This window comes from Candidatus Izimaplasma bacterium HR1 (genome assembly GCA_000755705.1).
In the GTDB taxonomy this organism is placed as follows: domain Bacteria; phylum Bacillota_I; class Bacilli_A; order Izemoplasmatales; family Izemoplasmataceae; genus Xianfuyuplasma.
The window spans coordinates 1557128-1614798 of record CP009415.1 but is presented as its reverse complement, the minus strand read 5'-3'; the positions used below and the strand labels follow the sequence as shown (position 1 = coordinate 1614798).

General features: G+C 30.4%; 45 protein-coding genes and 1 riboswitch (2 of these 46 running past the window's edge). Of the genes, 40 read left to right on the top strand and 5 right to left on the bottom strand.

Going from position 1 to position 57671, the window contains the following annotated elements:
• The 20 genes from mutL to KQ51_RS07765 form a co-directional block, all read left to right on the top strand.
• On the top strand, positions 1 to 1353 hold the 3' portion of the coding sequence (gene mutL / locus KQ51_RS07860; RefSeq protein ID WP_038470988.1) for a DNA mismatch repair endonuclease MutL. The gene continues 486 nt to the left of window position 1, outside the view; the window shows 1353 of its 1839 coding nt (coding positions 487-1839); its start codon lies off the left edge, out of view; the stop codon is at positions 1351 to 1353.
• Positions 1353 to 2237, top strand: a complete 885-nt coding sequence (gene miaA, locus KQ51_RS07855) for a tRNA (adenosine(37)-N6)-dimethylallyltransferase MiaA (protein WP_038470986.1) — start codon at positions 1353 to 1355, stop codon at positions 2235 to 2237. Before mutL ends, miaA begins: the two co-directional genes overlap by 1 nt.
• Positions 2238 to 2248: 11 nt before the next feature.
• Complete coding sequence (locus KQ51_RS07850) at positions 2249 to 3409, top strand: lysophospholipid acyltransferase family protein (RefSeq protein WP_038470984.1); 1161 nt, start codon at positions 2249 to 2251, stop codon at positions 3407 to 3409.
• Positions 3410 to 3413: 4 nt separating this feature from the next.
• Complete coding sequence (locus KQ51_RS07845) at positions 3414 to 3854, top strand: PH domain-containing protein (protein ID WP_038470982.1); 441 nt, start codon at positions 3414 to 3416, stop codon at positions 3852 to 3854.
• Positions 3855 to 3911: 57 nt separating this feature from the next.
• Positions 3912 to 6008, top strand: coding sequence for an immunoglobulin-like domain-containing protein (locus KQ51_RS09530; RefSeq protein ID WP_052609365.1), 2097 nt, complete (start codon positions 3912 to 3914; stop codon positions 6006 to 6008).
• The gene (locus KQ51_RS07835; RefSeq protein ID WP_038470980.1) at positions 6005 to 6514 is read left to right on the top strand and encodes an immunoglobulin-like domain-containing protein; all 510 of its coding nucleotides are present in this window, start codon (positions 6005 to 6007) and stop codon (positions 6512 to 6514) included. The genes KQ51_RS09530 and KQ51_RS07835 overlap by 4 nt, the downstream gene beginning before the upstream one ends.
• 84 nt (positions 6515 to 6598) lie before the next feature.
• On the top strand, positions 6599 to 7702 hold the full coding sequence (locus KQ51_RS07830; protein ID WP_038470978.1) for an NADH-dependent flavin oxidoreductase: 1104 nt from the start codon (positions 6599 to 6601) through the stop codon (positions 7700 to 7702).
• Between the two features lie 83 nt (positions 7703 to 7785).
• Entirely contained in the window at positions 7786 to 8229 is a 444-nt protein-coding gene (locus tag KQ51_RS07825; protein ID WP_038470976.1) for a hypothetical protein, read from the top strand.
• Between the two features lie 31 nt (positions 8230 to 8260).
• Complete coding sequence (locus KQ51_RS07820; RefSeq protein ID WP_038470975.1) at positions 8261 to 9088, top strand: hypothetical protein; 828 nt, start codon at positions 8261 to 8263, stop codon at positions 9086 to 9088.
• A 183-nt stretch (positions 9089 to 9271) separates the two neighbouring features.
• Entirely contained in the window at positions 9272 to 10813 is a 1542-nt protein-coding gene (locus tag KQ51_RS07815) for an FGGY-family carbohydrate kinase (protein ID WP_038470973.1), read from the top strand.
• Positions 10814 to 10824: 11 nt separating this feature from the next.
• Positions 10825 to 12579, top strand: coding sequence for an FAD-dependent oxidoreductase (locus KQ51_RS07810; protein ID WP_052609363.1), 1755 nt, complete (start codon positions 10825 to 10827; stop codon positions 12577 to 12579).
• Between the two features lie 10 nt (positions 12580 to 12589).
• Positions 12590 to 13849 carry an NAD(P)/FAD-dependent oxidoreductase gene (locus KQ51_RS07805; protein ID WP_096334948.1) on the top strand — a complete coding sequence of 420 codons (1260 nt, stop codon included), beginning with the start codon at positions 12590 to 12592 and terminating at the stop codon, positions 13847 to 13849.
• 2 nt (positions 13850 to 13851) lie between these two features.
• Complete coding sequence (locus KQ51_RS07800; protein WP_038470971.1) at positions 13852 to 14202, top strand: DUF1667 domain-containing protein; 351 nt, start codon at positions 13852 to 13854, stop codon at positions 14200 to 14202.
• An 18-nt stretch (positions 14203 to 14220) separates the two neighbouring features.
• Positions 14221 to 15639 carry an FAD-binding oxidoreductase gene (locus KQ51_RS07795; RefSeq protein WP_038470969.1) on the top strand — a complete coding sequence of 473 codons (1419 nt, stop codon included), beginning with the start codon at positions 14221 to 14223 and terminating at the stop codon, positions 15637 to 15639.
• Positions 15640 to 15660: 21 nt separating this feature from the next.
• Positions 15661 to 16461 carry an electron transfer flavoprotein subunit beta/FixA family protein gene (locus KQ51_RS07790; protein WP_038470967.1) on the top strand — a complete coding sequence of 267 codons (801 nt, stop codon included), beginning with the start codon at positions 15661 to 15663 and terminating at the stop codon, positions 16459 to 16461.
• Positions 16458 to 17411 carry an electron transfer flavoprotein subunit alpha/FixB family protein gene (locus KQ51_RS09525; protein WP_052609361.1) on the top strand — a complete coding sequence of 318 codons (954 nt, stop codon included), beginning with the start codon at positions 16458 to 16460 and terminating at the stop codon, positions 17409 to 17411. Before KQ51_RS07790 ends, KQ51_RS09525 begins: the two co-directional genes overlap by 4 nt.
• Positions 17398 to 18960: an FAD-binding oxidoreductase gene (locus KQ51_RS07780; protein WP_038470965.1), complete on the top strand. Its 1563-nt coding sequence runs from the start codon at positions 17398 to 17400 to the stop codon at positions 18958 to 18960. Before KQ51_RS09525 ends, KQ51_RS07780 begins: the two co-directional genes overlap by 14 nt.
• A gap of 15 nt (positions 18961 to 18975) precedes the next feature.
• Positions 18976 to 19698, top strand: a complete 723-nt coding sequence (locus tag KQ51_RS09520; protein ID WP_052609359.1) for a GntR family transcriptional regulator — start codon at positions 18976 to 18978, stop codon at positions 19696 to 19698.
• 27 nt (positions 19699 to 19725) lie between these two features.
• Positions 19726 to 21096, top strand: coding sequence for an aldehyde dehydrogenase (locus tag KQ51_RS07770; protein ID WP_038470963.1), 1371 nt, complete (start codon positions 19726 to 19728; stop codon positions 21094 to 21096).
• An 11-nt stretch (positions 21097 to 21107) separates the two neighbouring features.
• Positions 21108 to 22169 carry a DUF2804 family protein gene (locus KQ51_RS07765; protein WP_038470962.1) on the top strand — a complete coding sequence of 354 codons (1062 nt, stop codon included), beginning with the start codon at positions 21108 to 21110 and terminating at the stop codon, positions 22167 to 22169.
• A gap of 56 nt (positions 22170 to 22225) precedes the next feature.
• Here KQ51_RS07765 and KQ51_RS07760 read toward each other — a convergent pair whose 3' ends face one another.
• Positions 22226 to 24334, bottom strand: coding sequence for a sensor domain-containing diguanylate cyclase (locus KQ51_RS07760; protein WP_038470959.1), 2109 nt, complete (start codon positions 24332 to 24334; stop codon positions 22226 to 22228).
• Positions 24335 to 24545: 211 nt separating this feature from the next.
• Here KQ51_RS07760 and KQ51_RS07755 point away from each other — a divergent pair, with 211 nt between their 5' ends.
• The 12 genes from KQ51_RS07755 (at position 24546) to KQ51_RS07700 (ending at position 42179) form a co-directional block, all read left to right on the top strand.
• Positions 24546 to 25280, top strand: coding sequence for a YwaF family protein (locus KQ51_RS07755; protein ID WP_038470958.1), 735 nt, complete (start codon positions 24546 to 24548; stop codon positions 25278 to 25280).
• A 93-nt stretch (positions 25281 to 25373) separates the two neighbouring features.
• Positions 25374 to 26675 carry a 4Fe-4S dicluster domain-containing protein gene (locus KQ51_RS07750; protein ID WP_038470956.1) on the top strand — a complete coding sequence of 434 codons (1302 nt, stop codon included), beginning with the start codon at positions 25374 to 25376 and terminating at the stop codon, positions 26673 to 26675.
• Between the two features lie 232 nt (positions 26676 to 26907).
• On the top strand, positions 26908 to 28671 hold the full coding sequence (locus tag KQ51_RS07745) for an InlB B-repeat-containing protein (RefSeq protein ID WP_038470954.1): 1764 nt from the start codon (positions 26908 to 26910) through the stop codon (positions 28669 to 28671).
• A 188-nt stretch (positions 28672 to 28859) separates the two neighbouring features.
• Complete coding sequence (locus KQ51_RS07740) at positions 28860 to 30074, top strand: hypothetical protein (protein WP_038470952.1); 1215 nt, start codon at positions 28860 to 28862, stop codon at positions 30072 to 30074.
• A 92-nt stretch (positions 30075 to 30166) separates the two neighbouring features.
• Positions 30167 to 30946: a hypothetical protein gene (locus KQ51_RS07735; protein WP_038470950.1), complete on the top strand. Its 780-nt coding sequence runs from the start codon at positions 30167 to 30169 to the stop codon at positions 30944 to 30946.
• Positions 30933 to 31505 carry a hypothetical protein gene (locus KQ51_RS07730; RefSeq protein WP_038470948.1) on the top strand — a complete coding sequence of 191 codons (573 nt, stop codon included), beginning with the start codon at positions 30933 to 30935 and terminating at the stop codon, positions 31503 to 31505. Before KQ51_RS07735 ends, KQ51_RS07730 begins: the two co-directional genes overlap by 14 nt.
• 86 nt (positions 31506 to 31591) lie before the next feature.
• A complete protein-coding gene (locus KQ51_RS07725) occupies positions 31592 to 32839 on the top strand; it encodes a PD-(D/E)XK nuclease family protein (protein ID WP_038470946.1) in 1248 nt (415 codons plus the stop codon).
• A 301-nt stretch (positions 32840 to 33140) separates the two neighbouring features.
• Positions 33141 to 34454, top strand: a complete 1314-nt coding sequence (locus tag KQ51_RS07720) for a DEAD/DEAH box helicase (protein ID WP_038470944.1) — start codon at positions 33141 to 33143, stop codon at positions 34452 to 34454.
• Between the two features lie 216 nt (positions 34455 to 34670).
• Positions 34671 to 35699, top strand: a complete 1029-nt coding sequence (locus KQ51_RS07715; protein ID WP_038470941.1) for an AbiH family protein — start codon at positions 34671 to 34673, stop codon at positions 35697 to 35699.
• Between the two features lie 262 nt (positions 35700 to 35961).
• Complete coding sequence (locus KQ51_RS07710; protein WP_038470938.1) at positions 35962 to 39567, top strand: AAA domain-containing protein; 3606 nt, start codon at positions 35962 to 35964, stop codon at positions 39565 to 39567.
• The gene (locus tag KQ51_RS07705; RefSeq protein WP_144242096.1) at positions 39560 to 41596 is read left to right on the top strand and encodes a leucine-rich repeat domain-containing protein; all 2037 of its coding nucleotides are present in this window, start codon (positions 39560 to 39562) and stop codon (positions 41594 to 41596) included. Before KQ51_RS07710 ends, KQ51_RS07705 begins: the two co-directional genes overlap by 8 nt.
• A gap of 301 nt (positions 41597 to 41897) precedes the next feature.
• Positions 41898 to 42179: a hypothetical protein gene (locus tag KQ51_RS07700; protein WP_144242095.1), complete on the top strand. Its 282-nt coding sequence runs from the start codon at positions 41898 to 41900 to the stop codon at positions 42177 to 42179.
• 146 nt (positions 42180 to 42325) lie between these two features.
• Here the strand turns inward: KQ51_RS07700 and KQ51_RS07695 are convergent, their stop codons facing one another.
• Positions 42326 to 42658: an arsenate reductase family protein gene (locus tag KQ51_RS07695; RefSeq protein ID WP_038470932.1), complete on the bottom strand. Its 333-nt coding sequence runs from the start codon at positions 42656 to 42658 to the stop codon at positions 42326 to 42328.
• Between the two features lie 165 nt (positions 42659 to 42823).
• On the opposite strand from KQ51_RS07695, the gene KQ51_RS07690 reads away from it, so the two are divergent.
• From KQ51_RS07690 to KQ51_RS07675, 4 genes are all read left to right on the top strand, one after another.
• Positions 42824 to 43195: a hypothetical protein gene (locus KQ51_RS07690; protein ID WP_038470930.1), complete on the top strand. Its 372-nt coding sequence runs from the start codon at positions 42824 to 42826 to the stop codon at positions 43193 to 43195.
• Between the two features lie 103 nt (positions 43196 to 43298).
• Positions 43299 to 43904, top strand: coding sequence for a hypothetical protein (locus KQ51_RS07685; protein ID WP_038470928.1), 606 nt, complete (start codon positions 43299 to 43301; stop codon positions 43902 to 43904).
• A gap of 310 nt (positions 43905 to 44214) precedes the next feature.
• The gene (locus KQ51_RS09615) at positions 44215 to 44733 is read left to right on the top strand and encodes a helix-turn-helix transcriptional regulator (RefSeq protein ID WP_071162095.1); all 519 of its coding nucleotides are present in this window, start codon (positions 44215 to 44217) and stop codon (positions 44731 to 44733) included.
• Between the two features lie 360 nt (positions 44734 to 45093).
• Complete coding sequence (locus KQ51_RS07675; RefSeq protein ID WP_038470926.1) at positions 45094 to 47622, top strand: hypothetical protein; 2529 nt, start codon at positions 45094 to 45096, stop codon at positions 47620 to 47622.
• A 130-nt stretch (positions 47623 to 47752) separates the two neighbouring features.
• On the opposite strand, the gene KQ51_RS07670 is transcribed toward KQ51_RS07675, so the two are convergent.
• The 3 genes from KQ51_RS07670 to KQ51_RS07660 form a co-directional block, all read right to left on the bottom strand.
• The gene (locus tag KQ51_RS07670) at positions 47753 to 48763 is read right to left on the bottom strand and encodes a hypothetical protein (RefSeq protein ID WP_038470924.1); all 1011 of its coding nucleotides are present in this window, start codon (positions 48761 to 48763) and stop codon (positions 47753 to 47755) included.
• Positions 48764 to 48784: 21 nt separating this feature from the next.
• Positions 48785 to 48858, bottom strand: a riboswitch (cyclic di-GMP riboswitch).
• A 661-nt stretch (positions 48859 to 49519) separates the two neighbouring features.
• The gene (locus tag KQ51_RS07665) at positions 49520 to 50746 is read right to left on the bottom strand and encodes a metallopeptidase TldD-related protein (protein ID WP_038470921.1); all 1227 of its coding nucleotides are present in this window, start codon (positions 50744 to 50746) and stop codon (positions 49520 to 49522) included.
• A gap of 12 nt (positions 50747 to 50758) precedes the next feature.
• Positions 50759 to 52093 carry a TldD/PmbA family protein gene (locus tag KQ51_RS07660; RefSeq protein ID WP_038470919.1) on the bottom strand — a complete coding sequence of 445 codons (1335 nt, stop codon included), beginning with the start codon at positions 52091 to 52093 and terminating at the stop codon, positions 50759 to 50761.
• A 306-nt stretch (positions 52094 to 52399) separates the two neighbouring features.
• On the opposite strand from KQ51_RS07660, the gene KQ51_RS07655 reads away from it, so the two are divergent.
• The 4 genes from KQ51_RS07655 to KQ51_RS07640 all read left to right on the top strand — a co-directional run.
• On the top strand, positions 52400 to 53284 hold the full coding sequence (locus tag KQ51_RS07655) for an AraC family transcriptional regulator (protein ID WP_038470917.1): 885 nt from the start codon (positions 52400 to 52402) through the stop codon (positions 53282 to 53284).
• 69 nt (positions 53285 to 53353) lie between these two features.
• The gene (locus tag KQ51_RS07650; protein ID WP_038470915.1) at positions 53354 to 56452 is read left to right on the top strand and encodes an alpha-mannosidase; all 3099 of its coding nucleotides are present in this window, start codon (positions 53354 to 53356) and stop codon (positions 56450 to 56452) included.
• Between the two features lie 363 nt (positions 56453 to 56815).
• Complete coding sequence (locus KQ51_RS07645) at positions 56816 to 57175, top strand: DUF2620 domain-containing protein (RefSeq protein ID WP_038470913.1); 360 nt, start codon at positions 56816 to 56818, stop codon at positions 57173 to 57175.
• A 21-nt stretch (positions 57176 to 57196) separates the two neighbouring features.
• On the top strand, positions 57197 to 57671 hold the beginning of the coding sequence (locus KQ51_RS07640; RefSeq protein ID WP_038470911.1) for a YhfT family protein. The gene runs 809 nt beyond the window's last position; the window shows 475 of its 1284 coding nt (coding positions 1-475); the start codon lies at positions 57197 to 57199; the stop codon falls past the right edge of the window.

Sequence of the window (57671 nt, the reverse complement as noted above, 5' to 3'; positions counted from 1 at the left end):
AATACTGAATTAAGCTATATCGTTGATTACATCAACAAAATAGCTCTTTCTCATCCAGAGATTAGTTTTACTTTATCAAATAATAATAAACAACTATTTAAATCTAATGGTAGTTCTGAATACTTAAAAGTACTATCTAATATATACAATATTGATATCATCAAGAATATGGTTAAGTTTGAAAATAAGAACCAATACTTTGAAATCAATGGTTATCTAACAAAACCAATCTTCTCTCGTTCTTCAAGAACACATATCACCGTTATTGCTAATAACCGTATGATTAAAAACAATAAAGTAATCAACGCAGTAACTGAAGGTTTTAGAACATATTTACCAATTGGTAAATATCCAATCGTATTTCTAAATATTACTTTAGATCCCCTTCTAATAGATGTAAATGTTCATCCACAAAAATTAGAAGTTAAGTTCACAGAAGAAAGAATGTTGTTATCGTTAATTAAAACAACTATCAATGATACATTAAAAACTTTATCTCTAATCCCAGAGATTAAAGAAGAAGCACCTAAACAAGTATTTGTAAATGAATCATTAGATTTACGACAAGAAGATAAGACAGAAAAAACATATAAATATGAGGATCTTAAATTTAAATCAAAAGACAAACAACCAAGTCTTGTAAAAGAAGATTTTGTAAACTATATCAACAATCTAGTTGAAAAGAAAAAAGAGAAAGATATTCACAATGAACTAGTTATTGAAGAGAAACTTGTTGAAGAAAAATTAGAAGTAAAAGAAATAAAAAGACCTAGTTTACCAAGGTTAGAATATATCGGACAATATCTCGGGACATACTTAATTGCCCAGAATGAAGAAGGCCTATATCTTGTCGATCAGCACGCTGCTGCTGAACGAGTAAGATATGAGAATTACTACAACCGTATGAGTACTGTTGAAGTGATTTCTACAGAATTACTTATTCCAATCACTTTAAATTTATCTAATCAAGAAGTGTTAGCTCTAGAAGATAATCTAGAAGTGTTTAAACCTCTTGGGTTAGAACTGATCGTAAATGATTATATGGGTGTTGATATCTTAAAAGTACCAACATGGTTCCCTGAAACATTTGAAAGAATCTATACTGAAGAAATTGTTAGATATGTTTTAGAAGGTAAAGATGTCACAATTGGTGAAATCAGAGATTCACTCGCAAAAAGCCTATCTTGTAAACACAGTATAAAAGCTAACAAATTCATTAATAAAAATGAAATTGAAAAACTACTTGCTGATTTAGAAAAAACAGTAAACCCATATACTTGCCCTCACGGCAGACCTGTAATTATTAAATTTACCCAAACAGAAATTGAAAAACTGTTTAAAAGGATAATGTAATGATATACGTTATCGTCGGACCGACAGGAATTGGTAAAACTAAACTATCAATTGCCTTAGCAGAACATTTTAATACCGAAATAATTAGTGGGGATAGTGTTCAAGTTTATAAGGAATTAAGTATAGGTAGCGCTAAAATATCAGAAAAAGAGATGAAGGGTATCCCTCATCACTTGATAGATATTTTAGAGCCTACAGAGGACTTTAGTGTTGCTTTATTCCAAAAGCTTGTTAGAGGAAAGATTAAAGAACTTGAAGATAATCATAAAATACCACTAATTGTTGGTGGGACAGGATTATATATTAAAAGTGTTTTATATAATTATAATTTTGAAGATACGAAAAGAGATAATACTTTAGAATTAAAATATCAAGAATTATCTAACGAAGAAGTTCATAAGATATTAGAAGAAAAAGACTTCAAAGCTTCTAAAAATATTCATCCTAATAATCGTAAAAGAGTTCTTCAGGCAATCTCGAGAAGTGATTCTAATAAAGTTTCTGAAAACACTTCTAAAGATGAAAAGATGTATGACTTTAAAATTATTGGTTTAACCTTAGAAAGAGAATTACTCTATCAAAGAATTAATAAACGAGTTGATAAGATGATTAAAAAAGGTTTAATCAAAGAAGTTAAGACTTTATATGATAAAGGTATTAATGGAAACAGTGTTAGTGCCATTGGTTATAAAGAATTATATAGTTACTTTGATAAGAAAGTAACGCTTGACGAAGCAATCGATAAAATCAAACAAAAAAGTCGTAACTTAGCTAAAAAACAATTCACATTCTTTAATAACCAGTTTGACATAAACTGGTTAGAAGTAGATTTATTTGACTTTGATAACACAATCAAAGAGGCAGTAAAAATTCTCGAAGAATAGAGGTACCTCATATGAAAAGACATCCCCGTGATGTATTTAGTGATTTCGTTATTTTTCTTATAAGACCAATAGTTATCTTCTTAATGAAAAGAGAGATAGATGTTTTTCACGAAGGTGAAATTATAAAAAAAGACCGTGAACCATTCATCCTAATATCTAATCATTTTAATACTTGGGATAGCTTTGTCGTAATGAACAATGTTAGAAAGTATATTAGATTTGTCGCAACAGAAATTGCCTTTCTTGATTTTGCGAAAAAGATTGGTATGACCCATCTAGCACGAGCAATTAAAAAACGTGTTGGTAAAATGGACTATAGTGCAACTAAAAGAATCTTTAATTCTTTAAAACAAGGTTATGCTGTTGGTTTATTCCCGGAAGGTGATAACACCTTTTACGGTGAAACTTTAGATATCTATAAATCAACAGGGAAACTCTTAAAAAGAGCTAAAGTTGATGTTATCTTAATTAAACAACAAGGTGGTTATGTTTCGCAACCACGTTGGGCTGATTTCTTTAGTAAGAAAGGTGTCGTATATACCGAAACTAAACTTCTCATTAAAAAAGAGGATTTAGAAACATTATCAGAAGAAGAAGTTAATGATATTGTTGAAAAAGGTATTTATAACAACGACTATGATTTCCAAAGAGAAAAAATGATTGATTTTGAAAGAGAGAGCCGTGCTGAAGGGATTGAAAGACTTGTCTATCGCTGCAATAAATGCGGAGGAATCTTAACAGTTTACGGTAAAGGACATGATATCATATGTACTACCTGTGGTGTGATTGGAACAATCAATGAATACGAATTTATTGAAGGAAATACCCACGATAACTTAGTCGATTATACCCATGAAATGTATAAACATATTGAAGATGCTGTTAATAGTGAATTCTCATTTGATGTTACCTTAAATATTGTCGATACTAAAAAACTGAAGAATAAGTCACTAGGTAAATACCTTGTGAGTTATAAAGATAAAGTTTTAACATTAACAAATGATGAAAAAGAAGTAACATTCTTACTATCAAAAATTAAGTACCCAGTAAACACAATGAGACATAGCTTCAGTTTTGATTATGAAGAGATAACTTATAACTTTACTGATATAAGACATCAGTTTGTCTTATATGAAATGTGTAAATACTTAAACGGAAGCTATAAGGAGTGATTTGATGAAATATAAAATTAAAACTGATTTATGGATAAGAATCTTATTATGGGGATGTATTTTAATGTTTGTCCCAATGTACTTCTTTGCACCTGCAGAAGAAATGTGGATTTTAGCTTTAAGTACATTTTTAATGGCAGTCTTTATCCTACCATTATTTAGTGCTTCATATGAACTAGCAGAACAAGAACTAATTATTAAATTCTACTTTTTCAAATTTAGAATAAAATATGAAAACATAAAATCAATTAGAAAGTGTAAAAACTTTCTTAGTAGTGCTGCGATGAGTAGTGAAAGAATTGAGATTTTAGAACATAATAAAGGGAAACTAAAAGGGACAACTTATATAAGCCCGGTTAATCGTGATGATTTCTATACAAATCTAAAACACAATTGTAGACATTTAGAAGTAGATCATGATGAAGATTCATTATGGAAAGAATAGAAGATTTGATTAAAAATATATACAACAACTAGGAAATTACATATAAGAGGTGAAACTATGAAAAAAGGGTTTATTTTATTAGCTTTAATATTAGCTTCTCTGTTTGTATCAAACACCGAAGTTAATGCCGACAATGTTGAATACTCATCATATACTCCAATTAACCAATTTGATGCGTTTACAAATGTCGTTATTTTTATTAAGTTTAGTGACGAGACAACTTATACCGCACCATATGATTATGATTATTACTATGATATGTTCAATGGTGTAGATACGATAAGTTTACGAGATTACTTTTTAGAAGTATCTTATGATGTATTAACAATTGACAGTGTGTTTACTCATACTGAAATTGTTTATTTTGTTGATGCTAATCCTCGTTCTTATTATCAACCGTATGATGAATCTGAAAACACAAATGGTTTTCAGAATAAAGACGAAGCTGAATTTAGAGAACACACATTACTTAAAAATGCTGTCGACTGGGTTGAAGAGAATAACTTTATCGATGACACGATTGATTTAGACGTCAACAATGATGGTGATATTGATTCGATTACATTTATGATAAGTGGTGACGATAATGGTTGGAACAATCTATTATGGCCCCATAAATGGAATCTTTATACATACTATGATTATTCATATTCAGGTTATAGTGAAGATGCCCCGACTATAAACGGTAAAAATGTTTGGGATTATACATTTGAATTATTAGGATATGATACTAGTTATGGTTATCAAGTAGATGTCGCTGTTTTAGCACATGAAACATTTCATTTAATTAGTGCTCCTGATTTATATCACTACAATGATTTCGATTGGATAGATCCTATCGGTGAATGGGGACTAATGGCAACTATAGGTACAGTACCTTCGCATATGCTTGGGTATATGAAATATATGTACGGGGACTGGATTCCTGAGGTAACTGAGATTACAACTTCAGGAGAATATACCCTTTATCCACTCCAAGATTCACCGGATAATATTTACCGAATACCTCTTGGGTATTCGCATGAATATATCTATCTTGAATACCGTGATCTTGTAGGACAATATGAATCTACTTTGCCTGATTCAGGGTTAATCGTTTATAAGGTAGATGAAGACTTCTTTGATGAAGGGAACACTGGAGGTTACTACAGTAATAATGAAGCTGTAGAAGAAGTATGGGTCTATCGACCTGATATGGAAGATACAACTTTCCCAATCGAGTTCGCTCTAGAAGATCCTTATTCTGACGTTGACGGTGAACCGTATATTGCAGCGTTATCTGATGATAATTTATATGATGAAATTGGTGTCGGAACTGACATTTTATTATTTGATAGTGCCGGAGATGAAATTGAGTTAAAAATAACTAACATTGTTGAACATGATGGTTATATAACTTTTACTGTATTCTTTCAAGCACAAGATATCCCCGAAATCAAATTAAACGGAACACCACAAATGACTTTAGAATATGAAACATATTTCTATGAACCAGGTTTCACAGTTACTGATCCTGATTTTCAGGATAATGTAACTGTTGAAGGAACTGTTGATATTTATACTTTAGGTGATTATATAATTACTTATACATTGAGAGACGATGAAGGTGTTCTTATCGAAACCAAAACAAGAACAGTAAGCGTTGTAGATACAACAAAACCAAGTGCTAATATCAACGCTGGCGTTGATACAATTAATATCGGTGAAACTTGGATAGATGCTGGAGTATTTGTTAGTGATAACTATGATACTGATCTAACAATTGAAATTACTTCAGAATTAGATAATCAAACAGTTGGTAACTATGAAGTTTATTATAAAGTAATCGATGAATCTGGAAACTACATCAGAGCTAAAAGAATTGTCAATGTCGTTGACAATTCATATACGAAAGTAGATTTTACTTGTAATGACACTAAAACAACTTATACAACAGGAGAACCAATTACTTATCCTGTTTGTACTTATAATGATGAAACGCTAGAGATCACAAATATGAGTGATATACTCAATAACCAACCAGGTACTTATGAAATATTATTAGAAACAACAATTGATGAAGTGACTTATACTTTTAGAAGATATGTTTTTATCATCAGTAAATACACTGACACAGTCGCGATCTTACCTGAAGAAAGAAGGAGAAAAATATGAAAAAATTACTATTATCAATTCTCCTTATCTTAACTTTAGCAGCATGTGACTCAACCGTTGAATATACAATGACTTTAAATGCCGGGAATGATATCATTTCTGAAAATGAAACATGGGTTGACAGTGGTTGTTCAATCACAATCAATGAAGAAGATTTCCAAATGGAATTATCAGGAGCTTTTGATAATACATTAATTGGTGATCAAACTCTTACATACAACTATACTTATAAGGACACAACATACGTTTGTAAAAGAGTTGTTAAAGTTTTAGAAGCACCTAACTTTAACATTGAATTAAAACCAGGACTAGATACTGTGAAACTTAATAGTTTTCATATTGATAAAGGTTTAGTCTTTAATGATTCTAATGAATTAGACTTTATTGTTTCTGTTACAAGTAATGTTAATACTTCATTTCGAGGAATATACACAATAAATTATACAATTATCGATATGGATGGTAATCAGTTAATCATATCAAGAGTTGTAAATGTAATAAGTTAAAAAATCCTTGAAAAAGGATTTTTTTATTGCTTATATTTCTTCTAAATAGTCACTAAATGCTATAATAAATATGAGGTGATTTACATGAACAAAATATTTAAGGAGTTTACCTTTCCTCATGGAAAAAAAGTAAGGAATAAAATTGCTTTAGCACCAATGACAACTTATTCAAGTAATGATGACTTAACTTTATCTAATGAAGAAGAGATATATTATAATTCAAGAAGTAAAAATATAGGTATGGTTATTACTGCTGCAACTGCAGTAAGTAAAAATGCTCAAGCATTTACTAACCAAATCTCGATAAGAGATGGAAGATACTTAGAATCGATGAAAAGATTAGCCACTTCAATTAAAAAAGAAGGAGCACTAGCTATCTTACAAATCCATCACGGGGGAAGAATGAATCAACCAGATTTATATCCGAACCAAGATATCGTTTCCGCTTCAGCTGTTAAAGCTAAAAGAGATTATACTGTTCAACCTAGAGCGTTAAAGACTAGTGAAGTCTATGATGTGATTGATGAATTTTGTAATGCAACTAGATTAGCTATTAAAGCTGGTTTTGATGGTGTTGAAATCCACGGAGCTAATACATATTTAGTCCAACAATTCTTTAGTCCTCATAGTAATAAAAGAACTGATGAGTTTGGGGGAAGTTTAGAGAAAAGACTAACATTTCCGTTAAAACTAGTTGATAGAATCTTAGCGTTAAAAAAGGAACTAAACGAAAAAGAATTTATTGTTGGTTATAGATTCTCACCAGAAGAATTAGAAACACCAGGGATAACCCTAAATCATACAGTTTTATTGATTGATGAATTAGCTTCTAAAGATATTGATTACTTACATGTTTCACTAAGTAACTACAAACAAACATCAGTAAGAAATACTTATGATTTAGAACCAATCGTTACAAAACTAGTTAAAGTAATCAATAAACGTGTTCCTTTAATCGGGGCGGGAAGTATTGAATCAAACGAAGATGTTGATGAAGCTCTAAGTCTTGGTTATGATTTAGTAGCTCTTGGAATGATTGCGATTGCTGACAAAGATGTTGTTCAGAAACTAATGAATAATGAAATACCTAGTAAAGAAATATCAAAAGCATCACTTTTACCACCACAACTATACAACAGAATCAAATCGTGGGAAGGTATTAAAAAAAGAGGTTATACAGCCAAATAAAGCAGGGTTTACCCTGCTTTTTCTAAATGTATATATAATGTGGTATAATAACTATAACTTAGTAACTAAGAGAGGAATAAAACATGAATAATTACAGTTCAACAATTGAATCAATATCACATAATTTTGATGAAAAGAAGCAAAAGAAACTACAGACTGATCTATTTAGTAGATTGTGTAAAAAATTAGAGGAAAAATCTGATCAAGATATCGATCAATTAATTAAAACTACATATGAATTACTACGAGAGTTAAGCAGTAATGAAGAAGTTAAACCAAAAGCATATTTAAAATCACTTAATGTCTTAAGAAATAATGTAAAAACTGTATATGATTATACTTATAAAGGCCAAATAGAAGAACAATATACCGGTATGGGGATTGCAATAGGTGTTGCTATCGGTGCTGGATTTACTGCTATTTCTCCGGCATTTATTGGTGTCGGGATACCAATTGGTTTAGTTTTAGGAATTAGTATTGGTAGAAAAAAAGATCAAGAAGCTGAAAAACTAGGAAAAACATATTAATCAAAAAATAGGGTTTAAGAGGAGTTTCTATATGAAGAATCAAAAATATTTATTAATATTTGGAAGTATTTTTATTATATTATTGATGATTGCATTTCCTGTAGGAATATTACTATCACCAAGCATAACTCCGATGGAGTTACTGTCGGCAAAACCATATGTTGAAATTGGGAATTTAATTATTATCGTTCCTTCTTCAACATTTATTGTTTACTTATTAGGTGCCATTACTATCTTCTTTGGTATTAAACTAACAAAGTTAGAAGAATCATATAAGAAGTACTGGGGTATCTCGCTTATTCTCTGGGGGATAGGAACCGTTTTAGCAGGAACAAGTTATCAAGGTTTAGGTTATATGTTAAAATGCGATAACCAAGAATTATGTTTGTTTACTAGTTGGTTTGAACTTAGTTATTTATATGTTACCGCACTAAGTATCACTTTGATGGGTTATGCAGTAGCTAAGAAATCAATTTGTGTTGATAAGTTAAACCTTTATACAAAAATCATATTCATTGGGTTTATTGGATATACAATTTCACTTGTATTAGGAATAGTCTTTGAAATCCAGTTGTTAATTACCTATGAATGGTTCTTGCTATTCTTCTTACCATACTTCATTTCCTTTATGGTTATTAATGTTAAGGGGAATAAACGTAGTAAAAATGAAACTGACAAAGGATTAATCAACGTTTGGTTAATTATGTTGTTAATAAATATACTATATTTTGCGTATTTCTATAGTGGTTTAGGTGAACTATTATATGATGATTACTCAATATGGTTCTCAGCTAATGATGTGTTACATGTTGGGTTAATTCCCTGGATGTATTATATCTATATTGTAGTAAAAAAATAGTTAAATTAAAAGTTAGTAACACATCCGTGTTTACTTACTTTTTTTTTACTTTTTATTGCTAAATTGTAAGCATTTACAAATAATTCCTATGAAGTATTGACATCTACTAGTTTAGTATATAGAATGAGTATAGGACATACAGACGTTCGAACGTCTATACAATATAATTACAGGAGGTAAATTGTGGGTAAAGGAAATGTATTAGTTCTTGATTGTGGCACGCAGAGTGTTAGAAGTGTTATCTTTGACAAAAAAGGGAAATTACTAGGAATTGAACAGGTTAAGTATCCTAAATACGAAACAAATGGTGATGGTTTTGTTGAAATGAATGCAGACATTTTTTGGGATAGTTTTGTTAAGTCTGTAAAACAATTTTGGGAAAATAAACCAGAAGTAATGAAGAATGTAGTAGCAATCACGATTGCTTCACAAAGAAGTGTTAGTGTTTTTGTGGATAAAGATGGGAAGCCACTTAAAAATGCTATTAGTTGGATGGATCAAAGAAAAACAAAAAATAATGTGAATATTGGCAATATGCAAAAAAGACTTTATAAGTTAGCTAAAGTATGGGACATGTTAGATGGTTACAATCGTAAATGTCCATATCACTGGGTTCAAGAAAATGAACCGGAAATATACAAAAAAGTACATAAGTTATTATTCTTATCAACTTATCTTAATTTCAAGCTTACAGGTTTATTCCGTGATTGTATTACTTCAGCTCCGGGGTATATACCTTTTTCTAATAAAAGACTTGATTGGGCAAATTCAAAAGACATTGAAGGTAAAATATTCTCTGTTAAGAAGGAACATTTATTTGAATTAGTTCAACCTGGTGAAAAAATCGGTGATTTAACAAATGAAAGTGCCAAATTATTAAATTTACCTGCAGGTATTCCTGTTATAGCATCAGGTGCTGATAAAGCTTGTGAAACAATTGGTATCGGTTGTTTCGATGAATCAACAGTAAGTGTTTCACTCGCTTCAATGGTTACAGTTCAAACAACGACAGATACTTTTATGCCTTTATATAAGTATGGAACAGTTTACCCAGCAGCTATAGAAGGTAAGTACAATCCTGAATTAGGAATTACTAGAGGATTCTGGTTAATTAGCTGGTTCGTTGATGAATTTGCTGAATTAGAGAAAAAAGAATCTAAAGATAAAAACGTAAGTATTGAGAAAGTTCTAAATGAAAAACTAAACCTAGTACCTCCAGGTTCGGATGGATTGCTAATGCAAACATTCTGGATGAGTGATCCACGTCATCCAGCAGCTACCGGAACATTGATTGGCTTAAATGATGTTCATACAAGAATCCATATGTACCGTGCATTAGTTGAAGGATTAGGATATTCAATTAAAGAAGGAATCTTAGCGATTGAAAAGAAAACCAAAGTGAAAATCAAAAAAGTTGGTTTATCTGGTGGTGGTTCTAAAAGCATAATCCTTAGTCAATTAATTGCTGATATATTGAATAAAGAAGTATATGTTGTTCAAACACACGAAACAACAGGTTTAGGAGCTTCAATGATTGGTTATATTCATCTTGGTGAATATAACGATGTAAAAGAAGCTGCTGAACATATGGTTCAGGAAACAAAAACATATTATCCAAATAAAGAAATTGCGAAAAAATATGAAACACTATATAAAGAAATCTACAAACTTACTTATCAAAGATTACAACCAGTATATGATAAGATGATGGACTTAAGAAACTAGAGGGTGAAACTATGAAGATAGATAAACGAGTACAAAAATGTTTTGCTTTACACAGGGAATGGGATAAATTCAACATTGAATTTACTATTTCAGATAAAAAAATCATAACATTGACAGGAACTGTTGATGTTTGGCAAGAGCTAGTTGATATTGGACACATTGTCGCTAAAGTTAAAGGTGTGAAAAACTTAGTAAACAATATTACTGCTAAAGATACTGTTATAGTAAAAAAAGATTATACTAATGAGATCTTAGAAACTAAGAAATCTGGTAAAACAGAATCTTGTGACGTAGTAATTATTGGTGCTGGTGTATCTGGTTGCGCAATTGCTCGTGAATTAAGCAAATACGATATTGATATTAAAGTAATAGAAAAAAATAGTGATATTAGTGATGAAACTTCAAAAGCAAATAATGGTAATATTCATCCTGGTTTTCTAGCAACACCAGGAACATTAAAAGCTAAATTGAATCTTCGTGGAAATTACCTATATACAAAACTGTCAAATCAATTAGATTTTGATTTAAAAAGACCGGGTTCGCTAATTGTTTATTATGATGAGAAAAATCATAAGAAATTCAGTTTCTTAAAACTTATGAAAAGAACTGGTTTAGGATATTTCTATAAACCAATTAGACAAATGATGAAAGTGCCTGGACTTAAATGGTTAACTGGTGAAGAAGTTCATGAATTAGAACCAAATATTAAAGGAAAACCTCTTGGCGGGTTATGGATGACAACAATGGGAATTGTTGAACCATTCCAAGTCTGTTATGCCTTATCAGAAAACGCTATTGATAATGGTGTAGAATTTAAAATGAATACAAGAGTTCTTGATATTGAAGTAGATAATAGTGAGGTAACTAAAGTTATCACAAACAATGAAGTAATCAGTTGTAAAACTGTCATAAACGCTGCTGGCGTTTATGCTGATGATATTGCTGAAATGGTTAATGATAAATTCTATACAATTCATGCCCGTCGTGGAGCTATTGCGATCTTAGATAAAAACCGTAAAGGTTTTATCAGAAGACCATCAGGTTCAGTTACAAACAAAAAATCTAATTCAAACAGTAAAGGTGGAGGAGCTAGTGTTACACCTGAAGGTAACTTATTATGGGGACCAACTGCTGTAGAGATTTCTGATAAAGAAGATAAAGCAGTTTACCAAACTGATTTAGAATTCATTCTCAGTTTAGGTAGTGGTGTTACTGATGAAGTTAAAGCCAATGAAATAATAACAATTTTCTCAGGTTTAAGAGCTGCTGATTATAAAGAAGATTTTATAATTGAAGCATCAAAAAAAGTTAAAGGATTCATTCATGTTTCAGGAATTCAATCTCCTGGTTTAGCTTCCGCACCAGCAATTGCGGAAAGAGTTGAGAAAATCTATTTAAAACATAATCGAGGAACTAAAACTAAATCTGATTATACATCTGTTAGAACAAACACTCCTAAATTTAGAGATTACTCACATAAGGAACAAGATAAACTAATTGAGCAAAATCCTAAATATGGACGAATTATATGTCGTTGTGAATCAATCACAGAAGGAGAAATAATTGATGCATGTAATGCAGCAATACCTGCGACTTCTGTCGATGCAGTTAAACGAAGAAGTAGAGCGGGGATGGGTCGATGCCAAGGTGGTTTCTGTGGACCTAAAGTATTAGAAATAATATCTCGTGAATTAAATATTCCGATGACGGAAGTAACATTAAAAGGTGGCGACTCTAAAATCTTAACTAAAGATAGTAGAGGGTAAGGAGGAAACTATGAAAATTAAAAATTTCGATGTCGTCGTTATTGGTGGTGGTCCTGCTGGATTAGCAGCAGCACTAGAAGCTAAAAACGAAGGCGTAAAAGATATTATGATAATCGAGAGAGATACCTCTTTAGGTGGAATCCTCCAACAGTGTATCCATGATGGTTTTGGATTACACCGATTTGGAAAACAATTGTCAGGTTGTGAATATGCCGATAACTTTATTCAAGAAGTAGAAAAGACAGATATTGTCATTGCTTACGACACAATTGTTTTAGAAATCACAAAAGATAAAAGTGTTTACGCTATGAATGAAATAGAAGGTATGATGGAAATTAAAGCTAAGACAATTATCTTAGCGATGGGTTGTAGAGAAAGAACAAGACATCAAGTATTCTTATGGGGGACAAGACCAAGTGGAGTTTTAACTGCTGGTACTGTTCAAAGATTTATCAATATTGAAGGATATTTACCAGGTAAAAAAGCAGTTATACTTGGTAGTGGTGATATTGGTTTAATCATGGCTAGAAGAATGACTTTAGAAGGTATAGATGTAAAAGGTGTTTATGAATTAATGTCTTCCCCAGGAGGATTAACAAGGAATATCGCACAATGCTTAGTTGATTATGATATACCACTTCATCTTTCAACGACAGTAATTAACATTCATGGTAATACCAAACTTGAAGGTGTTACCGTTGCTAAAGTAGATGAAAATAGAAATGTCATTAAAGGAACTGAAGAATATATCGAATGTGATCTATTAGTTCTAGCAGTTGGATTAATTCCTGAAAATGAATTATCAACCCAAATTGATATTGAAATTGATCCCCGTACTAAAGGACCAGTTGTTGATGATCAATTTATGACTTCAGTTGATGGTGTCTTTGCTGCTGGTAATGTCGTTACAGTATTTGATCTTGTTGATTTTGTTTCTCTTACTGGTGAAATAGCAGGTAGAGGGGCAGCTAAATATATTCGTAATGAATTAGCTACAAGCAAAGAATATATTGAATTAAACGCCGGAGAAAATGTTAGCTTTGTTGTACCACAAAGAGTAAACAAAGCAAACCTAGATGATTCATTATCAATTTATTTTAGAGTTAAAAACAAACAAGAAAAAGTTCAAGTTTCCGGAGTAGTAAACAACGAAGTTATTCATAAGAAAAGACATCGTGTTGTCTTACCTCCAGAAATGATTGTTGAGAAAATTAAAACTGAACAACTAATCAACAACACACCAATTCTTGTTCATGTAAACGAGGTGTAATTATGAAAAAATTCACTTGTATCGTTTGCCCAGTTAGTTGTAATTTAAGTGTCGAAGAAAAAGACGGTGAAATTACTGTATCTGGAAACCAATGTAAACGAGGATTAAACTTTGGTATTAATGAATATTCTCACCCTGTGAGAATTCTCACTACTACTTTAAAAACAGTAAACGGAAGTATTAGAAGAGTTCCTGTCATAAGTACCGGAGAAGTACCAAAAGATAAACTAAAAGCAATTGTTAAAGAGTTGTACAAAGTATCAGTACCTTGCCCTATTAAAAGAGGCGATGTTATAGTTAAAAATATTAATAATACTGGTGTTGATATTATCGCAACCAGAACAATTTCATAATAGAAGGAGAATACAATAATGGATAAAGGTTCAATAATTAATTATTTTGAAGAAGTATTAGGAAAAGATAGAGTAATTCAAAACGAAGAGATCTTACAAGAGTATGCAACAGATATTACTGGTTTAAGAATGGTTCAAAAAGTATTTGGTTGGAAATCAGAAAATCTAGCGCAATGTATTTTAAAGATTCATAATAAAGAAGAAGCAATGAAAATCATGGAATTCATCAATGAAAATGATATTATAAGTATTCCAAGAACCGGAGGTTCTGGTGTATGTTTAGGTTTAGAAACACCTAAACATAGTGTTGTTGTTGATTTAAGTGAAATGAATAAAATTATTGAAATAAATGAAGAAAACTTTACAGTTACAGTTGAATCAGGAGTACCTTTACAAGTATTAGAAGACACTTTAACTGCAAAAGGATATACAACAGGACATTATCCACAATCATTACCATTAGCGCAAATGGGTGGTTTAGTAGCTACTAGAAGTATTGGACAATTCTCAACATTGTATGGTGGGATTGAAGATATGCTTGTTGGGATTGAAGGAGTATTACCTAACGGTGAATTAACTCATATTAAAAATAATCCTCGTAAATCAACAGGTCCAGATTTAAGACATATCTGGCTTGGGTCTGAAGGTGCGTTTGGAGTTATTACTGAAGTAACTGTTAAAATATTTAAAATGCCAGCTGAAAGAGTAATGCAAGCATTCACTATTAATAGTTTCCAAACAGGTTTAGACATTATAAGAGAATTACTACAAGATGGTTGGAAACCAGCTGTAACTAGACTTCATGATTATACAGAAGCTAAAGAAAGCTACGGTCCATTCGTTCAAGAAGGAGAAAGTGTATTACTATTTATCTCTGAAGGTCCAAAAGGATTTGCTGAATTAGAAGGAAACAAAGTTAAAGAAGTATGCTTAAGAGAAAATGCTCGTCAACTAGGTAGTAAACCATTAGAGTTATGGTTAGCTCATAGAAATGATATTTGTGATCACTTAGATGTTTATGCAAAACAAGGTGCAGTTGCTGATACTTGTGAAATTTCTGCAATGTGGTCTGATATTGGGAAGATTTACGAAGAAGTAATTGAAAGAGCTAAAAATGAAGTACCACATTTAGTACAAATGTCAGGTCATTCATCTCATAGTTACCAACAAGGTACCAACGTTTATTTCATGTTTGGAGCAATGTGTGCACCAACTGTTGAAGCAGCACAAAAAACATATGACCAGTTATTTGGAATAGTCTTAGAAACGACTCTAAAATACAATGGTTCAATCTGTCATCACCACGGGGTTGGACGTTATAGAACTAAATGGATGAAACAAGAGTTAGGTTCATCATTTACAATGTTAGAAAAACTTAAAAAAGCATTCGATCCTAAAGGTATTATGAATCAAGGAGTTTTACTTCCTCAAGATTAATTACCTGGAAAGAGGTTATGTATGAAAATTGTTAGTTGTATAAAACAAGTATATGATCTTGATATAGTTTTAGAAAATGATTGGGTAGTGGATGAATCATGCAAAAGCGTGGATATCCACTACGCCAATAGAATTATGAATTCATACGATGAAGCAAGTTTAGAAATGATGTTGCAGCTGAAAGATAAATATTTAAATATCATGACTCAGGCATTAACTATTGGTAATAAATCTACTGAATCAATTCTTAAAAAAGCACTAGCAATTGGTGTTGATGAAGTTATAAGAATTGATATTGATATCAACAAGATAAATAATCCAAATGATAATGCTACACTCATTTATGAATCAGTAAAAGAAGATGAATCGATAGATATAATATTTTGTGGTAAACAATCAGATATTAACAACTATGGACAAACAGGCCAAATACTAGCTGAAAAGCTACATTGGTCTTGTTTTACTAATGTCTTTGAAATTGAATATATTGATAATCAATTTCATATTTCAAGACTACTTAAAAGTGGTATTGAAAGAATTATAACTAAAGCTCCATTTGTAATTACATCGATCCCTTCAGCTGATAAGTTCTTAAGAATGGCAACACTTAGAGATATGATGAGAGCTAACAAAGAAACTATTAAAATTAAAGAATATGAATCATTATTAACTGAATTAGAAAACCGATATAATTTTGAAAAAATCACAATTGAAAAACCTGTAAAGAAATGTATTTACCTAGAAGATGAAATAGATAGTAAAGTTGAAACACAATTAGACGAACTAATCACTAAATACCGAGAGATAGGTGATAGCAAATGAAATTCACTATCTTAGGAAAATTAATTAATTCAAAACTATCAGAAGAAACAATTGATATAGTTAACAAACTACTTAAATTAGAGAATAAGAATCTACAAATAGAACTACTATTTGTAGATGAAAATACATATATAGATATGATTATGTTACCTAAAGAAATCACAATAAAAGTCTATAATAATATTATAGGAGATAATGAAAAAGAGAAGTATGTAAAATTGGTTGACCATTACTCAAATAACCATAGCATTGGGAACTTGATTTTGGCACTAGGAAACCTAGATGAGGAATTAGTTCCATTACTCGGAGAACGATTAAAACTTGCTAGTTTTATCGATTGTGTGGGATTAGAGTATTCGGAAAGTAAAAATGAATTGTCATTATTAAAACCAGAGTATAGTGGAAATGTAATTTCTCATTATACTTTGAAAGATTGTTCAGTTCTTAGTTTTAGATATCAAAAGCTAAAATTATTAAATTTTGGAAATGTAATTCCTGTAAAAGTTGAATATGTTAATTACAAAATTCATGTTAAAGATAAATATATAAGTAAAGAGTATTTAGAATCACAAAACACAAATCTAGAAGATGCTGATTTTGTTATTGTTTGCGGTTTTGGTGTTGGTAATAAAGAAAACGTTACTGAAATAATCAATTATGGTAAGAAGATTGGAGCTACAGTTTGTGGTACTAAAAAAATCATTGATTCAGGGTGGTTACCTATGAACCTAATGATTGGCCAAACAGGGCATATCATCTCGCCAAGCCTTTGTATAACAATTGGTGTATCGGGCGCAGCTCCATTACTGAATGGAATTATTGGGTCTAAAAAGATAATTGCCATAAACAATGATAAAAATGCTAGAATATTTAGTTATGCTGATTATGGTATTATTGGAGATTATAAGAAAATTATCGCAAAGGGGTTGAATATTAATGAGAGTAATTAATGATATTAAACCGGGTTGCGATTATCTAAAAGATGAATCGCAACTAATTGGTAATGCTGATAAGATTTATTTTTGTCATAATACAAATGAAATAGAAGAAGTTTTGAGTAACTGTTACAAGAACAACACACCAATTACTATTCAAGGTGCTCTTACTGGTATTTGTGGTGGAGCGGTACCGTTAAATGGTGTTGTAATAAACTTATCAGAAATGAACAATATATTAGGAATGAACTATAATACAGAGTTAGAAAAGTATATTATTAAAGTTCAATCAGGATTACTACTTAAAGATCTTAATCATTTTCTGAAATCAAAGAAGATAGATATTAGTAATTTTGATGAGGAATCTATAAAGGGATATAATAAATTCATCAAAGATAGTTCATTTATGTTTCCTACAGATCCAACCGAAACCTTAGCTTCAATTGGTGGTATGGTGGCATGTGACGCATCAGGTGCTTGTTCTTATAAATATGGTTCTATAAGAAAGTACATTCAAGGATTAACTTTAGTTACTCCTACAATGAAGTTGAACATTGAAAGAGGAAAATATAAATACAGTGATTTAGAACATATATTGAAGTTAGATGGTTCATCTCTACCGAAATGGCAAGCACAGAATCAAGATATTAAAGATGTCGCAGGGTTATACTATGATGATAATATGGATTTAATCGATCTTATCATTGGTGGTGAAGGTATTTTCGGGGTTATTACAGAAATAGAATTAATACTAATAGAAGAACCGAAAGTACAGGCAGGAGTAATGTTATTCCTAAATGAGGAGAATGAGCTTGCAAAGTTTGTTGATAAACTAAGAAACAATGAATCAAAGTTATTTAATAGCGGTATTGCCGCTATAGAATACTTTGATAGTAATAGTTTGAAACTACTTAATAGATTTAGAGAAGTGAATCAAGCTTTAAAAAAACTACCGATTATCCAAGATGAATTTTATGGTAGTTTGTACTTAGAATTTCATCTAGATTCGAGTGATGAACTTGATGAATTACTAATGGATATTTTAGAAGATATGAATGAGTATGGTATTAATGAAAAACATCAATGGTTAGGGATAGAATCTTCTGACTTTGAAAAACTGAAATTATTTAGACACGCTGTACCGGAATGTGTTAATATTTTAATAGCGAGCAATAAACAGATCGATAGTCGTTTAAACAAGTTAGGAACTGATATGTCTGTTCCTAACGATCAATTATTAAACACATTACTTATGTATCAAAAAGATATTGAAGAACTTGATGTTTCAAGTGTAATATTTGGCCATATAGGAGATAATCATCTTCATGTTAATTTACTACCTAACACTTATCGAAAACTCGTAGATTCAAAAAAAGTTATTATTAACTGGGCAAACTATATAACTAGTTGTGGTGGTAGTGTTACTGCGGAACATGGTATAGGTAAATTAAAAAAAGAATTACTTAAATTGATGTTAAAAGAAGAAGATATTAATTCAATGAGAAAAATCAAAGGTATAATTGAACCTAAAGGTTTACTTAATCAAGGGACTTTACTTGATTAAACAAAGGAGATTATTATGAATATTAAACCAGCAAAACCAGCTTATATTCAAATTAAAAATGACATTATTAAAAAGATAAGAACTGGTAATTGGCAAGAAAATCAAAAGATTCCATCAGAGTTAAAACTTATGGAAACATATAATGTTGGTCGCGGAACAATTAGAGATGCGATGAAGTTAATTATTGATGAAGGATATGTTTATATCAAAAAAGGTGTTGGGACTTTTGTTACCCAAAATGAAGTAGGAGTATCACTTGAACCTTTTGTTAGTTTAACTTACTTCATTAAAATGAGAGGTTTAAAAATTGAGAGTAAACTTTTAGAACAAAAAGAGTTTATAGTAGATAAAGAATGTGCAGAAGAAACAGGTTTAGAACTTGGTTCTAAAGCTCTACTTGTGACTAGACTAAGAATTTTAGAAGGTAAACCATTAGCTATCGAGATGTTTAGATTTTCATCAGTAGCATTAGAGATATTCGCTGATTATGATTTTACTCAACCAATCTCTCATTATATGTTTGATGTTAAAAAAATCGGGGTATCGAAAATGAATATGGACTTTGTGATTAAACCTGCAGATGCAAAAATTGCTAAAGTATTAAAACTAAAGCAAAATGAAAAAATGATTGAATCTAGTAGAACCGTATTTGTAGCACCTGATAATGATTTATATTACTACTTAACATTTTATTGTGCTGAAAAACTAAGTTACATCGGAACTGAGAAGTTCATCTAAAAAAATAAATCATAAAAGGAACTACACATGAATATAAAACAGATAGTAAAGAACAGTAGAACTTACTTCAAAAGTCATGAGACTTTAGAATATAAGTTTCGTAAAGAAAACTTAAATAAATTGCGTTTAGCAATTAATAAATATGAACCACAGTTATTAGAATCATTAAAACTAGATTTAGGTAAGAACGAACACGAAAGCTATATGACAGAAATTGGAGTTGTTTTAAAAGAGTTAACTTATAATGAGAAACGTCTTAAAAAACTAATGAAACCTAAACGAGTTAGAACAGCGGTTACTGATTTTCCAGGTAGTAGTTTTAGATATGCTGAACCATTTGGTGTCGTCTTAATTATTAGTCCATGGAACTATCCAGTTAATCTAACATTAAGTCCATTAATTGGTGCTTTAACTGCAGGTAATACAGCGATTATTAAACCAAGTGAATTTAGTATTAATACTTCTAAAGTTATTGAAGAAATGATTTTAGATACTTTTGAAGAAAAGTATGTAAAAGTCATTCAAGGTGGCGTTGAAACAAACCAGGAATTACTTGATCAGAAATTCGATTATATCTTTTTTACAGGTAGTACTAATGTTGGAAAGATTGTTATGGAAAAAGCTAGCAAACATCTAACTCCAATTAGTTTAGAACTTGGTGGAAAAAGTCCAGTTATTGTTGATAAGAATGTTAATATTCAAGTCGCAGCTAAAAGGATTACTTTTGGAAAGTACTTAAACTCAGGACAAACATGTATTGCTCCTGATTACTTATATGTCCATAAAGATATCAAAGAAGAGTTTATTTCTGAAATGAACAAGAATATTATTGAATTCTACGGGGAGAAACCCCTAGAATCTTCAATTTATGGTTCAATTATTAATCAAAGACATTTTAATAGACTAAAAAATTACTTAAATGATGGAACAAGTATTGTTGGGGGAACGATTGATGAAGAGAATTTACGAATCGCGCCAACTTTATTAGATTCTGTTGAAATGAGTAGTCTTGTGATGAAAGAAGAAATCTTTGGACCGATCTTACCAATTATTTCTTATACTGAAATTGATGAAGTTATCGACTTCATCGGTTCCCGTCCAAAACCGCTTGCCCTATATCTTTTTACAGAGAACGCACACATTGAAAAACGTGTCCTTAGTGAATGTCAATTTGGTGGGGGATGCATCAATGATACAGTTATGCATATCGCTAGTGAATATCTACCTTTTGGTGGTGTTGGTGAAAGTGGTATGGGTTCATACCACGGAGCAAAAAGCTTTGAAACATTTTCACATTATAAAAGCATTTTAAAGAAAAGAACATGGTTTGATTTACCAGTGAGGTATGCACCTTATTCTCCTGTGAAGAAGAAACTAATAAAAAGATTCTTAAAGTAAGAGGAGTTATTATGGGAACGACAATAAGAGAAGTTAAATCAACACCTAAGAGTTTAATAAATGAGCAAGGTGAATTACAAAGAGGTGTTTTTAAAGAATACTTTAAGGAATTTAATCTTCTAAATAAAAAAAGACCAATCCTAAAGAAATTAATTAATAGAAATCTATTAACTGAATGGCAAGCAGTGGAAGTGCTTGCTGCTGATATCTTTATGATTTGTGCAGTCTTTAAGTTTGGTGTCATGAATAGGACATTATTCTTTGTCTATGAGATTAAAGAGAATATCTTACATGATTACTCTTCGATGTCTTTAATTGGAACAAAAGCTAATGTAGCACCCTTTTTAGAGGGGATGAGTGTTTCATCAAGAAAAACTAAAGATACATTTGTGAAGATTACTAATAATTTAAATAATGGAGAGTTATATTTAGAAGGATATGGTAACAAGTTAGACAATGATATAGAGTTTGCTTTATCTTTTAAAAGAATTGCTGAACCATCTGTTGTATCTGTCCCGATGACAGATAACCATATCGTTTATACCGAGAAAGATCTTTTAGTACCTACAGGATATATAGATTTTAAAGGAAAGAAACATAGCCTTGATAAAAGTGATGTAACGATTCTAGATGATCACAGAGGGTATTACCCTCTTAGTTCTGGTTATGACTGGGTTACTTGTATGGGTGACATTGTGGTTGATAACAAAGAATCAAAGTTTGGGATTAATCTAACATCTTTCTATAAGAACGAAGAACCTGAGAAAATAAATGAAAATGGGTATTGGTTAAATGGAGAATATCACCAATTACCTTCTGTCGAGTTTAATAGAGAAGGATTTAATTGGTTAATCACCGATAAAGATAGTAAAGTGAATCTTGTCTTTGTCCAAAGGAACTGTTTTAATGAGAAAAAGAATATGGGGTTAAAGATTGATTATACTCTAGCTTTCGGAACATTATCTGGAGAAATTATCACAGATGATAATAAAGTGATAAAAGTTAATGAGATGTTCTCATTAGGCGAGAAGAGGTTAACCAAGTTGTTTAAGGGTAAGACTCATAATTATTAATATATAATGCAAAATAAAAAGACTAATTACGATTATAATTAGTCTTTTTTTTATAACTATTTTTGATATTTTGAGTAATCAAAGTTTTTAATGTATTCAACAACTTGATCTTTTGGGATTGGTTTACTGAATAGATATCCTTGAGCTAATCTACAACCAGCATCAGCAGACATTTCTAATTGCGAAACGGTTTCGACACCCTCTACACAAATGGTACTACCTGAAGCTCTAATCGCTTTTATAATAGTATAGAATCCAGCAATTTTTTTATCGTTTGCTTTTTTTGAAGGTAGTAATGATTTATCGGTTTTAATTGTCTTCAGTTCACCAGATAATACATCTGATAGTTTGGAAACACCAGCTCCAAAATCATCAACTGATATTGCAAATCCTTTGGATTGAATATATCGTAAAGTTTCAATAGATATAACCCCTAGATTTATATCTTCAGAAATCTCGAAGATAGATTTTTCGATTGGGATAACTCTGTTTTTAACAAAATCATCAAATCGCTTATTACTTTTCTCAAAAATCATTAGTGTTTCTGCAGATAAGTTGATTGCAAATGTCATATCTTTTATTTGCTCACATTCTAAGATTAGTTCGGAATACTCATCTTGCAGTTTATCAAATAGGTTTCGATCTAAAAGATCAACATATTTTACTTTCTTTATAACACTAATAAACATAGCAGCAGAACGTATTTCATCATTATAAAGCCATCTTGATAATACTTCAAATCCATCTAGTTTACCTGTTTCTAAGTTAATAATTGGTTGGTAATATGGTATTAGTTTGTTTTTTCTTACATCTTCAATTAGTTGTTGCTCTATGATTTTAGTTTCATCATAAGTATCCATTAATTCTTTGTTTACAATAGTTAATCCTTTGTTTTCTTTTTTAGCATCATACATCGCATAATCTAAGTACATCAGAATTGATTCTAAATTGATTGTATCAATTAGAGTTTCGAGAACACCAAGTGATATTTCAATATCAACTTCTTGTTTTAACTCTTCATTATAGAAACTAAAAACGGTTGAAGGCATTAATTTTTTGAACTCGTTAAGACTCATGGGCTTAGTCGAAACTAAAATGAACTCGTCACCACTAATACGGTATGGTCTTACATTTTCTAAAGCATTAAACTTTCCAGATAGTTGGATTAAACACCAGTCACCAAATGAATGACCTAAGGTATCATTTAAGATTTTAAACTTATTAACATCGGTAAAGGCAATTAACATACCTTTAAACAGGTTATCATTGTAGTCGCTAATAAACTTAGCTCTATTATAATCTCCAGTTAAGGAATCATGTTTTGCGTTATGTAGTATCTTCTTATTTAATAAGAGACTACGGTAGTAGAAGTAACTAATTATGATAATTACGAAGATACTTGCAATTCTAGCTATCCAATCTGTTGTTATATTAGATGGTGCACTATCTGCTGAAACTTCTAAATTCCAAGTGATATATTTATTACTGTATATTGTTGAGACGGAGTTATCTTCTATTATGTCTCCAGTTAAGAGGATGTCAGTATCCGAATCATCATAAAAGATTCTCATATTAACATTGTTTATATCTACTTCATTCTCTATTGTTTGAATAAATAAATCAGCATCAATAACTGTTGCTAGTTGTCCCCAATATTGGTCTCCGTCCAATATTGGTATTCGTAAGATAAAGGCTTTCCCACCTTGGACTAAATCAACAGGACCTACAAATAATGGTTCTAAATTATTTTTAACAAAGAGGATATCCTCTCTTTGTCCTTCAATAGTACTTAAATCAATCCCGATTGTTGATTGGTTTTCTTCATGGGGATAGTTATATATAATTGTCGTACCTTCAATCATCGCAATATTCTTAACATAATGATCATCATAAGAAAGGATATGATCTAAAAATGTCTCTGAGTCTTCTTTAGAAGCGTCGAGATTACTAGTCATATAAGACAAGTAACCATCAGATATAGTTATTGTGCTTTGAAAGATATTCTCTATTTGGGTTTGAACAGTATAAGATTTTTGGTAAAGAACATTGATTGAACTTTGGCGATTAAATGAAGTTAAACTAAAGAGAATCATCTCAAATATAAGATACATGATGAGTCCAATTATTATTACTTTTGCAAGAATACTTTTATGTAGTTTTTTCATATCTCTAGTCCTCTTTTTTTGTAATTGTCATTTAATTATAGCATACGAAGTATTAATATTATAAGTATCTTATTTATAATACTAGTAAAGTACTATTGTTTACCTCCTTATTTAGAAAATAATATAATAAAAGACTGTCTTTTTCTATACAATACTTGTGTGTTAAAAAAACTAGTGATAAGATTATTATGTAGGGATAACGGAGGATTATATGGGAGAGTTTTTTGAAAGAGTTGCTTATAACACTGAATCAGAATTTACTTTATTATCATTAGAGCATTATATAACTGTCGTTGTATGTTTTTTATTAATTTTTGGGTTTTATTTCTTATCTCCAAAACTTAGAGATAAGAAATATGAGGTTGTTTTACGTTATTTATTTGCCTTGTTTATGTTATTTAGTCAAATAACTATTTTTAAGCATAGTTATGATAATGGGTTTAAGTGGTATAGATATTTACCAGAAGCAACTTGTGGATGGGCTATAATCTTTGGAGCTTTGTCTTTAATGACTAAAAATAGAACATTAGTAGTACTAACGTTCTTCTGGGGATGGGGCGCAATATCAACTCTGCTTTTTCCTAATATTTTAGAAGGACCTACAAGATATTATTTCTATCAGTTCTTTTTAAGACATATCTTAATCATAGTTAGTTCGATATATATGTTTAGAGTTTTTGACTTTAAGCTTAAAAAGAAGGATTTCTATACTTATATTATTTGGACTTTACCTATGGCATTACTATTTGGGTTAATTTCATATATAGTTAATAATCCAAGTGAATCAAATATGTTTTATATGTTAGGACCAGCTACAAATACACCAGTATTTGGAATGATCTTAGAGTTTAATCATCTTGTATATGTTATTGTATGGCTATCATTCTGTATTTTTATTGGTTATATATATGGGTTACCTTTTTATCAAAGAAGTAGTAAGAAGTGAAATTTATAACAATAGAAAAAGCCCTTTTTGGGCTTTTTCCTTTTTATAGTATAATAAAACTAATAGTAGTTATTCTAATATACGGAGGTTTTTATGGGTCATAATACATCAAGAAGTGGATATGAAAAATTAGTTGATAGATTAAATAAGTTTCCCCAAGGTGTACCACCTTCTGATACACTGTATGAAATACTGAAGTTATTATTCTCTGAAGAAGAGGCTAAATTAGTGTCTTTACTACCAATTAAGCCCTTTACTACAAAGACTGCAGCAAAGGCGTGGAAGAAGTCTGAAGCAGAAGCAAGTGTTGTCTTAAATGAACTTGCTTCAAGAGCTCTTTTAGTTGACGTTGAACGTGATGGAAATCAAACGTTTTCTTTACCACCACCAATGGCCGGATTCTTTGAATTCTCAATGATGAGAATTGGTGGTAATTTTGATCAGAAATTACTAGGAGAGTTATTCTATCAATATATGAATATTGAAGACGAGTTTGTTACTGATTTATTAACTTTACCGACGCCAATTGGTCGTGCTTATGTTCATGAGGAAACAATTGAAGATCATATGATTCATGTTCTTGATTATGAGAGAGCGACAAAGGTGATTAAAACAGCTACTCATATTGGGATAGGTACTTGTTATTGTCGACATAAAAAAGAGCATGTGGGCGAAGCTTGCGATGCTCCAATGGAAATTTGTATGACATTTAATCAAACAGCAGCTTCTTTAATTAAATATGGTTACGCAAGACAAGTAGAGGAAGAGGAATGTTTAGATCTATTAGAACTAGCTAAGAAACATAATCTAGTTCAATTTGGTGATAATGTCCAAAATGAAGTAGCTTTTATCTGTAACTGTTGTAGTTGTTGCTGTGAAGCTTTAGTAGGCGCAAGAAAAGTTGGACCTTATCAAGCAATTAACTCATCTAATTTTATTTGTAATATTATTGATGATAATTGTAAAGGATGCCAAAAGTGTGTTGATGTTTGTCCTGTTGAAGCTTTATCAATGGTTTCGAGGAATCTACCTAATAGTAAAAAGATGTTAGCACAACTTGTAGAAGAGAACTGTATTGGTTGTGGAGTTTGTGCGAGAGTATGTGGTTCAGACGCTATTAAAATGAACCCTCGTGACCAAAAAGTATTTACCCCAGTAAATATGGCTCATAGAGTTGTATTAGAAGCGATTGAAACAGGTAAGTTGCAAAACTTAATCTTTGATAATCAAGCTCATTTTAGACATAGAGCTTTAGCATCAATCTTAGGAGCTATATTAAAATTACCTGTAATAAAACAAACATTAGCTTCTAAACAAGTTAAATCTAAATATATCTTAAAATTAATACAAAATAAGAATAGTAAAATAGTTAATTCACATATCTTAAAAGACTAACTCGATAACTCATTAGAACAATTATTTAGTTCATTTAGAATAAACAACGACGAGCCGTATCACAAATAGTTGACAAATATGATATAAAAGTCATAACAAAGCCCTTTTGGGCTTTTTATTTTGGTCCTTATATGACCTGTTTTTTATAATTAAGTGTGTTATAATATAAATAGGGAAGTTGTGCGTCGTTTTTTTAATGCACATTTTAAATAAAATAAAAGGGAGATTTAAAATGAAAAAAATGTTTTTAGCTTTAATGTTAATTGTTTTATTGACAGCTTGTGGTGGTACAACAGATACTCCACCAGTAGATGACAACATTAATGATACAAAAACTTATTCTGTAAGATTTAATACTAATGGAGGAACAATCATTAGTGATTTGAATGTTAGTGAAAATTCTAATGTAAATGCACCATCTGATCCAACTAAAAATGGAGTTGCTTTTGTAGGATGGTTTTTAGATTCAGAATTTAACACTTCTGCAACTTGGCCAATGGCTATAACTGAGGAAGTAACTGTATATGCAAAATGGATGGCTAATGCAGATTTATTCTTTGATGCTAGAACAAACACAGTTGATGCAAGCGAATTCGAATATGATTATAATTTGAGTGTTGATATAGCATTAGGTGGTATTGGTGGACCAAGCGCTGTCATTGAAGGAAATGTAAAGTATGATTCAGAAAGCACTATTCCATATTATAGATATGAAGAATTGAGTGGTTTAATTTTATTTGATGGAATTAGACATTCATTCCTGAAGGATAATAGTTTAACTACCATTTCATATGATACAGAAAATAAATTGACAGGTTTTGATTCTGAAACAGTATTGTCAGAATTTGATTTTGAATATTCTGTATTTGCTAAAGTATTGTTTGAATATACTGAAACTCAAATATCTGACATAATTTATCATAGTGGAAGCAAGTATGAAATTGAATTCAATGGTGGGGCAAGTAATATCATGGATACAGTATTAGCAATAATTGGGAATCCATTAATTACTGAATTCATAGGTATACCAGAAAATGAAACTGATTTTGCAGCTTATGTCAATATTGAGGATGGGTTTATTAAATCATATGAATATGATTTTGAAGTTGAAAGCCTTGCATCGACTTTAACATTCCATTATGATTTAACATTTTTAGAAGTAGGTAGTAATGTTACTATTAATATCCCTAGTTTTGATGGATTAAGTATGTCTAGTTCTGAAATATCAGAAACTACAACATCTATTAATACTATTTTGAATAATTATTTGAACCAAGAGTATTCTGAATATGACTATAATGTACAAACTCATGTGGATTATCCAAGTTCTCTCTCGATTGATTCAACTACTCAAGGTAGAACTATGAGAATGGTAAGTGGTAGTGATGTATATTTTTGGAATCGAGTTGAAGTTGATAGCGATTATAAAAACGACAACTTATATGATGGCGATATTGTGGACTATGAAAGATATCGTGTTATGTATTTAAATGGTGATGTATACGAAGTTGAGGATGGATTTTTTAGTAATACATATAATCTCATTTCAGCTTATGATAATTATTCAGTAGATGAGTATTATTTATTTTTACCAAGTTTTCTTGTCGATAGTGCAAATATATCTTTAATTCAAGAATCTGTAGATGGAGATGAAACTACTTATAGTATAGTTTTAAATTCTACTTCAGTATTAGAACTATTAGAATTTATTGATGATTCAGTTAGAATTGATTTTACTGGAGTAAATGAATTTGAAATATATAATATCGAATCAGGATTTGAAGTTACTTATACATCATTCACAATAAAAGCCGACAGTAATGGACTAGTTAGTATTGAAATGAATATAGATGGAATCTACATAGGTTCTTATACTGATACTACCTTTAATGGAGAATTGGAATTTGGATTAGATTATATGATTAATGTCATTGAACCAGATACTGATTACATCGTACCTACAGAAGATAGTGAAGTAGAATTACCAAATAGCTAAAGTATTAACAAATATATGACTTTTCAAAGCAAAACGCAAGTTGCCTTTTAAAAAAACATCATTATATAATCAAAACAATGGTGTTTTAATCAGTTAATTAAATATACGGAAAATACTTCGTTTCTACTAAACAGAATACTTGAAGCATAGTTTAAGAATAAATAGAATAAATTTAGAGGTGGTGTAACATGGATAATATAAGAAAAACAAGTCTTCTCGATTATAGAAGATTTTTATTCAGTGAGATGGGTAGAGCGAAGAATCTTGATGCCGTAATTGATATATTTATTAAGAATATAGGATTATTTAATAATGTCGATATTGTCTATGTGAATAAAGGGGAGAGTAATGACTTGGCAGTTCCAATGAATTTAGATTTTAGTTTCTCAAAAGGAGTATTACAATCAAATTTTGAATCAGATGCATTGTTTTTATTAAATGCTGATTCAGTTTCATTGGCTCATGTACAAAAAGATTATAGATTTGGAACATTATATGACATAAGTCTCGATACTCAAATAATAAGCTATATAGATCGTCATTCAAGAGGAATTAGTGACTCAAAAGAAATAAATCAAGTTGTAAATGAAATAACAAAAAAAAGAAAATTTGCCAGTGCAATGAATCCTAGTCCTTACTTATTAGAAAATGGTTTAAAGGATGGAACAGTTTCAAAGGATTCATTTAGGAGCACATTCAATTTTTTCAAAGTACTTTATACTAGTCATTCTAAGTTCAGGATAACTGCTACTATTTCTGCATATTTACAGACAAGACTATTAGCATTTTCTTATAAAAAAATGTTAAAAAATCATAGATTAGATATATTTCATGATAGGTTCAAAATTGTGTATGTTGTCTTAATGAAAATGTACACCATATCTATTAAAAACAAATCTTATGAAAAAAAGGTTATTGAGTTATTAGAATATTGTAATAATGAGTTACACAGAATGCCTATAGCGGAGCTTATATTATCATTTGAATTCTTTAAGAAAGGTACAAAATTATTGTTCTTTAGCAAATTTCAAAAAAACCATAAGAACATGCTAAATGTGATTAGAAATAGTTCGTGGGATATCTTTCATTTGAGAGTTTTAGATATTTATATGACCAATGTAAGACACAAAAAAGCTAGGTTAACTTTGCCGTTTTTCTTTTCTGTTGATAAGAGACTTAATGATATAGCAAAATTAATTAAGTTTAAAATGGCTGTTGTGGATTATAATACAAACCAAACTCATGCTTTTTTTAGTAATAATATAGTTTGGGATGCTGTTACAAAATTTAAATTAGAAAAATACTTTGCATTTAAGAATCATCAACAAAGAATAAATCAGAGTGTAAATGTAAATCAATTAATTGAAAATATGGAACAGGAAATTGAAATATTAGAGAGATGATGTATGTTGAATAATTTTCAGAGAGAAGGTTCAATTAGTAATTCACATGTAGGTAAAGATTTTGAGACTTTGATATGAAGGGTGTGTAACAAATGAGTGATTTTAATGTTGATAGAGATTATAAAAAACTCTATGAAGAACATTTAGAATATTTTTATGATGGTTTTGCGCTTAATAAGAATTCGATAGTAAGGAGATATCCTGGAAAGTTTTCTACTGTTACTTGGATAAAAAGTATGAGTATTGGAACTGTGGTAACACTAGTTTTGTCATTTTTGCTTTCTTTTGGGGGTAGTAATATTTTATCTTGGTTCAGCAATATGTTGTTGAACTTCTCTATGGGTTTCTTCGTAAGTTTGGTTTTTCTAATAATTACTGATAAAAAAGCCAAGTTAGAAAACTATTTAGATGAAGGTATTAGAGAATTGGAAAAACACTACGAGCAAATTGATGCTTCATTGCATTTGATTGAAGTTAAATTATCTTTCTCAATATATGATTTTGAGCAAGCCTACCTTTACATGAGATTTGCAACAAATGCTTACTTAATGATAACCGAGTACCTAGATGAGTTATATAAAGTTATAACTGATACGCGTATTGCTTCAATAAAAAACAATATTGGTAAAATATCAGAAGAAATGTTTGCAAACCACTCAAAAATTTATAACCCAGGATTTATCGATGCATACTATAATAAGCATGAGCTAAATTTCAAAAAGGATTTACATGACCATGTAAAGAATGTAAGATCATTAAACCTTGATATAACGATGCAAATGTATAATTTTAGAGAGATTATACGTGATATTAGTCTTCCAATAATGGATAATAAGTATTCGAAAATAAAAGAGACAGATGAAGATGACTAATAAACAACGCGAGGAAGCATTTGCTTTAGTGGAGAGAATCTGTGATGATTTAAAGAGGTGGGTTAATCACTCGAAAAGTGGATTTAGAAGATCTGAAGAGTCATTAATCGAGTATGATTTGTTATGGGAGTTAATAGATATCAATGTCACTGATTTTGAAAGCAAAAGAGAAAAGACGGAATTTGAAGCAGACTTTTTAGAAATGGTTAAATATAAGGGGAATCTCTTTAGAATACACCAAAACTATAATGAGAGAATGCCATATTATGGAATTGAAGAAACAGTTCATTATGTTGGATGGACAAAAGCTGATAAAGTTACTGAAATTTATTGGTTCTATGAATCAAGTAGAGGAATTATTATTCAAGGAAGAACTGCAGAATGTGAGTATGGTATAGATTTAAATGGACTTAGTGATTTCGTGATAAAATATTTCTATCCGCAATTTAGACTTGGGACTCCAACAGTTATGGGTGAAAAAGAAGTTGTATATCCAATAAAATATGAAAATATAAAAAAGGTGAAATTGAACTCAAGAATTGACGATAATGATGGGTAATTGTGGAGATGAAAATCACAATAATTCTATTTTGAATAAGATGAATGAAAGTGTGATGGAAAAGAATTATTTAAGGAGAATGAGTTATGAAAATAGATAAAGATGTAATATTGATTAATAATCTTTTTACAGGTGGATACCTCTCATCAGCTTCAAATATAGGACATGAGTTTATCAACATATACCCATCTGATAATGGAAGTTTTTATATATATGCGAATCCATATGGTAATATAGCTCAAAAATGGGATGATAGAATAGAATATGTTATTTTTGTAAGAGCTGTAAAAGGTCAAAAAAGGCTTCAAATCATTGGCTATGCTAAAGTTGAACAGCAGATACTCAAAAAAGCAAAGCACGCAAAAAAAAATGCAAGCAAGGAAACAATAAAATCTAGTAAAGCATTGGCGATAAGCCAAAGAAAGTATATTGCAGAAAATAATATAAGCTATGGTGGAATTAGTTTAATGGATATAGTAAGGGATAATGATAGTGAGTTAAACATATCATATTTTGTTACATTTAAGACTTCAAGGATATTTAAAGCGAACCAGGAAATTGAATTTCCTTATAATGATGAAGGTGAAACTATATCTAGAACTTCAGAAACAATGAAAATATACATTGAAAGAGAAGGAATGAACAGTAGTTATTATGATAAGATAGTAGAGTTAATAAAAAAGAATATAATTTGGGATCAAATAACCTCAAAGGTAAATTCAAATAGTAAAAATGTTCAATCATTAATATCTGTTTTGAGAAAGAATTATGATGAGAATGTCATTACTAATTTCTTAGCGTATTTTTTGGATAATGACTATAATTTTTGGATAAAATTTGCAAAAGAAATACTCAAACTAGAATTTGAAAAATCTCCAGAATTAATAGCGAGAGAAACTGAAAATAGAATAGATTTATTTATTGTAGTTGACAATCATATTATCGTAATTGAGAACAAGGTGAAATCATCTATAAATGGAATAAATAAAGTGGATAAAAAATTATCTCAATTAGATAAATATTTTGAATATACACAAAATTATGCACTAAAGAGAGGTATTCCTCTGGAAAACCTACATTTTTATATTTTGAGACCAAATTACAATAAAGAGGATATATCGAGATTTTCAAAGCAGGAGTGTTATAAAAAAATCACTTATTCTCAAATTTATGATATCTCATTGAATCACAAATCAAAGATAGCACATTTTGAGGAGTTTAAAGAGTTAGTAAAGATCCATTCAAGTTCATTTGATAATGAAATATTTGATCAACAGAAGGAAATGTTGGCAAATCAAATACTAAAAGTAAAGAATGAAATGAATATCAAATAGAAAACTACATCATTATGGACTGTAGAAATGTTGATTTAATAGGTTTCTTCAATACTATTCATGATATAGAATTATTAATAAGTTGCAATTAACTATCCTTACAACGAGACGTATCATAAATAATCAAGAAGAATACAAAATGTTTTATATCTAGATACTATTCAGCTGAATGGTATCTTTTCATTACTTATTATAATAATTGCATTACATGTGTTATCCTTGTTAATGCAAACTAAAAATAAATTGCTGATAGTTATTCATAATTTAGAAATACTATCTTTATATAAAGGAGACACAAATAATGGAGTTTAAAGATTTAAATATAATTGAACCAATCCTAAAAGCACTAAAAATAAAAGAGTATACAATACCAACACCAGTACAAGAAAAATCTATACCAGTATTACTGAACAATCAAGATGTAATGGGTAGTGCTCAAACAGGAACAGGAAAGACAGCTGCTTTTGCGATTCCAATCTTGCAAAAAATCTACTTAGAAAAATTAGAAGAAAATACAAAAGAGAAGACTATAAAAGCTTTAGTTTTAGCGCCAACACGGGAACTAGCTTTGCAAATATATGACAATTTTGTAGAGTATAGTAAGTATATTAACGTAAACGCAACTGTAGTTTATGGTGGTATCAAACAATCAAGACAAGTAAGAGATTTACAGCGTGGAGTAGATATCTTAGTAGCAACTCCCGGGAGACTACTTGATTTAATCAAACAAAAAAAACTAAGTTTATCTAATGTAGACTACTTAGTTCTAGATGAAGCAGATAGAATGCTTGACATGGGATTCATTAATGATGTTAAGAAAATCATCTCTATGGTTAAAAAAGAAAGACAAACAATGTTATTCTCTGCTACCTTACCTAAAGCAATAACGAACTTAGCGAATGAGATTTTACAAAATCCTGTTAGAATCAAAGTTTCACCTGAAGATGAAACAATAGATAGAATTACCCAATCAGTTTATTATGTCTCTAAAAAATCAAAAATAAAACTATTGATAAAACTACTGAAACAAGAAGAGTATAAAGCAGTATTAGTCTTTTCAAGAACAAAATATGGTGCGGAAGATATCGTTAGAGATCTAAACGCAGAGGGTCTAAAATCATCATCACTTCATGGAGATAAAGCACAAGGTGACAGACAAAAAGTATTGAAGGCTTTTAAAAAGAAAGAAATCAGAATTCTTGTAGCTACAGATATAGCTGCAAGAGGTATTGATGTAAATGAAGTATCACATGTAATTAACTATGATTTACCTGAAGTACCTGAAACTTATATTCACCGTATTGGGAGAACAGGTAGAGCTGGGCAAGGTGGGGTTACAATTGCGTTTTGCTCACCAAATCAATTCAATCTACTACAAGAAATAGAAAAGCATATAAAGATGAAAATTCCAATGTCAAAGGATAAGAAACTATCTTTAGACCCATCTAAAATTGTTGTAGCACCACATAAAAGGAATACTAGTAAATCAAGTAAAACATCAGGTAATAAAAATAAGAAACACTCTTCTTCAAGAAGAATTTCTGATAATCGAAAAGTAGAGACAAAGAGTAATTCTAGAAATAGAAATCAACAACGAAATAGAAGAAACAAATAATATTGTTATTACAATAAAAAAAAGAAGACTGTATAAATTCAGTTTTCTTTTTTGTTTTGAGACACTTTGCAGAGACACCTAGAATTACTTCGAAAAGTGTATAGTAATTAGTATAAAGTAAGAGATTGCCTACTATGCAAATTGTAATAATGTCATTAGTGCTTAGATATACAAATGTGGTATAATTTGGTTAGACAGTAGGAAAGAGGACAAGTTATGAAATTAGCAGTAATCGGTAATGGATTTGATCTACATCATGGATTAAAGACTACATTAAAAAATTTTCTAGAATCTAGCATAATAGAAGAGTATAAAAATAACTTCTTTATTAAATATTACGATAAGAAGTTAATTAGAGATGAATTTTCATGGATTGATTTTGAAGTTGAGATATCAAATATCCTCAAATATAAGGACGAAATATCACAGAATATACGACACGGTTTAGCTGGTGAGAGTATGATGGGATTAATAGTATTCGATGTAGACAAGTATGTTAATCCAAATGAGCTCTTCTTCTATAATGTGTTATGTGAGTCAAAGTTTTTATTCTTTACAAAGTTCAATAATTATCCATTGGCAATAGAAGAGGAATACTGGACTAAATGGAAGCATTTGTTAGATGAAAAACTGTATAAGGACTACCATGAGTTCAAAAAAGTATTTAACGAGTATATAGAATTTGTAGAAATGATTATGATTGGGTCTGAACTAAAACTTAACAAGGAAATAGACAAGGTTGTACATGAAGCTGATGAAATTATATGTTTCAACTATACTTCTACAGTTGATAAATATAAATTACCTCAACAACTTCCTTCAAGAGTAGATAATGTTAAGTATGTACATAATAGGGTTAATGAAGATATTATTATTGGAATAAAAGAGTTAAATGAACATAATACAGAGTTTAACTCTAAATTCTATAAAACAATAAACTATATAACCACAAATAATTCAAGAATTGAAGCTTTCGAAGAAAAGAACTTTGAACATATGGATGTATTTAATTTAGACATATATTTTATAGGACATTCATTTGGTGAGTCAGATCATTATTTATTTATTAGATTAAAATCAATCTTACATGACAATCCTCACTTAAGAGATAAAGTGTTTGTTCATTTCTTTGTTCACTCTGAAGATTCTAAGAAAGATTTTGTCTATAATCTTAAACAGTTCTTTGGTTCTGTTGACGTTGATATGATGAATGATAATGGACAAATAAGATTTATCAAGTATTAGGGATTGATAACTCAGAAGTAATGCATATAGTTATTGTTAGTAAGTAACTAAATGTAACACCCCTTATAGGGTGTTTGCTATATCTAAAAATGGTAGATTATAGTTACTAAAAATATTTCTATAATATCTTCTTTATAATTAATTAGCATTATAGTAAAATAGTACTAAAGGAACTATTAAGGGTATTTTAGTCGTAAAACACGCAAGTAGCCAGAGACATTCTCTTGCTACTTTTTTACTATATATGAAGAGGTGGTTTTGTATGGATAAGAAAATGTTGTTAGAATTAACAAATCTTAGAGACAAGTTAAAACGAAAAAACAAAGGGTCGAGTATTTGTAGTGATAGTTCTTTAATGGAAATTAACACTTATCGACCAACTAGAGTAGAAGATTTTAGTGGGATTAGAGGAATAGGAGAAGTGTTTATTGAAAAATATGCTTCTCACTTTTTAAGGTTACTTGATGATAACCGTACTACTGATGATTTATATGATCTAGATGATAAGGAAGTTGATTTTATTGAAAGGCTTGAAAATAGATTAGTAAACATTAGTAAAAGGAATCCTAATATCTATTTAGGTGGAACTACTAGTCTGAACTACTCTGATTTAGAGGCGATTGATGACTTTAATATTATTGAGAAACTATATTTTGATAAGAAAAAAAGAGTAGTAGAGTTAGTTAATTCTAATAAAAACGGTTTTGATGAAAAGAAATACAAAGAGATAAACAAGTTATATAGAGCTCTTAATCGTGAGAAAAACGAAAGTGGAGAGTATAACTTATATATCGCATATCCTTTTGTCGAAGGTAGCACTTTTGAAGACAAATTTGATTTAAATGCCCCATTAGCCTATTTCCCAATTAAACTTGAAAAAGGCAATGGTCGTTTTACAATAGTAGTAGATAATAATCGAACTGTTATTTTAAATGAAACTTTAATTATTACAAGTATGAAGTTTATCCTTAAAAAAGAGGTTCAGATTGAATCCTTAGAAATTGATGTAACAAACATTAAGTTTGATGATTTCGAAAAATATCTTATTGATAAATACGAAAAATATGGAATAAAACTTAGCCCTTCAACAGAAAAAAAACACAATGTTTTATTAGGAAAATCAACCATTAGTTTAGACTACGGATATAGAGTGAGAAACTATATGATTTTAGGAAGATTTTCTTCATTCTCAAATAGTATTCACAAAGATGTAAAATTTATAAAACAAGCACGAAAAACCAATAAAAGTTTATATGATATTCTCTTTACTACAGAAAGAGGAAGACTAGAAAAAGAATTAAATCCAGACTGGAATTTAAGCCAAATAAACAAACTGGATTACTCGCAGTTACAAGTGGTTAATGCCGTTGATTCTGGACAATCTCTAATAATAGAAGGTCCTCCTGGTACAGGTAAAAGCCAAACTATTGTATCGATAATTACTAATGAAATCTCTAAAGATAATAATGTAATTATGCTTGCTGAGAAAAAAGCTGCAATTGATGTAATTCATTCAAGACTAGGTAGGCTTAGAGATTACTCAATAGTAATTGATGATCCAAATAATAAAGTATCATTCTATAATCAAATTGGTGAATTATTAAGAAAGAAAATTAAAGCAGTAAATGTTTCAAGAAAAGAAAATAATAATATCCTGCGTTTAGACAATGAAATAAGAAAAAATGAGAAAATTTTGAAAAGTCTAAATTCGGAAAGAGAATATGGTATTACCCTACTTGAACTACAATCGATATATGAAAAAATAGAGATAAAAGATGAATTATCAAAACACTATACCACAATAGCAAAAATGATAGGAAAATGTTTTGGTGATTATACATATAATGAAACATTTAGATTACTTACATACTTATTTAATGAATCCAAAGAGGATTTAGAGTACATGAGAAATGTAATGGAAACAAAAACACACATTACATATTTAAATGGTAAGCTAGATTATTCAGAATTTATTGATGTGAATAACATCGGAGATGAATATCGTACAAAACTAAATGAGAGAACCTTTATTAAGAAGTTTTTTACTAACATTCAGTTTTCTTTTAAGTTAAGAAAGTTCGCTTCTAAAAAACAAACAAAGAATCTAAAAAAATACCTCTTAATAAATAATTATTGTGATGAAGATTTTACTGCCTTCGAAAAGTTTTACGAAATATTTGAAGAGTTTTCTTCTCAAGAAAAAGCAGTTCAAAATTTCTATTATAGTTTTATTGAGTATCAAGCAAAAAATGAACTTATATTGTCATATAATCAAATATTAAAGTTGTATGGTAATTATTTAATAAGAATAATCAAAAGTGATATTAAATCTGAATTGCAAATGTTTGGTAAATTTGATAGGAGCGACAAACTTCTCAAAAAGGCATATGAAGACCTTATTAGATACAACTTACTAAGATTAGAAACTGAGTTGTTTGAGCAATCAGAAGAAGTTAAATTGATGAAACGTTATACAGCTATGGTAAAAGCGATTAGCTCAAAGAGAAAACCGACGATTTCTTTATTTATCGAGAAATATCGATTCGAATTAATAAAGTTAATTCGAATCTGGTTAACAACGCCAAACGTAGTTAGTACATTACTACCAATGGAAAGTAACATATTTAACTTAGCCATTTTTGATGAAGCATCTCAAATGTATTTTGAGAAATCACTTCCTACATTATATAGAGCCGAAAGAGTTGTAGTAGCAGGGGATTTAAAACAGTTAAGACCATCAAACTTTGGTTTTGGTAGACTAGAAGGTATTAATGATGATGATTATATCTTAGAGGATTATTCGATTACCGATGATGATAGTTTATTAGATTATGTGAAACCAAAACTAGCTTCTGTTAATCTACAGTATCACTACCGCTCTAGATACCAAGAACTTATCAATTTATCTAACTATGTATTTTATAATCGAGAGTTAATTGTCCCTCCTTATAAATCGTATGATGATACTGTTAAACCTATCGAATATATTAAGGTAGATAATGGGATATGGAAAAATAAGACAAATAAAGTAGAAGCATATGCTTTGGTAGAAAAACTCCATGAAATACTGAAAAGAAATAATGATAAAGAAACAGTGGGAATTATAACATTCAATCGCCCACAACGAGATTTAATTGAGGATATCATTGAAGAAAAATGTAATGTATCTCCTGAGTTTAAAGAATTATATGAACAAGCAAGTCAAAAAGTAGAAGACCATCAAAATGTTGGGTTGTTTGTCAAAAATATCGAAAATGTTCAAGGTGATGAAAGAGATATTATAATTATTTCAGTAGGATATAGTTACGATGAAAAAGGCGTATTCCAAAGACAATTTGGGTGGTTATCACAAAAATTTGGTGAAAATCGTTTAAATGTATGTGTAACAAGAGCTAAAAGAAAACTAGTTATGTTTGTTTCTTTTGATCTTGTAGACTTTAAGGTTGACGATTTAAAAAATGAAGGTCCTAAAGTTCTAAAAAAATACTTAGAATATGCAAAAATAGTTAGTAATGATGATTATTCAAGAAGTGTAACTTACTTAAATAGATTAACTGCTACTGAAGAAATAAAAGAAGTGAGCCATGATTTACAGTTATCATTACCAGATATTGAACTGTTAAATGTAAAAGAAATACATGGATCACCTACGGATTATATAATAAGAAATACCGCAAGCGATAAAGAATTAAGTTTGGTTGTTAATAAACTAAACGATACATATCAAAAAGATCATTACTTCTTAAAGAATTATCTAAACGCAGTTCAAGTACCTTTTGTATATTTGAATATGTATGATTGGTGGGAAAACAAGGAACATGTATTAAATGAGGTATCTAAAAGACTAGGGGGAACAACAGATGTTTAAAAAACTACTTCTAACAATTATTATTACTCTCACGTTAACTTCGTGCGGAGAACGAATGACAGAAGAGGAGAAACAAGTTCTTTTACTCGAGGAAATCACTAATGACTATACTGACGAAATAAAAACTACATACAAAGTTGGTGACTTTTTACCAACTGAACTTTCAAATGGTGTTAAATTAACATGGTCTATAACACAAGATAGATATTTTGATAAGGAAACATATGAATGTACAGGTTCTGAAGGTAGTGATGCAGTTATTAAGCTTACCGCTACATTTGATGATGGTGATGTGTTAGTTGATAAAGAGTTTGAAATCACAGTTCTAGACACGTTTCTTAGAAATAATGAAAACGGAATAGTCGATGGTAATCTTTATGATTACCTGCTAAATATATTAGACACTGATGAAGATAACAAGATTTCAATTAATGAAGCATATGATTTTACTGGAGACATCGTAATTAACCGTGACGGTACTGGACACTTTGGCGATGAAATTGCGACAACACAAGGATTTGACAAGATTCCAGGGATAACATCAATTACAATTAATGGAATTAAAATTGATGAATTAATTATTAACGATTTGCAGAATCTTGAGGAAGTACACATAAACTCAAATAATACAAACGTTATATCACTTGTACATATTGAAAACACTCCTTCAGTTACAACTATCGATTTTGGAACTTCTAAGATAGATACCCTTGAACTTGTTGGTGGCTTTAGTATTAGGAACTTAGACTTAAGCTACAAGGATTTAAGAGTATTTAATGTTACCGGATCTATAGGTTCTATTAAGGAACTAAATCTTCAAGGTAACACCGAGTTAGAATCATATAGCTTCCTTCAAAATGTTTTAGGTATTGAAAAACTACATTTGAATAACTCAGCTTTAGATTTAAATAAAGTTAACTCAATCCCGGCAATGACTTCACTTAAAGTGCTGATTTTATCTCACAATGATACTCTAGAAGATTACACATTTTTAACGAATGCAAAGTTCCCTAAACTAGAAGTAATTGACTTCACTAGTAATACAATTATCAACTTAGAACTTAAAGACTTTGCGCAACTACAGGAAATTATTATCGAAAATGTAAGATCTGACGATGTCGATGGAATTCGCGAGTTAAGATTAATCAATTTACCTAGATTTAAGTTTCTTACGAGAAACATAGAAACAAAACTATTAAACCTTTATATTAATGGTTGTGATGAACTAGCTAATCTAAGTATTGAATTTAATGAGCAATTTACAATGACATCATTATATATAAATAATTCAGGTCTAGAACATCTAATCCTGAATGAAAATACAATGATTAACACCGTAGAAATGAGATCATTAAGAAGTTTAGAAGTATTAAATCTATCAAACACAAGAATTACTGATATTACCTTCTATAATATGGTAGGACTTAAAGACTTTAAATTTGATCAAATTACAGCTGTTGATAATTATGGGTTCTTAAGTAATGCACCTAATTTAGAAGCATTATCAATTGCTGCTAATAATTTGAATACAGAAAAAATGTCTTATGTTTCTACAATGTCAAATCTAAAAGAAATCAATTTATCGTATAATCCTGGTATTGTTGATTACTCATTCTTAACATCTTTTGTATCACTAGAAACATTGAATATAGGATTTAATGAAATTGACACACTTGAGTTTGATTCAATTCCTTTATTGAACTCGTTAGTACATTTAGATATGTCAGATAATCCTAGTATTGATGAAATCAATCTTTCACAACTGCCAAATCTTAAGATATTAAATATTTCTTCTACAATAGAAGACTGGTATATAACAGTACTGGAATTGAATGACCTACCAGAGTTTGATGAGTTCGTAAGATCATCAGCAACGTATATCGCAGAGGTGATACTTGTTGATTTACCAATTCTAGAATCATTCAACTTAAGCAGTTCAGGTGTAAATACGATTACAATATCAAACTGTATTATGTTAAAGTCATTAGATATTAGTTACAATAGTGATATAAGCATTACAGTAGAATAGAGTAAAACACTGTTTCCATATGTATGGAGACAGTGTTTTTTATTTAGATTAATCTTTTTTGTGTTGCTCAAGCTATACTTGTTATAGAAATTGTGTATAAGAGAGATAATGAATAAATTACCAGCATGTTGGATATTAATTTTTTGTAAGACAAAAAGATAGAGAACAACTGGCAAATCTAGACACAATTGATAATATGGATGGACTCGAGTTTGAAATATCTAATACCCAACCAATTTCAGTGTAAGTAGTTAAATCTACATAAGATTCAGAGTATGGAAATGGAATATTTTATGTTCCTATGTATGACAGTAATGGGGAACTGTACTTTAATATGTTATTTCCTACAATGAATTCGATAAGAATTATTGATGAGTTCAACCAAGGTGTTCCGTGTTATGTATTACAAACATTTATATTTACAGAAGTATCGATTACTAATCACAATGAGATCTCATATTTTCTGCCAATTGAACTTGTTGGAGGATCTAACGCTAGTGATATAAACAATACAGACCATTATTATTACAACTTCAATGGACATAATGTTATTTTAGAAGCTGAAATTTTCGGTGTAGAATAGTAAACACAAAGTAATAGAATTGATATTTAAGGAATAGTCTAAGATAATAATATAAAGCAAAAGAGCGAGATTTTTCGCTCTTTTGCTTTATATTCGTAATGTTACTAATAAGGACACTTCTAAACCTTTTTGCTTAAATTGAAAACTTAATTCCAACTCTTCCATACTTCAGGTTTATAACCAACTGTAGCTTGTCTACCGTTTCTCACAATAGGTGTATTAAAGATACTTGGGGTTTCAATTAAAAGTTGTTCTTTTTGATCCTTTAATAAATGATTTAGCATAGGGTAATCTTTTGACTTTTCATTTATTAAAACATCCATCCCTCCAACAGCATTAGATACAGAGCGATATTCACCTTTACTTATACCTTTATCTAGAATATCAATTAATTGAAATTTTATACGTCTTTCCTTAAAATATCTTATTGCTTTCTTTGTATCAAAACATTTATTACTTCCGAAAATTTGTATATTCATTATCTATTTCTCCTTGCTGAGTTATTAATTGTCTATATACAGCTATTCATTATAATACTTCTCATTAATTATAACATAGTAATAAACTAGCATTAAAACTTTTTGAATCACAATACATGTATAGATACTATCATCTATCAAAGTTCTAAGGAAAATGGTGTTGAAATGTCTAGAGAAGAAGCACAAAAACTAGCAATATCACGCGCATTATATAAAGATACTCCAATTGTCATTTTAGATGAACCAACTGCTTCCTTAGATCCACAGTCAGAAGCAGAAGTCTATGAAAAGTTCAGTGAACTCGTTCAAAATAAAACATCATTATTTATTTCACATCGAATGAATAGCTGTAATTTTTGTGATGATGTAATTGTAGTAGATAAAGGAGAAATAATTGAAAGAGGACATCATAATGAGTTAATAAGAAACCAAGGGTTATACTCAAAGATGTGGACTAAAACAGGAACGGATTGTGGGATTTGCATTCAGAGTTGTCCATTTACACAAGGAGTAGATTTAGCAAAAAAAAGAAATTGAGTATTGTTAGTATATAAATATGGTATAATTCTAGTAACAAATAAAGGGAAAAAGCAATCCATATTTGGATTGCTTTTTATTTTTGGAATAGGAGTAGGTATAAATGTATGAATTAATGAAAAGAAAGTATGTAAGTGTAATAGTAATAGTTTCAGTGTTTTGTTACTTCACTAGAACTGTAGATTTGATATCTGCAGTACTGTTGTTTGTGCTTATATCTAACAGAGGATTTGTTAGTGCTAAGAAGGTGTTAACGAATCTATCAATAGGGTATATGGGTATATCAGTTATTCTGGGTCTTTATAGATTGGTTATGCTGTTGACACAAATGCAGGTATTTAGTACTAGTATAAGAACTAGGGATATCTATATGGTATACTCTATAGTAGGGCTTGTATCTGTATTTATAATGATAGCTATGGCACTTATTTATTTTATTATGGAGAGAAAGTATAAATTAGATAAGCTATTTCTTTTTGTATTAACTATGCCTTTAATTGGTGGTGTGTTAATTGTTATTGATGGTTATGTTATAAATAAGATATATAACTATTTCCTGGATTTAAATAGAGAGAGCGGATTCGGTTTTGGGACAATAAATTTTGGACCAAATAATCTTATAACAGTAACTAAGTTTATTTTATTGGTTTACTTAATAATGAAACCGAAGTTTAATGGGGTACTAAAGGAGCATATTGTAGAAGAATAAATTTACTAGTTTGGTATACTAGTTCGTTTAGAATGAAAGACGAAGAACCGTATCAAAAATGACTTGAATGATTATTTTACTTAGCATATTTGGTGCTTTCCTGACAAGAAGGTGCCTTTTTATTTGCCTTATGATAAAATGTAATTATAGAACGATGATAGAAAGAATTATTTATATCCTACATTTTATATTTATTTGCAAATGTACAGTTAGACAATTAAGAATGTAACCGAAAACAGACATAATGTAAATCATACTTGGTAGTCGTATTGGAAGTAATAGAATATCATTGAAGTAGGAGGTGTTATCTATGATGCACAAAACTGGTGAGAGAATCAGTAAATTTAGAAAAGAGCGTAACTTATCACAAGAAGAGGTTGCTAGCTTACTTAATGTAAGCAGGCAGACAATCAGCAAATGGGAATCAGGTGAGACGTTGCCTGACGTATACAATGCTGTAGCTTTAGCTAAACTGTTCCATATTTCATTAGATGTATTAATCCTTGGTAGCCCGGGAAAATTGAGTGGACCATCATACATGATTGAGTTAAAAGAAAAACGACATAGAACAAATCTAAAAGCATTCATTGTAGGAGCTTTTGGGTCAACTATTTTTATTACTTCCATGATCCTAATCAGAGCTCTCGAGGTTCAAGAACCATATGTAGGAATTACGATGGCCATTGTCATGCCAACATTGATGTTTTGCTGGGGATTTGGAATTTGGGGATTTATTAAGACCGGACGCATTGAACACGAAATTAAATATCTTGAAAAGATGGATCTTGTTAACTTACAAAACGAAATGTTTAAAAGAAATAGTTCTTAAAAAATTAAGAGAACTGTATTGTGCTTTATCTAAACAAAAAGACTACATTGTAGTCTTTTTGTTTAGATAAGATATTAGCTTATAAGTGGTGTAGATGCTTACATCTTTGTCCTGAGTAATTCGAAATCATCATATATCATCTTATTGAAAGCCTCATAAGATTTACTGTACTTCTAAGTTTGCATTTCTTGATTACCTTCTTAATATATTGAATTGCTATTCACTAAATCTTTCCACTATTTATAATTTTTTTCAGTTTCCTAAGTCTTATATATATATAAATTCATATAAATTGAGGAATTATAAATAAAGTAGTAAAATTAAGATAGTATTTATAATGTTTTCAAATAGGAGGAAATGATGAAAAGATTTTTTGTGGTTATGGGATTAATACTTTTCTCTTTTGCACTTGCTGGATGCGATTTAATATCAGATGATGTTGTAGAAAAAGCGACAGAGGAACTATGTAGAGAAAATCCTGAACATGAGTTATGTCAAGCAGACGTTTTTGAGCAATTAGAAGATGATGCAATGATTGATTATTTTGATGAGTTGCTAGTTGTGCTAGAAGATGAAACTAATCAAACATTTTGTGAAGATTACTTCTCAGTAACAAATATAACCTTACTAGATGAATGTATAAGTGATAGAAATTTACTAATACCAACTGATATTGCAAACTTTGTTGCAATTTCAGTTACAAAAGATGGTGATTATTACACTATCGAAACTTTAAATGAAGCAACAAATGAAATAGTTGAATTTGAAGTAAGAATTGTCTTAGAAGATGATAGACTTCGAATCAATGATTGGACATTCTTAGAACCTTATCTTGCAGGTTTTGTGATTGAACAAGAGCATATTGATAGTGGTCTTGAAATGTTTATTGAAGATTTTAGAAATGAAATGATTTCAGATGAAGACTTTTGTAGTATGTGGTTTGACGGAATAGATGAGGACTGCGATGGAGTAATTGATGCTAGAAGGAAATTCAAAGCAGGAGCAGCGTTATCAAAAACCGTTAATATCGCTGATATTGGTGATGTTGAAGATGACACAGTAGAGGCGAAAATTGAGTTTTTCTTTGATGGCCATGTTACTGTCCTTAAAATAGCTTTATCAATTACATTAGTAGAAGGTGTAGTTACTTATGAGATTACCGAAGAAACTATTCTTTTAAGAGGAATTGATGAGTCTAAAATAAGACTTGAAATAGATATGTTTATTGAAGACTACAGCGACCCTGATATTACAGATGAGGAATTATGTGCTAAGTGGTATGACGGGGAGGATAATGATTGTGATGGTCTAATAAAAGCTCGAGTTAAATTTAAAGCAGGAGCTGACTTATCTAAGAAAGTAAATATTGTTGATGACGATGATGACGATTTTGGTGACGTTACAGCAGTAATTAATTTTGAACATCATGGTCACGTCACAGTTCTTAAAATAGCGTTTGATGTATCTGAAGAAGACGGTATTCTTCGACTTATGATTAAAGAAGAAGGTGTCTTAGTTAGAGGATTCAATGAGGAAGATATTATCGAGGAAATAGAGAAGTTCATGGTTCACTTTGAATCTGGAGATATACCTACTGAGCAATTATGCAGTATGTGGTTTAACGCTGTTGATAATGATTGTGATGGAATAGAAGAAGCAAGAAGAAGATTCAAAGCAGGAGCTGATTTAGCTAAGAAAGTAAATATAATTGCTCCAGATGTTGACGATGATGAAATGATATATGCTACGATAGAATATGAACATAATGGACATGTAAATGTACTTAGAATGACTTTCACAGTAACTGAAGAAGATGAAGTTATTTTACTAAGTGTTAGAAGAACAGAAGTTGAAGGTGATTATCGAACATTTATTGAAACTGAAATTGTTTCAATGTATCGTATGTATTTAGTAGACTATTTTGATTCTTCAATCACTTTTGAAGAATTAAATAATATGTACTTTGACAACAAAATGGATAGTGAATTTGGTAGATTACGAGAACTAGATATTGAAAACATAATAGTTGTTAATGTATTAAATGATTCAGAGTTAACAAAGGACGACATGGGATATTTCATCCTTTCACTTGAGATTGTTACTAATAATGGTAACAAGTACGAGGAAATAAGTTTAAAACCAATCAGACTTGAATTATCTAGGGTAGATCTTAATCCAGGTGTTGTATTAACGGATTATTACTCAATATCTGAAGTAGAAGAATACTTTAGAATATTTCTAGCAGATTATTTAGATCCTGATAGTGATGACGATACAATTGATGATGTTTATTTTGGTGGTAATTTAGATCCTTCATTCTTAGTAGAAAGAAGCATCTTCCTAAGTTCAGGTACAACAATAAGTATGACAGGAATTTCAGCAAGATCAAACTACAATATTGATTCATTCTTTGATGTATTTTATGAAATTAGAACAGGTGACGTTGCAACAACAGATAAAGTAAAAATAAAAGTAAATAGAATTGATATGGCACTGGTACTTGACCCTGATGATGACGGAGATTCAGTCCCTACTGAAAGTTTAAGAACTATATTAGAAGACTTTATTAATTTATACAATGATCCAACAATTGATAATCAAGAAGTATGTGTAATGATTGCTCAAGGTGGTGATGGAACTACTTGTGAATCTACAAGAACCTCTGATATATTAGATGAAAATACCATCACAAGTTATGAATTGTTTGGCGATCCAGACTTTGGATTTGATGATACGTTCCTATTTGGCGATCCTGATTTCCTATATAGTGTTAGTTTCCTATTTGGTGATCCTGACTTTGATGTATATAGAACATTTACAATAGAAGTAGTTCTAGGTGATGATGGAAACTTCAATACGTTATTAACGGAAATAGACAATCCAGAATAAAAAGAGTAACTAGTATATTTAATAACACTTGATAATTAAATACAAAACACCTTCTACATATCGTAGAAGGTGTTTTGTTTATGATTATTTTGTGATTTCAATGTGACTACAAGCAAATTTCAGTTTGGTATTATTTTTTACGTCCGTGACCTTGTGGAGGTCCATCATCTTCGAACTCACCTTCAATTTCAAGGTGGAATACCATATAGATGGCTTCCTCAATATCATCGGTAATAGTTTGCCAGTGTCCTGGAATTCTTTCAGGAACTTCAGGTCCTATGTAGTAATGATATCCTACTGCTTCAAATCCTTCTAAAGGCATAAATGTTACCTCTAAACCAACAACTTCAATATAACCAACTAAAGTACCTTTAGTTAGATCGTTTTGACCTGCTCCAGCATATACTGGGAAGATACCTTCTTGATAATCAGAATACCAACCCCATGGCCACAGTTCATAACTGTTTTCACCGAAGTACGCGTAAGCTGTTTCAACTCCTGTTTCAGGTTCTGGTCCGGGAGGTTCTTCATCACAAGGAATTAGAATGAATCCCATTGCGTAAAACCATGCTCCATCACCAGGGCCGTTAGGTCCACCACCATAAGCAGTTTCTCCATCTACATCAGTAGGAGGGGTACCTTGATCATCATCATCAACCAAAGCTAGATGGAATATAAAATAGTAGTCCTCGTAATCTACTAGTTCAGTTAAAGGAATTTCATAGGTAAAATCGTTCATATATAGATTTTCTACAACGTAAGGAGCTAAACCAGGTGCTGGTCTAGATAAAGGTATTTCATAAACTTCATCATACATGTATATATGAAATTCTTGTACTAATGCTCCTTCTATTAAATCTATATGGAATTCAATATTGCCTTGTGCATTTATATATACTTCAATTGTACCTGCAAAGATGTCTTGGCCTGCCCAAATATTGAATCCAAAACTTTCAAAACCATTGACACATACATTTAGGTTCTCTCCAAAGTCAACATTTTCTTCATACCATTCAGTTTGTCCTTCTTCAAATGGATAATTAGGACCACCTACATAAGCTGTCTCAGCAGACAAAGTAGCACCGGCACTAAAGAAAAATGCTATTACTAATAGTAAACCTAAACCAAATATTTTTTTCATTTAGATTCTCCTTATTTTATTTTTGGCAACTGGCTACCTTTAAAGGTCCTGTAGTTTTGCGTCATTAGATTGCTCTAATTTTGCCTTTTACAAGTGTATTTTACTTTAAGTAAAAAAAAAAACCAAGGGTACATAGGTTTTTTATAATTAAGATGTAAGCGTTTTTAGGCGCTTGTAATAATGGTTATTACATAAGGTCAACAATAAAAGAATGATGATATATCTACATTCCTTTATTGCCTTGGATAAGTATTGAGCGTATTTATAAAGCAAGTTAAGTTTTAGATATTACAAGTGACAGTAGTCAAGCAATTTCTTTAATATTCATTATAGTTTATTTTCTAAATTAGATTTTCAAGTCTAACATTGAAAATAGCATGAGCAATAACGTAGAATAATTAAACTCAAAACTCCACAACAACTAAGGAACTCTTTACTCTCCCACTTGATAATAATTTTGAGTATTTTAGTAGTTTTTATTCTATATATATGAAGTCTATAGTTTTGTCTGGAAGTTTCTTGAGGATGAATAAACGTATTATGATTCATCACGTTATTATGGGAATTCTTTGTGGTAATAATGGATTAGTAAGAATTTGATTTTATAAAATAATTTATGACCAAAAACAATAGTTGTAGATAAACCGGTTATAATAATTCATATCATGAATAGTTTAATAAAACACAAGATTAAACTCTTTGTATATGGATAATAAAACACCCTCTACAGCAAGTAGAGGGTGTTTTTCTAAAAGGTTATTTAGTGATTTTCATATAACAACCAACAAGTTGGTCGTTTTCTCCATGATACATTGGATCTTCAAATGTACCAATATAGTCTTCACCAAGGATATTGTAGATGTGATTTTCCATACTAAACTCTGGAAGTTTTCCAACAAATTTTTCTCCGTCAAACAAGTAAGCTGATTGTACTGGAGTAGCATAATTACCATCAGCATTTACTTCTCCACCAGCAGCAGCAACAACAACAATAGCCATTTTGCCTTCTAATGCTTTAACGATATTAGTTGAATCATTCTCAATACGGAGATGGATTGAACTTATAGTTGGTACGTCATCGTATCCACCAGCAGCAGAACCAGTATGTTCATAGTTGAACTTTTTAGCTGTTTTCTTGTCTGTGAATACACGTTTTAGTACACCATTTTCAATTAATGAAACTCTATCGTTTTCCATACAAACACCTTCCATATCAAAGTGTCTTGAGTGGGTTATTTTTGGGTCTCTGTTTTGGAACATATTTACTTTTTCATTAAATATCTTTTTACCAATCTTGTCTTTAAAGAAAGAAGCACCATTACCGTACGTTTCACCACTTAGATGACTAGTGATGAATCCTCCTACAGTACCTAAATCAGCAAAGAATACAGGTAGTTTTTCTCCTTCTGGCAAGTCAACTTTTGTACGTTCTGCAGTCAACTGCATTTTTGACGTTTCGATGAATCTAGGAAAGTCCATATTTCTACCAGACCAACCAAGGAATGTGTCAAATAAGTTGGGACTACTTTTTGCTTTTACGATTATACCGATGTCAAGTCTTTGATCTTGATATCGTAAATCTAATCCCTCTGAATTTGATAATGAGATATCTGATTTTATAGCCTTGAATGATTCAGAGTAAATGAAGTCATCATTTTCTTCCTTGATTTCAGAAAGGAAGTTTTCAGCAAGTCCCATTAATTCTTGCTCATTATATATTTTATCTGTTAGATTACGATGATCTTTTCTATTTTCTTCTAGTTTGTGAGGATAAGGAATTTTAGAAGCTAAGTTTTCAATTGCTTGATTTGTTAGTTCTTCTTTAGAAGTAGAACCGATAGCTCCTGATATACCTATATATCCATCTTTATATACTCTAACAGCATTACGTTCGATGTCTTTTACACGAAGTGAATTAATTTCTGAAGCTTGTAGTTTGATTGATATTTCTTTTCTTATTGTTGTTATATATTCTTTTTTCATTATTAATACCTCCTACATTACATTGAGTTTGCGAACCAATGTATACGGTCCTCCAAACCCAACTGGAAGTGGAAATTGTTCCATTTTTCCACATCCTCCACCAACAAAACTAAGTAATTCAAATTCTTTACTTACTGCATCTACTAAGTCCAATGTTTCAAAAACATTACCAGTAATTACAGATAGTTTTATAGGAGTGGTGATTTTTCCGTTTTCGATTAAATATGCACGAGAAGGAGCGATAGTAAATGTGCTCATTCCAGAACCGTGTTTAATGGTATCAATAAAGACACCATAATCAATAGATTTGATTATATCATCTAAAGGTGTATCACCTTTTTCGATATACGTTGTTGTCATTCGAACGATAGGTTCATATTCAAAATTGATAGAACGTGCGTTCCCTGTTAAATTCTCTTCTAAGGCAGCAGCAGTAGGCACACTATGAAGACGATCTGTTAGGACACCGTTTGTAATGATATTTGTTTTTGAACCTTTTGTCCCTTCGTCATCAAATGGTACATATCCATTTCCGACAAATGTCCCATCATCAATGATTGTTAGTAATGATGGTCCAACCTTTTTACCAAGGACCCATTCTTTACGCATTGTTTCGTCTCCTACCATAAAATCTGATTCGCTTTTATGACCGAAACTTTCGTGAGTGAATACCCCAGTAGCTAATGGACTCATAAGAACTTTGTGTTCACCTGGTTCGAAAGCCACAGCGTTTTTAATGAAGTGAATGTTCTTTTTAACTTCTTCTTCAAAGTATGGGAATTTATCTTTTAACTCATCAAAATATACCGTTGCAGTAGAAGACCCAAACATATTATTATTTTCTTCATGTGCACATTGCATACGCATAGCGATACCACAAGTCTGTTTATCAAATTTGATATTTGAACCTTTAGATGTATAAATCTCTTTAATTGTTACATCCTCAACATAAAATACCTGTGTCATCTTGATTGTTTCATGTTTACATAAATCAGAAACTCTTTTAACAAGTTCGTCTTTAGCTGATAATGAAATATCCTTTAATGAGTTTTCCTTGTATTGGATTAATTCCTCATTATGTACTTCGTATAACTTAATAACAGGATTATTCTCAATATCTTCATTTGGTGTTGCCATTTTTGCAAGTGTGTCAATTTGCTCTTGAATCTTACCTAAATCTGTTAATGAAGCATAATACCAACGTAAACCATCGTAAACGCGAATAAATGCCCCTTTGTTAGATCGTACTTTTTGCTCGTGTAACTCACCATTTTTGTATACTATTCTTGTTGTGAAGTTATCTTCAATACGAACATCTATATACAATCCCTCTGGATATTTATACATATATTCCTCCTTAATTTTTATTTATTCTTATATTCATTTTACCATATCTAATGGACCACAAAAATGTATAAAAACAAAAGGATTGTCATATATTCCTTATTTCCTTCTATCGATTACTTGCAATTAAGTTTCGTATTTGGTATTTACCAACTTCAGTTTTACTAAGAAGAAAGTTATAAACTATCCTTGAAAACTGATACAACACGTATGTATGATAATGACAATCGCTAAATATATTTGAAATCTTTCGATAAATGAAATAAAATGAAGTAATGGTATCCAGCAAATACAAAGAGGTGAATGCAAATGAATTTAACTGAACAATCAAAGAAATTGAATAACATTGAGTTTCATTTCCCAATTAATAATATGGAGATAAGAGTATTGTGGTTTAGGATCATGAACAGAAATAAGCAATGGAGAATTCAACGTCATCTCCATTCAACTTTTGAAATTCATATTGTTCAAAGTGGTGATTCAAAAGTGATACTAGATAATCAAACATTTATAGTTAAAAAAGGTGATTGTTACATAACACCTCCAGGGAATTATCACGAGCAAATAAATGGCAATGAAGACACTTATACTGAGTACAGTATGAACGTAGATTTAGAGTTAATTAACAACTCATATTCTGAAGAGTATGAGTTATTAAACATACTCTCGAATACCGAAGTAAGAGTTCTACATAACAGTCATGAACTTATTTCTTTGTTTGAAGGTTCATTGAATGAAGCTGGAAACGGATACAGCGGATATAACAGAATAATCATTAACAATATTACCAATATGTTAATCATATTATCAAGAAGACTAAGCAACTACAAACTAGCAAGAATGGGAATCCAAAAGAATACAAGCACAGGGCACTTTAGTAAGATGCACAGTTATATTAAAGATAATGTAATTAAGAGGATTAGCGTTAAGGAAGTAGCTTCATATGTATTTCTCTCAGAGAAGCAAGCATCAAGAGTAGTTCAGCAAAGTTTAGGTACATCTCTTAAATCACTAATTGATGTTAAAAGAAATGAAAAGGCATGTGAAATAATCCGTAATACTTCATTGCAAATGAAGGAGATTTCAGAATATATGGATTTCACTTCGCCATTTGTTTTCTCAAAATTCTTTAAAAGAATGAACGATATGACACCTCTTGAATATAGAATAATGTCCAAAAATGACAATTTATAGTCCAGAATGAATATGTAATAAATACCAAAAAAGAAATATAATATACCTAGCTACTTAAAGGAGGATATTATGTTTTTTTATTTGGAGAGATTAAAGAAAACTTGTAATGAATTGTCAAAAAATATATATACCGAAAAATATGAGTTGAATGACTTGATGTATAAACAAGGCGACTATTTATCTTTTGAGGAGGCAAATAAAGATGTATCCACCTTCTCTATTTATAATAGTTTGACTTATATAAACAACGCTAATCGATATTGGTTTCAAAAAAGGGTTGTCCTAAATGACGATTTTCTAGGTAGTTCAATTGTTTTTGAAATTGAAACAGGTAAGGAACAAGGGTGGGACGCAATAAACCCTCAGTTTTTAGTTTATATAAACGGAGAAGCTATTCAAGGTTTTGATACTAATCATCGCACTGTAATAATAGACACAAATAAACTAGGACTTGACTTTGTAATATCATTTCATGCTTATACGGGAACACAAAAAGATGATGTTAACATAAGATGTTATATTTCAAAAATTCAAAAAGAAATTAAAAAAATATATTTTGATTTGTCAATCTTAGAAGAAACTTTGCAAGTATTAGACCCTGAGACTGCAGAGTACAACTTAATCCTAAACACCTGTAATAATGCAGTAGATATATTAGATTTTCGATCTCTAGAAAAACTTATCAACTCATCTTGTGAAGCTTCTAGAATTATTGAGGATGCAGTTTATTCCTATAAACATAATCCTTTATCAACTGTTTCTCTATTAGGACATACACACATAGATGTTGCTTGGTTATGGACTTTGAAACAAACAAGGGAAAAAGTTGTTCGTAGTTTTTCCACAGTAGTTAAATTGATGGAGGAATACGAGCACTATAGATTTATGTCTTCTCAACCACAACTATATCAGTTCGTAAAAGAAGATAATCCTAGCCTATATCAAAAGATTAAGGAACTAGTAAAAGAAGGTCGCTGGGAAGTAGAAGGCGGAATGTGGTTAGAATCAGACTGCAATATACCTTCAGGTGAATCACTAATTAGACAACTGCAAAAAGGTAAAACATTCTTTAAAAATGAATTTGCAGTTGATTCAAAAATCTTATGGCTTCCTGATGTATTTGGATACAGTGCTGCTTTACCTCAAATTCTAAAAAGTATCGGAATCAAATACTTCTTAACAACAAAAATCAGTTGGAATGAATCTAACAAAATGCCATACGATACTTTCTATTGGAAAGGATTAGATGGCACAGAAATATTGACATATTTTGGTACTACCAATGAATATGAAAAAGTTATCAATAACGATCATAGAACAATTTATGAAGGGACAATAAATCCTTCCCAAGTACAAGGAACATACACTAGGTATCAACAAAAGCTCATCAACAACAATACCTTAATGATTTATGGCCATGGTGATGGTGGTGGTGGACCAACTTCAGAAATGCTAGAGTATTCACAAAGACTTATCAAAGGGATACCTGGTTTACCACAAGTAAAAGAGGTAAACTCAATTGAATATTTCACTGAATTAGAGAAAAAAGTTGCCAATAACGATAAAACACCTAAATGGAGAGGTGAATTATATCTAGAATATCATCGAGGAACATACACAACTTCAAGTAAAAGTAAGAAATATAATAGAAGAAGTGAACAATTAGTTCATGATTTAGAATTTATTTCTGTTCTGTTTAATAAATTATATAGTTATCCAATTAATCATAAACTGATAAATAAGTCTTGGGATGTAATTCTCTTAAATCAGTTTCACGATATTATCCCAGGGACAAGTATAAAAGAAGTATATGACGAATCATTTACTCAATACAATGAAATCATTTCTACTATGGAATCACAAATAACCAAAACAATCTCACCGATTAATTCACAAAACGAAGATGATAGTACAATCCAAATAATTAACACAACATCTTTTACAAGAGATGATATTGTAGTTTTAAATAAATATAATCCAATATATCAATCATTATGTTACAAGGATAAACTATATCCTATTCAAGAGACTTTTGATAATAAAGTGATTGTTCATGTTCCTTCGATAATACCTTTCGGTATTTCTAAGTATCAATTATCGAAAGAACTATCAGGAACAAATATACTTCATCAATCAACTAGTAAACTGGAAAATGATTATTTAGTTTTATCATTTGATTCGATAGGATATATCACTAGTATCTTTGATAAAGATGCACAAAGAGAACTAATTGAAGAGGGAATGATTGCCAATCAACTAGTCGCATATGAGGATATTCCTCATAACTGGGATGCTTGGGACATAAATAAATATTACAAGTATAAATCATATCCGTTAAGTGAGTTAGAATCATCAGTTATTATTGAGGATGGACCAGTCAGAACTGTTTTAAGACAAACAAGAAAATACAATAAATCCTTGATTAAACAAGATATTATAATGTATTCTCATACAAGACGAATTGATTTTGAAACGACGATTGATTGGAACGAGAAGCAAACCCTTCTAAGAACGCTATTCCCTTTAACTGTTTCCAATCAATACGCAACATACGAAATTCAATATGGAAATGTCAAACGAACAACCCATGAGAACACTTCATGGGACCATGCTATGTTTGAAGTCCCAGCTCAAAAATGGGCTGATCTTTCCGATGGTAATTATGGAGTTTCCTTAATTAATGATAGTAAATATGGATATAGTATCAAAGACTCAGTTATCGGATTATCATTATTAAAATCATCGCAATGGCCTTGTCTAGATATTGATAAAGGTAATCATACATTTACTTACTCGCTTTATCCACATCTTAATACATATAGTGAAGGCGGGACAATCAAAGAAGCATACAAACTGAATTATCCTTTATATACAACTCCACTACTTAAAAGAAGTGATAATCACTTTGAATCACTCTTCAAAGTGACGAATGAGAACATAGTAATTGAAGTTGTAAAACAGGATAATTCCAATAATTATATAACACTGAGAATCTATGAATCACAAAATTGCCGTACTAAGACAACACTTACTTCACATTATGATATTTTACATGCCTATGAAGTAAATCTAGTAGGTGAGATCCAAAGTAAGTTAGAAATCTGTGAAAATAAAGTAGAAATTACTTTTACTCCTTTTGAAATCAAAACTATATATATAGAACTATAAGTTAATAAGAGCCATAGAACTTTTTAGGAAAAGAAGAATCTTCGGGATAAGGTGCAAGACAATTTGCACCTTTTTTCTATAGTATTGGCATTTCCATGTGGTAGTTCTAAAATCAATAAAATACATGGGGATCATAATGCAAATAATAAGGTGAACTAGATTTCCATTCAAAAACATTGAATCTAGATTATTGAGTAAATATATTTATATATTTAGAATTTATGGTTAGTTTTTTTTACCATAAAATAATTTGTAATATTGACAAAGCTGAGAATAAATGTTAATATAAATGTACAAAATGTTGTACAAAGAAAAAAACGAAAAAGGAGATTTCTAAATCTATGATTTGGGAAGCGTAAACAGATGATGAAAATAGTTGTAGGTGGACAATTAGATAAAGAGAGAATTAAAAAAATCATTACTGATTTTGCAGGAGAAAAAGCAATTGTCGATATTCAAGGTGACTTGGATGCGGCACTTTCTATGCAAGCAGGTACATATGATTATTATATAGGAGCATGTAATACTGGTAGTGGGGGAGCATTAGCAATGGCTATAGCTATACTTGGTTTAGAGAATTGTGTAACATTATCTATGCCTGGTAAAATTCTATCAGATGAGAAAATGAAGGAAGAAGTAGAATCAGGGAAAATAGCATTTGGTTTCACAGCGCAAGATGCAGATAATGTATTATCTGTTATCCTTCCGCTCATTATAAAATAATACTAATTTGGAGGACGATTTATGGAACTTATTATCATCGGTTTGCTTGGTGCACTTGCATCGATATTAGCAAACAAACAAATTGCCGTATTCCATGATGGGTTTAGACCTATCGTTGGGAACTTCTTAAACGGTAAAATTGACAGAAAGACTCTTGGGCTTACAAGTTTCGCATTGTCATTTGGTTTAGTAATTGGGTTTGGATTACCATTCTCAATCGGAAAATCAATTATATTAATTCACTGTATCTTATTAGCTACAGATATAATTGGTTCAGTTTCACCAGCAGGTAAAAAAGGTTTAATAGTTTCTGGTGTAATTGGTGGTTTATTCGGTATTGGTCTTAGTTTAGGGTTAGACGTAATTATTGATGCGTTTAGTTATTTACCTTATAACTTCTTACCACATATCGGTAGTGTTGGTAAACCAGTTGTTGTTGCATTCGCAGTATTCCCTGCCTTAGCAGTGGCTTTACAACATGGTTACAAAAAAGGAA

What these genes read in the sequence shown, in the direction of transcription:
- miaA (WP_038470986.1), top strand. Translation starts at nt 1,353, where the DNA reads ATGATATACGTTATCGTCGGACCGACAGGAATTGGTAAAACTAAACTA.
- KQ51_RS07850 (WP_038470984.1), top strand. Translation starts at nt 2,249, where the DNA reads ATGAAAAGACATCCCCGTGATGTATTTAGTGATTTCGTTATTTTTCTT.
- KQ51_RS07845 (WP_038470982.1), top strand. Translation starts at nt 3,414, where the DNA reads ATGAAATATAAAATTAAAACTGATTTATGGATAAGAATCTTATTATGG.
- KQ51_RS09530 (WP_052609365.1), top strand. Translation starts at nt 3,912, where the DNA reads ATGAAAAAAGGGTTTATTTTATTAGCTTTAATATTAGCTTCTCTGTTT.
- KQ51_RS07835 (WP_038470980.1), top strand. Translation starts at nt 6,005, where the DNA reads ATGAAAAAATTACTATTATCAATTCTCCTTATCTTAACTTTAGCAGCA.
- KQ51_RS07830 (WP_038470978.1), top strand. Translation starts at nt 6,599, where the DNA reads ATGAACAAAATATTTAAGGAGTTTACCTTTCCTCATGGAAAAAAAGTA.
- KQ51_RS07825 (WP_038470976.1), top strand. Translation starts at nt 7,786, where the DNA reads ATGAATAATTACAGTTCAACAATTGAATCAATATCACATAATTTTGAT.
- KQ51_RS07820 (WP_038470975.1), top strand. Translation starts at nt 8,261, where the DNA reads ATGAAGAATCAAAAATATTTATTAATATTTGGAAGTATTTTTATTATA.
- KQ51_RS07810 (WP_052609363.1), top strand. Translation starts at nt 10,825, where the DNA reads ATGAAGATAGATAAACGAGTACAAAAATGTTTTGCTTTACACAGGGAA.
- KQ51_RS07805 (WP_096334948.1), top strand. Translation starts at nt 12,590, where the DNA reads ATGAAAATTAAAAATTTCGATGTCGTCGTTATTGGTGGTGGTCCTGCT.
- KQ51_RS07800 (WP_038470971.1), top strand. Translation starts at nt 13,852, where the DNA reads ATGAAAAAATTCACTTGTATCGTTTGCCCAGTTAGTTGTAATTTAAGT.
- KQ51_RS07795 (WP_038470969.1), top strand. Translation starts at nt 14,221, where the DNA reads ATGGATAAAGGTTCAATAATTAATTATTTTGAAGAAGTATTAGGAAAA.
- KQ51_RS07790 (WP_038470967.1), top strand. Translation starts at nt 15,661, where the DNA reads ATGAAAATTGTTAGTTGTATAAAACAAGTATATGATCTTGATATAGTT.
- KQ51_RS09525 (WP_052609361.1), top strand. Translation starts at nt 16,458, where the DNA reads ATGAAATTCACTATCTTAGGAAAATTAATTAATTCAAAACTATCAGAA.
- KQ51_RS07780 (WP_038470965.1), top strand. Translation starts at nt 17,398, where the DNA reads ATGAGAGTAATTAATGATATTAAACCGGGTTGCGATTATCTAAAAGAT.
- KQ51_RS09520 (WP_052609359.1), top strand. Translation starts at nt 18,976, where the DNA reads ATGAATATTAAACCAGCAAAACCAGCTTATATTCAAATTAAAAATGAC.
- KQ51_RS07770 (WP_038470963.1), top strand. Translation starts at nt 19,726, where the DNA reads ATGAATATAAAACAGATAGTAAAGAACAGTAGAACTTACTTCAAAAGT.
- KQ51_RS07765 (WP_038470962.1), top strand. Translation starts at nt 21,108, where the DNA reads ATGGGAACGACAATAAGAGAAGTTAAATCAACACCTAAGAGTTTAATA.
- KQ51_RS07760 (WP_038470959.1), bottom strand. Translation starts at nt 24,334, where the DNA reads ATGAAAAAACTACATAAAAGTATTCTTGCAAAAGTAATAATAATTGGA.
- KQ51_RS07755 (WP_038470958.1), top strand. Translation starts at nt 24,546, where the DNA reads ATGGGAGAGTTTTTTGAAAGAGTTGCTTATAACACTGAATCAGAATTT.
- KQ51_RS07750 (WP_038470956.1), top strand. Translation starts at nt 25,374, where the DNA reads ATGGGTCATAATACATCAAGAAGTGGATATGAAAAATTAGTTGATAGA.
- KQ51_RS07745 (WP_038470954.1), top strand. Translation starts at nt 26,908, where the DNA reads ATGAAAAAAATGTTTTTAGCTTTAATGTTAATTGTTTTATTGACAGCT.
- KQ51_RS07740 (WP_038470952.1), top strand. Translation starts at nt 28,860, where the DNA reads ATGGATAATATAAGAAAAACAAGTCTTCTCGATTATAGAAGATTTTTA.
- KQ51_RS07735 (WP_038470950.1), top strand. Translation starts at nt 30,167, where the DNA reads ATGAGTGATTTTAATGTTGATAGAGATTATAAAAAACTCTATGAAGAA.
- KQ51_RS07730 (WP_038470948.1), top strand. Translation starts at nt 30,933, where the DNA reads ATGAAGATGACTAATAAACAACGCGAGGAAGCATTTGCTTTAGTGGAG.
- KQ51_RS07725 (WP_038470946.1), top strand. Translation starts at nt 31,592, where the DNA reads ATGAAAATAGATAAAGATGTAATATTGATTAATAATCTTTTTACAGGT.
- KQ51_RS07720 (WP_038470944.1), top strand. Translation starts at nt 33,141, where the DNA reads ATGGAGTTTAAAGATTTAAATATAATTGAACCAATCCTAAAAGCACTA.
- KQ51_RS07715 (WP_038470941.1), top strand. Translation starts at nt 34,671, where the DNA reads ATGAAATTAGCAGTAATCGGTAATGGATTTGATCTACATCATGGATTA.
- KQ51_RS07710 (WP_038470938.1), top strand. Translation starts at nt 35,962, where the DNA reads ATGGATAAGAAAATGTTGTTAGAATTAACAAATCTTAGAGACAAGTTA.
- KQ51_RS07705 (WP_144242096.1), top strand. Translation starts at nt 39,560, where the DNA reads ATGTTTAAAAAACTACTTCTAACAATTATTATTACTCTCACGTTAACT.
- KQ51_RS07700 (WP_144242095.1), top strand. Translation starts at nt 41,898, where the DNA reads ATGTATGACAGTAATGGGGAACTGTACTTTAATATGTTATTTCCTACA.
- KQ51_RS07695 (WP_038470932.1), bottom strand. Translation starts at nt 42,658, where the DNA reads ATGAATATACAAATTTTCGGAAGTAATAAATGTTTTGATACAAAGAAA.
- KQ51_RS07690 (WP_038470930.1), top strand. Translation starts at nt 42,824, where the DNA reads ATGTCTAGAGAAGAAGCACAAAAACTAGCAATATCACGCGCATTATAT.
- KQ51_RS07685 (WP_038470928.1), top strand. Translation starts at nt 43,299, where the DNA reads ATGTATGAATTAATGAAAAGAAAGTATGTAAGTGTAATAGTAATAGTT.
- KQ51_RS09615 (WP_071162095.1), top strand. Translation starts at nt 44,215, where the DNA reads ATGATGCACAAAACTGGTGAGAGAATCAGTAAATTTAGAAAAGAGCGT.
- KQ51_RS07675 (WP_038470926.1), top strand. Translation starts at nt 45,094, where the DNA reads ATGAAAAGATTTTTTGTGGTTATGGGATTAATACTTTTCTCTTTTGCA.
- KQ51_RS07670 (WP_038470924.1), bottom strand. Translation starts at nt 48,763, where the DNA reads ATGAAAAAAATATTTGGTTTAGGTTTACTATTAGTAATAGCATTTTTC.
- KQ51_RS07665 (WP_038470921.1), bottom strand. Translation starts at nt 50,746, where the DNA reads ATGAAAAAAGAATATATAACAACAATAAGAAAAGAAATATCAATCAAA.
- KQ51_RS07660 (WP_038470919.1), bottom strand. Translation starts at nt 52,093, where the DNA reads ATGTATAAATATCCAGAGGGATTGTATATAGATGTTCGTATTGAAGAT.
- KQ51_RS07655 (WP_038470917.1), top strand. Translation starts at nt 52,400, where the DNA reads ATGAATTTAACTGAACAATCAAAGAAATTGAATAACATTGAGTTTCAT.
- KQ51_RS07650 (WP_038470915.1), top strand. Translation starts at nt 53,354, where the DNA reads ATGTTTTTTTATTTGGAGAGATTAAAGAAAACTTGTAATGAATTGTCA.
- KQ51_RS07645 (WP_038470913.1), top strand. Translation starts at nt 56,816, where the DNA reads ATGATGAAAATAGTTGTAGGTGGACAATTAGATAAAGAGAGAATTAAA.